The 57,468-nt window shown below is 56.7% G+C and carries 50 protein-coding genes (1 of these 50 only partly in view); 30 read left to right on the forward strand and 20 right to left on the reverse strand.

Annotation, left to right across the window (positions count from 1 at the left end):
* Positions 1-114: 114 nt before the first annotated feature.
* From ACH2ED_RS13015 to ACH2ED_RS13045, 7 genes are read left to right on the forward strand one after another with little or no spacing between them, the layout of a single operon-like run.
* Positions 115-573, forward strand: a complete 459-nt coding sequence (locus tag ACH2ED_RS13015) for a hypothetical protein (protein WP_395091694.1) — start codon at positions 115-117, stop codon at positions 571-573.
* Positions 574-582: 9 nt separating this feature from the next.
* A complete protein-coding gene (locus ACH2ED_RS13020) occupies positions 583-1,251 on the forward strand; it encodes an ABC transporter ATP-binding protein (RefSeq protein ID WP_395091697.1) in 669 nt (222 codons plus the stop codon).
* Entirely contained in the window at positions 1,248-4,505 is a 3,258-nt protein-coding gene (locus ACH2ED_RS13025; RefSeq protein WP_395091699.1) for an FtsX-like permease family protein, read from the forward strand. The genes ACH2ED_RS13020 and ACH2ED_RS13025 overlap by 4 nt, the downstream gene beginning before the upstream one ends.
* Before the next feature lie 60 nt (positions 4,506-4,565).
* Positions 4,566-5,021, forward strand: a complete 456-nt coding sequence (locus ACH2ED_RS13030; RefSeq protein ID WP_395091702.1) for a DUF4365 domain-containing protein — start codon at positions 4,566-4,568, stop codon at positions 5,019-5,021.
* Positions 5,011-5,274: a hypothetical protein gene (locus ACH2ED_RS13035; protein WP_395091704.1), complete on the forward strand. Its 264-nt coding sequence runs from the start codon at positions 5,011-5,013 to the stop codon at positions 5,272-5,274. Before ACH2ED_RS13030 ends, ACH2ED_RS13035 begins: the two co-directional genes overlap by 11 nt.
* A gap of 3 nt (positions 5,275-5,277) precedes the next feature.
* Positions 5,278-6,123 (forward strand): DUF1963 domain-containing protein, encoded by an 846-nt coding sequence (locus ACH2ED_RS13040; protein ID WP_395091706.1) that lies wholly within the window; start codon positions 5,278-5,280, stop codon positions 6,121-6,123.
* 16 nt (positions 6,124-6,139) lie between these two features.
* Positions 6,140-7,120, forward strand: a complete 981-nt coding sequence (locus ACH2ED_RS13045) for an NAD-dependent epimerase/dehydratase family protein (protein ID WP_395091709.1) — start codon at positions 6,140-6,142, stop codon at positions 7,118-7,120.
* A gap of 42 nt (positions 7,121-7,162) precedes the next feature.
* Here ACH2ED_RS13045 and ACH2ED_RS13050 read toward each other — a convergent pair whose 3' ends face one another.
* From ACH2ED_RS13050 to ACH2ED_RS13070, 5 genes are all read right to left on the reverse strand, one after another.
* Positions 7,163-8,128 carry a DUF1080 domain-containing protein gene (locus ACH2ED_RS13050; protein ID WP_395091711.1) on the reverse strand — a complete coding sequence of 322 codons (966 nt, stop codon included), beginning with the start codon at positions 8,126-8,128 and terminating at the stop codon, positions 7,163-7,165.
* Positions 8,129-8,341: 213 nt separating this feature from the next.
* Positions 8,342-9,352 carry a DUF1080 domain-containing protein gene (locus tag ACH2ED_RS13055; protein WP_395091714.1) on the reverse strand — a complete coding sequence of 337 codons (1,011 nt, stop codon included), beginning with the start codon at positions 9,350-9,352 and terminating at the stop codon, positions 8,342-8,344.
* Positions 9,353-10,840, reverse strand: coding sequence for a DUF1501 domain-containing protein (locus ACH2ED_RS13060; protein ID WP_395091717.1), 1,488 nt, complete (start codon positions 10,838-10,840; stop codon positions 9,353-9,355). It abuts the gene before it with no gap.
* Positions 10,818-13,142 carry a DUF1553 domain-containing protein gene (locus ACH2ED_RS13065; protein WP_395091718.1) on the reverse strand — a complete coding sequence of 775 codons (2,325 nt, stop codon included), beginning with the start codon at positions 13,140-13,142 and terminating at the stop codon, positions 10,818-10,820. Before ACH2ED_RS13065 ends, ACH2ED_RS13060 begins: the two co-directional genes overlap by 23 nt.
* The gene (locus ACH2ED_RS13070) at positions 13,112-13,549 is read right to left on the reverse strand and encodes a hypothetical protein (protein ID WP_395091721.1); all 438 of its coding nucleotides are present in this window, start codon (positions 13,547-13,549) and stop codon (positions 13,112-13,114) included. Before ACH2ED_RS13070 ends, ACH2ED_RS13065 begins: the two co-directional genes overlap by 31 nt.
* A gap of 114 nt (positions 13,550-13,663) precedes the next feature.
* Between ACH2ED_RS13070 and ACH2ED_RS13075 the strand changes: the two genes are divergently transcribed.
* From ACH2ED_RS13075 to ACH2ED_RS13085, 3 genes are all read left to right on the forward strand, one after another.
* Entirely contained in the window at positions 13,664-14,041 is a 378-nt protein-coding gene (locus ACH2ED_RS13075; protein ID WP_395091815.1) for a hypothetical protein, read from the forward strand.
* The gene (locus ACH2ED_RS13080) at positions 13,960-14,280 is read left to right on the forward strand and encodes a hypothetical protein (protein ID WP_395091724.1); all 321 of its coding nucleotides are present in this window, start codon (positions 13,960-13,962) and stop codon (positions 14,278-14,280) included. Before ACH2ED_RS13075 ends, ACH2ED_RS13080 begins: the two co-directional genes overlap by 82 nt.
* A 199-nt stretch (positions 14,281-14,479) precedes the next feature.
* Complete coding sequence (locus ACH2ED_RS13085; RefSeq protein ID WP_395091726.1) at positions 14,480-15,460, forward strand: RNA polymerase sigma factor RpoD/SigA; 981 nt, start codon at positions 14,480-14,482, stop codon at positions 15,458-15,460.
* A gap of 49 nt (positions 15,461-15,509) precedes the next feature.
* Here ACH2ED_RS13085 and ACH2ED_RS13090 read toward each other — a convergent pair whose 3' ends face one another.
* Positions 15,510-15,722, reverse strand: a complete 213-nt coding sequence (locus ACH2ED_RS13090) for a heavy-metal-associated domain-containing protein (protein WP_395091729.1) — start codon at positions 15,720-15,722, stop codon at positions 15,510-15,512.
* Between the two features lie 230 nt (positions 15,723-15,952).
* Here ACH2ED_RS13090 and ACH2ED_RS13095 point away from each other — a divergent pair, with 230 nt between their 5' ends.
* From ACH2ED_RS13095 to ACH2ED_RS13125, 7 genes are all read left to right on the forward strand, one after another.
* The gene (locus ACH2ED_RS13095) at positions 15,953-18,043 is read left to right on the forward strand and encodes an AAA family ATPase (protein ID WP_395091730.1); all 2,091 of its coding nucleotides are present in this window, start codon (positions 15,953-15,955) and stop codon (positions 18,041-18,043) included.
* Complete coding sequence (locus ACH2ED_RS13100; RefSeq protein ID WP_395091732.1) at positions 18,043-18,834, forward strand: serine hydrolase; 792 nt, start codon at positions 18,043-18,045, stop codon at positions 18,832-18,834. The genes ACH2ED_RS13095 and ACH2ED_RS13100 overlap by 1 nt, the downstream gene beginning before the upstream one ends.
* 572 nt (positions 18,835-19,406) lie before the next feature.
* Positions 19,407-20,153, forward strand: coding sequence for a prepilin-type N-terminal cleavage/methylation domain-containing protein (locus ACH2ED_RS13105; protein ID WP_395091734.1), 747 nt, complete (start codon positions 19,407-19,409; stop codon positions 20,151-20,153).
* 11 nt (positions 20,154-20,164) lie between these two features.
* The gene (locus ACH2ED_RS13110) at positions 20,165-20,560 is read left to right on the forward strand and encodes a VOC family protein (protein WP_395091737.1); all 396 of its coding nucleotides are present in this window, start codon (positions 20,165-20,167) and stop codon (positions 20,558-20,560) included.
* On the forward strand, positions 20,517-20,966 hold the full coding sequence (locus tag ACH2ED_RS13115) for a hypothetical protein (protein WP_395091739.1): 450 nt from the start codon (positions 20,517-20,519) through the stop codon (positions 20,964-20,966). The genes ACH2ED_RS13110 and ACH2ED_RS13115 overlap by 44 nt, the downstream gene beginning before the upstream one ends.
* A 273-nt stretch (positions 20,967-21,239) precedes the next feature.
* Entirely contained in the window at positions 21,240-22,118 is an 879-nt protein-coding gene (locus ACH2ED_RS13120; RefSeq protein ID WP_395091742.1) for a phytanoyl-CoA dioxygenase family protein, read from the forward strand.
* Positions 22,119-22,178: 60 nt separating this feature from the next.
* On the forward strand, positions 22,179-22,670 hold the full coding sequence (locus ACH2ED_RS13125) for a DinB family protein (protein WP_395091745.1): 492 nt from the start codon (positions 22,179-22,181) through the stop codon (positions 22,668-22,670).
* Positions 22,671-22,673: 3 nt separating this feature from the next.
* On the opposite strand, the gene ACH2ED_RS13130 is transcribed toward ACH2ED_RS13125, so the two are convergent.
* Positions 22,674-23,069 carry a hypothetical protein gene (locus ACH2ED_RS13130; protein WP_395091748.1) on the reverse strand — a complete coding sequence of 132 codons (396 nt, stop codon included), beginning with the start codon at positions 23,067-23,069 and terminating at the stop codon, positions 22,674-22,676.
* Between the two features lie 225 nt (positions 23,070-23,294).
* Between ACH2ED_RS13130 and ACH2ED_RS13135 the strand changes: the two genes are divergently transcribed.
* The gene (locus ACH2ED_RS13135; RefSeq protein ID WP_395091750.1) at positions 23,295-25,196 is read left to right on the forward strand and encodes a TolB family protein; all 1,902 of its coding nucleotides are present in this window, start codon (positions 23,295-23,297) and stop codon (positions 25,194-25,196) included.
* 639 nt (positions 25,197-25,835) lie between these two features.
* Here ACH2ED_RS13135 and ACH2ED_RS13140 read toward each other — a convergent pair.
* Both ACH2ED_RS13140 and ACH2ED_RS13145 read right to left on the reverse strand, forming a co-directional pair.
* Positions 25,836-26,891 carry a mannonate dehydratase gene (locus ACH2ED_RS13140; RefSeq protein ID WP_395091752.1) on the reverse strand — a complete coding sequence of 352 codons (1,056 nt, stop codon included), beginning with the start codon at positions 26,889-26,891 and terminating at the stop codon, positions 25,836-25,838.
* A gap of 158 nt (positions 26,892-27,049) precedes the next feature.
* The gene (locus tag ACH2ED_RS13145) at positions 27,050-29,455 is read right to left on the reverse strand and encodes a DUF1549 domain-containing protein (protein WP_395091755.1); all 2,406 of its coding nucleotides are present in this window, start codon (positions 29,453-29,455) and stop codon (positions 27,050-27,052) included.
* Between the two features lie 66 nt (positions 29,456-29,521).
* On the opposite strand from ACH2ED_RS13145, the gene ACH2ED_RS13150 reads away from it, so the two are divergent.
* The 4 genes from ACH2ED_RS13150 (at position 29,522) to ACH2ED_RS13165 (ending at position 33,137) form a co-directional block, all read left to right on the forward strand.
* A complete protein-coding gene (locus ACH2ED_RS13150; protein ID WP_395091757.1) occupies positions 29,522-29,725 on the forward strand; it encodes a zinc ribbon domain-containing protein in 204 nt (67 codons plus the stop codon).
* Positions 29,726-29,809: 84 nt separating this feature from the next.
* A complete protein-coding gene (metG, locus tag ACH2ED_RS13155) occupies positions 29,810-31,762 on the forward strand; it encodes a methionine--tRNA ligase (RefSeq protein WP_395091759.1) in 1,953 nt (650 codons plus the stop codon).
* 4 nt (positions 31,763-31,766) lie between these two features.
* A complete protein-coding gene (locus tag ACH2ED_RS13160; RefSeq protein WP_395091762.1) occupies positions 31,767-32,651 on the forward strand; it encodes a fumarylacetoacetate hydrolase family protein in 885 nt (294 codons plus the stop codon).
* A gap of 27 nt (positions 32,652-32,678) precedes the next feature.
* A complete protein-coding gene (locus tag ACH2ED_RS13165) occupies positions 32,679-33,137 on the forward strand; it encodes a CHRD domain-containing protein (protein WP_395091764.1) in 459 nt (152 codons plus the stop codon).
* Here the strand turns inward: ACH2ED_RS13165 and ACH2ED_RS13170 are convergent, their stop codons facing one another.
* Both ACH2ED_RS13170 and glmS read right to left on the reverse strand, forming a co-directional pair.
* Positions 33,138-33,752, reverse strand: coding sequence for a DUF4126 domain-containing protein (locus tag ACH2ED_RS13170; protein ID WP_395091767.1), 615 nt, complete (start codon positions 33,750-33,752; stop codon positions 33,138-33,140).
* Between the two features lie 2 nt (positions 33,753-33,754).
* Entirely contained in the window at positions 33,755-35,590 is a 1,836-nt protein-coding gene (gene glmS, locus ACH2ED_RS13175) for a glutamine--fructose-6-phosphate transaminase (isomerizing) (RefSeq protein ID WP_395091770.1), read from the reverse strand.
* A 374-nt stretch (positions 35,591-35,964) separates the two neighbouring features.
* Between glmS and ACH2ED_RS13180 the strand changes: the two genes are divergently transcribed.
* The 6 genes from ACH2ED_RS13180 (at position 35,965) to ACH2ED_RS13205 (ending at position 41,916) form a co-directional block, all read left to right on the forward strand.
* On the forward strand, positions 35,965-36,657 hold the full coding sequence (locus ACH2ED_RS13180; protein ID WP_395091773.1) for a hypothetical protein: 693 nt from the start codon (positions 35,965-35,967) through the stop codon (positions 36,655-36,657).
* Between the two features lie 125 nt (positions 36,658-36,782).
* Positions 36,783-38,222: a hypothetical protein gene (locus ACH2ED_RS13185; protein ID WP_395091776.1), complete on the forward strand. Its 1,440-nt coding sequence runs from the start codon at positions 36,783-36,785 to the stop codon at positions 38,220-38,222.
* A 281-nt stretch (positions 38,223-38,503) separates the two neighbouring features.
* The gene (gene xylB, locus ACH2ED_RS13190; RefSeq protein ID WP_395091778.1) at positions 38,504-40,018 is read left to right on the forward strand and encodes a xylulokinase; all 1,515 of its coding nucleotides are present in this window, start codon (positions 38,504-38,506) and stop codon (positions 40,016-40,018) included.
* Positions 40,019-40,504 carry a nuclear transport factor 2 family protein gene (locus ACH2ED_RS13195; protein ID WP_395091781.1) on the forward strand — a complete coding sequence of 162 codons (486 nt, stop codon included), beginning with the start codon at positions 40,019-40,021 and terminating at the stop codon, positions 40,502-40,504. It abuts the gene before it with no gap.
* A 27-nt stretch (positions 40,505-40,531) separates the two neighbouring features.
* Complete coding sequence (locus ACH2ED_RS13200; RefSeq protein WP_395091784.1) at positions 40,532-41,467, forward strand: hypothetical protein; 936 nt, start codon at positions 40,532-40,534, stop codon at positions 41,465-41,467.
* Entirely contained in the window at positions 41,464-41,916 is a 453-nt protein-coding gene (locus ACH2ED_RS13205) for a nuclear transport factor 2 family protein (protein ID WP_395091787.1), read from the forward strand. Before ACH2ED_RS13200 ends, ACH2ED_RS13205 begins: the two co-directional genes overlap by 4 nt.
* On the opposite strand, the gene ACH2ED_RS13210 is transcribed toward ACH2ED_RS13205, so the two are convergent.
* Positions 41,913-43,310, reverse strand: a complete 1,398-nt coding sequence (locus ACH2ED_RS13210; RefSeq protein ID WP_395091790.1) for a DUF1501 domain-containing protein — start codon at positions 43,308-43,310, stop codon at positions 41,913-41,915. The genes ACH2ED_RS13205 and ACH2ED_RS13210 overlap by 4 nt on opposite strands.
* Positions 43,307-44,065 (reverse strand): DUF4058 family protein, encoded by a 759-nt coding sequence (locus tag ACH2ED_RS13215; RefSeq protein ID WP_395091793.1) that lies wholly within the window; start codon positions 44,063-44,065, stop codon positions 43,307-43,309. Before ACH2ED_RS13215 ends, ACH2ED_RS13210 begins: the two co-directional genes overlap by 4 nt.
* 119 nt (positions 44,066-44,184) lie before the next feature.
* On the opposite strand from ACH2ED_RS13215, the gene ACH2ED_RS13220 reads away from it, so the two are divergent.
* Positions 44,185-44,781 (forward strand): hypothetical protein, encoded by a 597-nt coding sequence (locus ACH2ED_RS13220; protein WP_395091796.1) that lies wholly within the window; start codon positions 44,185-44,187, stop codon positions 44,779-44,781.
* On the opposite strand, the gene ACH2ED_RS13225 is transcribed toward ACH2ED_RS13220, so the two are convergent.
* From ACH2ED_RS13225 to ACH2ED_RS13250, 6 genes are all read right to left on the reverse strand, one after another.
* On the reverse strand, positions 44,773-47,325 hold the full coding sequence (locus ACH2ED_RS13225) for a DEAD/DEAH box helicase family protein (protein ID WP_395091799.1): 2,553 nt from the start codon (positions 47,323-47,325) through the stop codon (positions 44,773-44,775). The genes ACH2ED_RS13220 and ACH2ED_RS13225 overlap by 9 nt on opposite strands.
* A 296-nt stretch (positions 47,326-47,621) precedes the next feature.
* Complete coding sequence (locus tag ACH2ED_RS13230) at positions 47,622-48,038, reverse strand: hypothetical protein (protein WP_395091802.1); 417 nt, start codon at positions 48,036-48,038, stop codon at positions 47,622-47,624.
* A gap of 111 nt (positions 48,039-48,149) precedes the next feature.
* Entirely contained in the window at positions 48,150-50,162 is a 2,013-nt protein-coding gene (locus ACH2ED_RS13235; protein ID WP_395091804.1) for a site-specific DNA-methyltransferase, read from the reverse strand.
* A gap of 166 nt (positions 50,163-50,328) precedes the next feature.
* Positions 50,329-53,838, reverse strand: coding sequence for a DUF1553 domain-containing protein (locus tag ACH2ED_RS13240; RefSeq protein ID WP_395091806.1), 3,510 nt, complete (start codon positions 53,836-53,838; stop codon positions 50,329-50,331).
* A gap of 80 nt (positions 53,839-53,918) precedes the next feature.
* Positions 53,919-55,757 carry a thioredoxin domain-containing protein gene (locus ACH2ED_RS13245; RefSeq protein ID WP_395091809.1) on the reverse strand — a complete coding sequence of 613 codons (1,839 nt, stop codon included), beginning with the start codon at positions 55,755-55,757 and terminating at the stop codon, positions 53,919-53,921.
* A 78-nt stretch (positions 55,758-55,835) separates the two neighbouring features.
* On the reverse strand, positions 55,836-56,900 hold the full coding sequence (locus ACH2ED_RS13250; protein WP_395091810.1) for a multiheme c-type cytochrome: 1,065 nt from the start codon (positions 56,898-56,900) through the stop codon (positions 55,836-55,838).
* Positions 56,901-56,947: 47 nt separating this feature from the next.
* On the opposite strand from ACH2ED_RS13250, the gene ACH2ED_RS13255 reads away from it, so the two are divergent.
* Positions 56,948-57,391 (forward strand): dimethylsulfonioproprionate lyase family protein, encoded by a 444-nt coding sequence (locus ACH2ED_RS13255; RefSeq protein WP_395091813.1) that lies wholly within the window; start codon positions 56,948-56,950, stop codon positions 57,389-57,391.
* A gap of 22 nt (positions 57,392-57,413) precedes the next feature.
* Here ACH2ED_RS13255 and ACH2ED_RS13260 read toward each other — a convergent pair whose 3' ends face one another.
* Positions 57,414-57,468 carry the 3' portion of a MazG-like family protein gene (locus ACH2ED_RS13260; protein ID WP_395091818.1) on the reverse strand. 89 nt of this gene lie beyond the right edge of the window, so the window shows 55 of its 144 coding nt (coding positions 90-144); the start codon falls outside the window, past its right edge; it ends in the stop codon at positions 57,414-57,416.

The following is a 57,468-nucleotide window of genomic DNA, read 5'->3' on the forward strand; positions in this document are numbered from 1 at the left end:
GAGCCGAAGCCACAGAAGAAGTGGGCATCCTAAGAGATGCCCACGTATCCCAAGCGGTCACGGAGCAAGCTCCGGGGAATGTACCCGTATGCGATTCAGCAGAGAGTAATGAGCATGACACCTATTTTTGACACAAACGCCGCCCACCGCCATTTCTCGGCGCACTGCTTCAACGCTACCTGGGAGCTTCTGGGCAAGCCCGATCGAACACCCGACGACGATTCCCAGATGCTCCAGCGCTGCTACGCCTCGCTCTGGCACTGGAGCCAGCGCGACGACGAGACCGATGAGAACCGCTCCATTGGGTATTGGCAGCTCGCCCGTGTCTGGGCGGTTTTGGGAAATAGCGATCAGGCCCGCCACGCCGCCGAGCGGTGCTTGCACTTTAGCCAGAACCAGCCACCGTTCTACCAAGGCTACGCCCACGAAGCTGCCGCCCGCGCCGCAAAAGTGGGGGATGACACTGAAGCCCTAGCGTATCATCTCGGGCAAGCCCATCAGTTTGCCGCTCAAGTGGAAGAAGCCGATGACCGTGCCGTACTGGAGAGCGATTTAGCGGAGCTAAGCGGGTAAAGTAACCGCATGAGTCTGCTGGAACTTTCAGGAATCGTCAAGAGTTTTGTCGGGGTAGAGAAGCCTGTCCTGCGTGGAGTAAATCTCAGCTTGGGTGCAGGCGAGATGGCCGCGATTGTAGGGCCCTCGGGCTCAGGCAAGAGCACGCTGCTCAATATCATTGGGACACTCGACACGCCCGACCGGGGGAGCATCACGCTGGATGGCACTAGTCTGGTCGGGCTGGACGAAAAAGCCCTGGCACGAGTGCGGAGCCAAAAACTCGGGATGATCTTTCAGCTCCACCACTTGCTCCCCCAGTGCACGGTTCTGGAAAACGTCCTGATCCCCATACTCGCCGAAGGACCTGTGCAGCGTGAAGCAGCCCCAGAAGTGCGTGCCAAGCGCCTGCTGGAGCGTGTCGGGCTGACGGAGCGCCTCAAACACAGGCCTGGCCAGCTCTCCGGCGGTGAGCGCCAGCGAGTGGCCGTGGTTCGGGCGCTTCTCAACGAGCCGAAGCTGCTCCTCGCCGACGAGCCCACGGGTGCACTGGATCAGGACGCCGCAAACAACCTGACGGACTTGCTGATTGAGCTCAATAAAGAAGAAGGTGTCGCGCTGCTTGTCATCACGCACTCCCCTGAGCTCGCTGCGAAGCTTGGCAAGATCTATCGCTTGGACGAAGGGCTACTCGTATGACACTGCTCAAGCTCGCCCTCGCGGGGCTGAGGTTCCATAAAAAAGCCCATCTCGGGGTATTTCTTGGCGCAGTGCTCGCGGCGGCGATTCTCACGGGAGCGCTTGCGGTCGGTGACTCCGTGCGCTACAGCCTGACGCAGCAGGCGCTGGCACGCATCGGACGGATTGAGCACGCACTCTACAATCCGGGGCGATTTTTTCGCACTGAGCTAACGGGCGAACTAGGTGTCGCAGTTCCAACCTCAGCCTCGATTCTGCTACGCGGTGCAGCGGCCAATAGCGAGGGAACGGCGCGTGCGGGGCGCGTGCAAGTCGTCGGGGTGGATGAGGCGTTCTGGAAGCTTGGCGGCGCAGGAACGGTCAATATGGCCGAGGATGGCGTCGCGCTCAACGACCGGCTGGCGAAGTTTCTCGGCGTGGATGTCGGCGATGAAGTGCTGGTACGCGTGGACAAACCCAGCCTGCTCTCACGCGATGCCCCGCTCTCCAAGATCGAGGATGCCACGGTAGCGCTGCGCCTCCCGGTGCGCTTTGTGATCACCGAGCAGCTCTTTGGCAACTTCAGCCTGGACGCCAACCAGATCCCGCCCTACAACGCTTTTATTCCCCGCGCGACACTCCAAAAAGCCATCGGACAAGAGGGCCGCGCCAATCTCCTGCTCGTCGGCAAAGGAACGGCCACCGATGCGCTCACGCGCGCACTCTGGGAGAAATGGAAGCTCACCGATGCGGGCCTGAAGCTCAAGCAAGTCGCCGCCACGGGCGAGCTGGAGCTACGCACGGAGCGCGTGTTTTTAGAGCCCGAAGTTGCCAAAGCCGCTGAGACCGCGCAGCCGGGTGCACGGCGCATTCTCACGTACTTTGTCAACCGCCTCACACTCGGCACAAAATCCGCGCCCTACTCCACAGTCGCAGCCCTCGAAGGTGCGCCTTTGCCAAAAGATATGGCCGACGACGAAGTGCTGATTAACGCATGGCTCGCCGATGATCTGGGCGCAAAAGTCGGCGATAAAATCAGCCTGAGCTACTGGCTCGTTGGGCCTCTTCGGAAATTAGAGGAGCACACCAGCGACTTTAAAGTGCGTGGCATTCTCCCACTCTCCGGCACCGCACTCGATCCGCAGCTCATGCCGGATATCCCTGGCCTCTCGGACAAGAAAGACTGCCGCGACTGGGAACCCGGCGTCCCCATTGACTTGGAGAAGATCCGCGATAAAGACCAGAGCTACTGGAGCACCTACCGAGGCGCTCCCAAGGCATTTATCACTCTCAAGGCCGGGCAAAAGATCTGGAACAACCGCTTTGGCAACCTCACCGCCATTCGGTATAAATCGGACAGCGCGACCGTCGAGGCGTGTGTACGGCAGGCGCTCAGCCCCGCCGCCCTGGGCCTTTTCTTTCAGCCGATTCGTGAGCGAGCGCTTGCCGCGAGCGCTAACTCGACGGACTTTGGGGGGCTCTTTCTGGGATTCAGCTTGTTTCTGATTGTCGCCGCACTACTTCTCGCCGCGCTCCTCTTTGGCTTTAGCGTGGAGCAGCGCAGCCGCGAGGTAGGAACGCTCTTAGCGATTGGTGTCACCCCGCGCCGCGTGCGCACCCTACTCTTGCTCGAAGGCGGCCTGATCGCGCTCCTCGCCAGCATCGCGGGAGTCTTTGCCGCCACACTCTACACCCGCGCCGTGATCGCCGGGCTAGGGAGCGTCTGGAAAGATGCTGTGATTGGCTCGCCACTGACCTACCACGCCAAACCGGAGACGCTGATCGGCGGCGGCTTGGGCAGTTTCCTAGTCGCGCTGTTCGTCATCTGGCTCGTGGCAAGAAACCAGGGGCAAGTATCAGCCCAGGTGCTACTGAGTGGTGCCCGCCCTACAGAGCCCCTCCGTCGGGCGGGAGCTAGGGGGTGGTCACTGCTCCCCCTCACTCTCGCAGTCCTCGCGCTGGGCCTCGCTTTCTTTGGCATGGGCAAGCATGGGGAAGAAGCAGCGGGGATTTTCTTTGGCGCGGGTTCGCTCCTACTGATCGCCGGGATTCTTGCCGCACGGCGACTTCTCACGCGCCTGGAGCATGCCGAGGGCGTGCTGAGCCTGACCTCGATGGGGCGGCGCAATGCGGCGCGGCGGCTCTCGCGTAGCACGGGCGCGATTGCACTGCTCGCCTGCGGGAGCTTTCTGGTCATTGCGGTGGGCGCCAACCGCCACGATCCACGAGAAGCTTCCCGCGAACGCTCGTCGGGGACGGGTGGGTTTTCGCTCTACGCAGAGGCATCGCTACCTATCTACCAGGATCTAAACTCCGCCGAGGGCCGCGAGGCATTTGGGCTAGAGGCGCAAGAAATGGCCGATGCCAAAGTGATCCCGTTTCGGCTCCGCGAGGGCGACGAAGCGAGCTGTCTGAACCTCAACCGCGCCCAGACCCCGCGCCTGCTCGGCGTCGAGCCCAAGTTGCTCGCGGAGCGTAGCGCCTTCGGGTTCTCGCAGTCGCTGGCGGATAAGAAAGCCAGCCCCTGGAGCCTGCTAGACTGGGACGATGGCAGTGGCACAATTCCAGTGATCGGGGACATGAACACCGTCCTGTGGGCACTGCACTCCGGGCTCGGTCAGCAAGTAGACTACACCGATGATCGTGGCACCGTCCACAAGCTCAAGATCATCGGCGTGATGAACAACTCGGTACTCCAGGGCAGCCTCATTCTCTCGGAGCGCCACTTCACCAAGCTCTTCGCCAACCACAACGGCTACCAGGTCTTTCTGATTGACGCCCCGGAGGCAAAAACCAAGGCTGTAGCGCAGTCGCTCACCAGCGGTCTCGAAGATGCAGGGCTAAGCGTGATTCCCACGCCCGAGCGCCTGGGAATGTTTAGCGCGGTGGAGAATACCTATCTCTCGATCTTCGCGATTCTCGGTGGCCTTGGGTTGCTTCTAGGGAGCCTGGGCCTGGGCGTGATCGTCCTGCGCAATGTCCTAGAGCGGCACGGCGAGCTGGCACTTTTGCGCGCTATCGGATTCACGAAAAAATCGCTTCATCAGCTCATCTTCGCCGAACACGTCTTGCTCTTACTGCTCGGCCTCGCCGTCGGAGTTGCCGCCGCACTCGTTGCCGTTCTGCCCTCGCTCAGGACTCCGGGCGTTGGCATCCCGTTTGTCTCACTCGGACTCACCCTGCTTGCCGTTCTCGGCAGCGGCCTGCTCTGGGTCTGGCTCGCCACCACAACCGCCCTACGCGGCTCGCTCCTCGGAGCCCTGCGGAGCGAGTAAGAAGCAATGCTACAAATCTCCGACGGAACACGTCGCACACGAGAACATATCATCGCGGACATGAGTATCGTCCATGTGGAAAGCGTTATCCTGCCTCTGGGGCATGTTGTCGAACGCTTGGCAAATGACTACGGTTATGACCTGCGCTTGATCACTTTCAATGAGGGTGGCTTCCTTGAACCCGATCATGTACTCATTCAAGTAAAAGCGACAGACAATCCAAAATTCCTTGCAAACGGCAGTGCTCTCTCGTTTGAGTTGGAAAGAAAGCATCTCTGGACATGGAGTCGTGAGCTATCTCCCATTATCCTGATTCTCTACGATGCTTCCGAAGGGGAGGCATACTGGCGGCATCTGACGCGCACTAGCCTCAGAGAACTCACCCAGACAAATCAGGGAACTTGCACCGTTCACCTCTCTTCTATTCAAATATTCGACGCGGTAGCGGCTACAACCATTCGCCAAATAAAAAATGATCTGGTAGCATTCTATGAAAGGCAAACAAATGATGACTGAGACACTTACCTACACAGAGCTCAATACCCTGCTCGACAACCTCGGTTTTGTCGCCAAGCACAAAAAGGACGCGACTATCTATCGGCATGGCAATGGGGCGCTTCTCCTTGTTCCTGACGATGCTCCCAGTGCGATTATAACCCCAGCCCAACGCTTGAATGTCCAGGATACGCTCGTGCGCTACGGCTTCTTGACACCTCTCCAAGCAGAAACTCAGCTCAGCCGTTCTCACTCTGCAAGTACCGCAGCATGAGCCATGCCTCAGTTTACCGAGTCTATCGTCAATGCTCCTGAACTGAGCCAGGTTGAGAGCACGCTACGTCAGCTCCTACGCCCGACTGTGCGCCTCTACGCCACACGAACGGAGGAGGTGCTTCCCCTTGGAGTAAGCAAGCTCGGCGGCTACCCCGGTCTCCCTGCGGAGCTTGCTTGGCCGGTTTCCCTCCATACGCAAAAGTGGTTCTCGCGTACTGTCTCTGCCGAGATTGCCTTGCCCTTCCTCGCACAGTTCACTTGCTCAGAGCTGAAACCCTACGAACTCTCTGATCTGCTTCCTGAGGAGGGGTTTATCTACTTTTTCTACGCGGGGAGCCATCAAGCAGTGCTCTACGATGACTATGGAGGGGGACACCAGGAATTTCTTGAAGATGCCCCGTCCGTTTTTCGAGTCCTGTGGTGGCCCGACGAGTCCACACCTCTCCAGCGCCAACTACCGCCTGAAAATCTTGCGACAGGACACAATATGGAAAATGGAGCCTACCATGCCTGCTCCCTTCGCCCCGAGGCAGAGTGGGAGATTTACGCCGAGCTTTGCAACGAAGCGACGGTCTACCCTCGGCATCTGTTTCTTGGCCACAGCGACGACTCACAACCCTATGCTATTGAAGGTGGTTATCAGATGGTACGCTCCGAGTTCTGGCCCGAGCTCCCTCCAGCAACCGCCTCAACTGCCGAACAACAGACCAGCCGCCTCTTGCTCCAGCTAGATGCCGCCGAGGAAACAGGTATGCGATTTGGGCGCAGAGGCCCCGTGTACTTTGGCATCCGTGATGTAGACTTACAAAACAGAGACTTCTCCAAAGTCTGGGCTCGTACCCAGTAGTGGGTACACTAGTCTCATGCGAATTTTGGTGACGGGCGCGACCGGCAAGGTCGGGCAGACTTTTTTGAAGGCATTTCTCGCGGATACGCGCTTTAGCGACGCGATTGTGCGGGCATTTTGCCACAACCGTGTGGTAGAAGCGAGCGAGCGCGTTGAAGTGGTAAAGGGCTCGATGTCCTCGCGCGACGATGTGGCGCGGGCGATGGCGGGCGTGACTCATGTGCTGCATTTAGCGACCTGCAAAGAGACGCCTGAGGACATCATGGATGTCGCGATTAAAGGATTCTTCTGGCTCCTCGAAGAGGCACGCCTTTCTACTACTTTCCAACAACTGATACTTATTGGCGGCGACGCTGGGATGGGGCACTTTGTCTATCCTCACCCAATCCCGGTGACCGAGACCCAGAAACACAGCGCCTACCCGGGCTGCTACGCGCTTTCCAAAGTTCTGGAAGAGGTACTATTAGAACAATATTATATTCAGTACAACCTCAACGGCTGCTGCCTGCGTGCGCCCTGGATCATGGAGAAGGACGACTTCAAGTACACACAGAGCTTTGGCGAGGATGTCTTTGGTGGCCCACGCTGGCGTGATCTCGTCGGGGCAGACGCTGCCGATAGCTACCAAGCCGCAAGCACGACTCCCATTCTCTGCGATCCTGAGGGTAACCCGATCAAGCGCAACTTTGTGCACGTCAGTGATCTTGTGAGCGCCATGCTAGCGGCTCTAGATCATCCCAAGGCCCACCAGCAGACATTTAATATCTGCATGGACGAGCCCGTGGACTACGGATTTGTTGCGGAGTACTTAAACCAAACACGCGGCTTCCCGCGCGTCAAGGTCACCACAGAGTTCCACACGACTTGGCTCGACAACGCCAAGGCCCGCTTTCTACTGGGCTGGAAGCCCGTCTACGACACCGCAAAACTAATAGACTCCGCCTATGATTACCAGCGCCCTATAAGCGACCCGCGCGTTATTTGGTACCCCGGGTAAAAATGCCCCCTAGCCCCCGCCGGGCGGGGGTTCGGGGGCGATTTACGGCTTCGGGTTCATGTCGCTCTTGGGTGCGGTCCCCTTGGTGGGTTTTGCGAGCGTCTTGATGTAGATATTCTTGAAGCTAGCAATCGTATTTCCACCGTGGCAGAGCTGGAAGCCAATGGGACCGGAGAGAAATGCCTCTGCATCGTCCCCATCGGCGGTCTTCACGCCGTTCAGGTAGATTGTGGAGTGGGTGCCGACGTGACGGATGTAGTAGTGGTTCCAGTCTTTCTGCTTCACAATCTGGTCGGCGTCCGCTTTAGGGAAGTCGAAGATCTTCTTACTACGGCGGCGCTCATCCCAGATACAGCCCCAGTAGCCCTCGCCCATGTCCACCTGGTAGCCAGGTGCATCGTCAAATGAGGTTGGCTTGATGCGGGTACACACCCCGGAGTTGTAACCGTCCATCTTCACATCGATGTGCAGCTCAAAGTCCGAGTAATCCATGTCGCTAAAAAGATAGTGGTGCTTTGGCGTGCTGCCCTTCTTGTCACCCACAATCGCGCCGTCTACCACCGACCAGTAGCCTTTCTCCAGGTTCCAGCCCTTGAGGTCCTTACCATTAAAGAGTGACTTCCAGCCCTTGGCAACGGGCTTGCCGTCTTTCACAATGCCATCCGGGCCTTCGCCAAAGACAACGGTTCCGGGAGCGGGGTAGACGGGATTGAATTTTGGCTTCGGGGGCTCCACTTTCTTGGGAGGTGTCAGGCTCTTTGGCACGAGCTCTGCCAGCGGCGCAATCTCAACACCGGCTTTTTTCGCCTCCGCCGCATCGTCGAAGCCCTCGAAGGTGAGGTTGTGTAGCTTGTAGTAGTCGCCACGGTAGTTGCGCTTGGGCTGCTGGCCGCTATGGCAGTACGTACACTTAATCCCCTCCTTTGCAGCAAACGGCGGCTTCGCCTGAGCACTTGTCGCCAGTAAGGTCGTCAGCGGCAGTGCCGCAAGAATCGTCGTTATTTTCATGGCACCGTTATACCAGAAAGCGGCTTGCTATGGCTAGAGAAAGAGTGCTCTGTCCCTGTCGCAGACGAAGAGAAGCACTGCTCCGCAAAATAAGGGCATTCCCCAGCCCGAGAACAACCGCTCAGAGCGGCTTCCGAACCACGACTAATGCACGACCCCCAGCAGACAAAAATGCCCCCCGTGGCACGGGGGGCCATCTATCGAGGCGACAGACTACCGTCTCGGGTTATTGTCGCTCTGGGGTGCGGTGCCCTTGGTGGGATTCTTCAGCGGCTTGATGTAGATATTCTTGAAGCTCGCCATCATATCGCGACCACGGCTGAGCTGGAAGGCAATCGGGCCGCTCTTGAAGCCCCCGGGATCGTCGCCCTCTACCGTCTTGACACCGTTCAGGTAGATAGTAATGTGCGTGCCGACCATCTTAAAGTAGTAGTGGTTCCAGTCGCCCCGCCTGACCAGCTTGTTCTGAAGCGCGATCGGGCAGTCGAAGATCTTCCTCTGTCGGCGCTCATCCCAGAGGCAGCCCCAGTAGCCATCGCCCATGTCTACCTGGTAGCCAGGCACATCGTCAAACGACTTCGGCTGGATTCGAGCACAGACCCCGGAGTTGTGGCCCACCAGCTTCACATCCACATGCATCTCAAAGTCAGAGTAGTCCCAATTGGTGAAGAGATAGTGGTTGTGCGGAGTATCGCGTCCTCTGTCACCCGAAGTGGTACCCACAATCGCGCCTTCTCTAGGTTCAGCTTCCCAGTAGCTTTTCTCCCAGTTCCAGTTGTAGTAGAGATCGGTATTCTTGCCATTAAAGAGTGACGTCCAACCACTGGCAACGGGATTGCCGTCCAGCACAACGGCATCCGGGCCATCGCCGAAGACGCGCTTCCCAGGACCGGGGTAGACGGGAGTGTTTGGATTCCGGGGTTCCACTTTCTTGGGAGGTGTCAGGCTCTTGGGAGGTGTCAGGCTCTTGGGCTTCGAAGATTCCAGCGGCCCGATCCCTACGCCTGCTTTTTTCGCTTCTGCGGCATCGTCAAATTCCGCAAACGTGAAGTTGTGTAGCTTGTAGTAGACGCCCCGGTAGTTGACCTTGAGCTGCTGATCATTTGGATCATGGCAATAAAAGCAATGAACTAGCTCTTTATTTGTAAACGGTGGACTCGCCTGGGCGCTTGTTGCCAAGAGAGCAGTCAGCGGTAGTGCCGCAAGAATCGTCGTTGTTTTCATCTATACCAATGCTTTCTTGATGATTGTGCCGCCAGTGCCGGTGAGGCGCTGGTTACGGCCATTGAAGAGATAGGTGAGCCGGGTGTGTTCCAGGCCCATCGTGTGGAGGATCGTCGCGTGAAGATCGTTGATGGGGTGCGGGTCGTCGCCCGTCTTGTAGCCCACTTCGTCGGATGAGCCGACCACCGTGCCACCTTTAACGCCGCCCCCCGCCAGCCAGACGGTCTGGACGCCAGGGTTGTGGTCGCGGCCCGCGCCGCCCTGGGAGATGGGCATCCGCCCAAACTCCCCCGCCCAGACCACGAGCGTGGAGTCGAGCAAACCGCGCCGCTTGAGATCTTGCAAGAGTCCCGCGATGGGCCTGTCGGTTGCGCCCGCGTGCTTGCCATGGTTGCTCTCGATGTTCCCGTGCGCATCCCAGGTATCGTCGCCGTGCCCGCCGCCCGAGTAGAGCTGGATAAAGCGCACACCCCGCTCGACCATGCGCCGCGCCAGCAGGCACTTGCGCCCAAAGTCTTCGGTTCGCGGATTGTCCATGCCGTAGAGTGCCTTGGTCTCCTCGGTTTCTTTCGAGAAGTCCACGGCCTCAGGCGCAGCCATCTGCATCCGGTAGGCCAGCTCGTAGCTTTTTATGCGAGCGTCTAAGTCGCTATCGCCGGGTCGCGCGGCTAAGTGCCCCTGGTTGAGCTGCGCCAGAAACGCAAGATCCTGCTTCTGGTTCTCATCGCTGACGCCCGCACCGGGCTTTAAATCTAAGATAGGAACGCCACTGGGTCGAAAAACCGTCCCCTGGTAGCTGGCGGGCATGTAGCCACTTGCCCAGTTCGGAGCGCCGCCAATCGGGCCGCCGCGCGGGTCGAGCATCACGACAAAGCCCGGCAGATTTTTATTCTCTGAGCCGAGGCCGTAGGTTGTCCAGCTTCCCAGAGAGGGCGCACCCTGGAGAATCGTCCCCGTGTTCATCTCAAAGAGTGCCGGGGCATGGTTATTGGAGCTACCGTAGACTGAGCGAACAAAGCAAATGTCGTCCACACAGCCCCCGACATGAGGAAACAAATCGCTGACCTCGATGCCACTCTTGCCGTACTTCTTAAAGCCAATCGGGCTGCGCATAAGCGGCGCGTTGTTGCCGCCCCCAAAGGTCTTGATCTCCCCCGCTGTCGGCAGAGCGACACTCATGGTCTTGCCATGAAACTTGGTCAGCTCCGGCTTGGGATCGAACGTGTCCATCTGGCTGGGGCCGCCGTACATGAACAAAAAGATCACGGACTTTGCGCCCCCCATCCCCCGTCCGACGGGGGGGATATGCGGAAATTCCTTATTGTCCCCCCGCCCGGCGGGGGTTAGGGGGTTGGCTTTTGCCTGGGCTTCGTCGGCGAGCAGCGCACTCAGGGCCAATGCACCAAAACCGACGCCTGCGCGAGCAAGAAAGTCGCGGCGGGAGTGAGAGCGGGTGAAGTGCGGGCTAGTCGGCATAGAGAAACTCATTGGTATTGAACAGGACATGACAGAAATCGGCAAGCGCGGCTTGCTCAGGACTGGCTTTCTTCTCGTCGCGATGAAGCGCAGCTTTCTTGGCGAGAAATGCCGTGGCCTGTGCGAGCTGTGGGGCGGTGGGCTTGCGTACCAGCGCGAGGCGATAGGCAAGAGTGACTTGCGCCGCCGGATCGCTCCCGGCCTCTTTGGCGACGCGCTCGGCAAAATGCCGGGCTTGCTCCCAGGCGAACTCACCATTAAACATCGCCAGGGCCTGCGGCGCGATAGTCGTGGACTGGCGCTTGGGGCAGGTGTTGACCATGTCTGGCCCGTCAAAAACCTCGGTCATCGGCAAAGAGAGCGAGCGGCGCTGGAAGACATAGACCGTCCGGCGGCGCTGCTGATCCTCGGGCGAGCTCCCCCACTTGTGTGTCGAGCCCGTGGCAAGTACTTCACCGGAGACACGCGGGTAGATACTCGGCCCCGACATTTGAAGATTTAGCTGCCCTGAGACCGCTAAGATCGAGTCACGGATGCTCTCGCCTTCGAGGCGCTGACGTCGCTGGCGCCACAGAAGCGTATTGGCGGGGTCGAGCTTCGCCGCAACGAGGTTGACTCCAACACTTTGTTTATAGGTCGCGCTGGTCAGGATCACTTTATGGAGCTTTTTCAGGCTCCAGCCCTTCTGAACCAGAGTCGTAGCCAGCCAGTCCAGCAGCTCGGGATGCGTGGGCCTGCTCCCATTGCGCCCAAAGTCCGACGGTGTGGCGACAATGCCCTGCCCAAAGTGGTGCTGCCAGAGCCGATTGGCGATCACACGCGCCGTGAGGGGGTTCTGTGGGCTACCAACCCAGCGTGCTAGCTCCAGCCGCGCCTTACCTGTCGCGATATCAACCTCATTGCCGCCGCAGAGGCTGGCGATAAACCCCGGTTTAACTGTATCTCCCGGGGTGCCCAAGCTTCCGCGCACCAAAACTTTATGCGTGACGGGGTTGTTATTTTTGTCCGTCACGGTCTCCGCAATCGTATCAATGGGGCTCAGCTGGCGATTGAGGGTCTCAATCTCCGCCTCAACCCCCTCTTTTTTCCGCTTACGCTTCGGCTCTTCGATATCGCCTTTTTCCGCGCGCTCGGCCTCTTGCTGTGCCCGTTTTTCCTTGAGCTGCTCCAAAAGTGTAGTGCGACTCTTGACGAGCTCCGGGCTGTCCACTTCGCCGGGCAAGCGCTCATCGGCCCAGCGCGTGTTGGCGAAGAATCCCTGAAGCCTGTAGTAGTCGCGGGCGGTGATCTTGTCGTATTTATGGTCGTGGCAGCGCGCACAGCCCACCGTCATCCCCAGCATCACCGAGCCGACCGTGTCCGTGGCATCATTAAGATAGTCCTGCCAGCGCCCCGTGGGATCACGGGAGAGCTCATCCCAGGAGCCGAGGCGTGCAAACCCTGTGGCAATGAGTGAGTCGGAGTCTTTGGGGCTGAGCAAATCGCCCGCAAGCTGCTCCGCCAGAAATGTATCGTAGGGCTTGTCGGTATTGAAGCTACGGATCACATAATCACGGTAGCGCCAAGCACGGGAGCGGATATTATCGGCCTCGAAGCCATGGGTCTCGGCGTAGCGCACCAGGTCCAGCCAGTGCCGCCCCCAGCGCTCGCCGTAGCGCGGATCGGCCAGCAATCTATCAACCAGCTTCTCATAGGCACCCGGCGCAGTGTCCGCAAGAAACGCATCCGCCTCTTGGGGCGTCGGCGGCAGCCCAACCAAGTCTAAGTAAACACGCCGCAGAAGCGTGGTCTTATCGGCGGGCGGGCTAGGGAGAAGCTTCTTTGCCTCCAGTCTCGCCAGCACAAAGCTATCAATAGGATTCGCAACCCACTCGTCGCGCAGTACCGGGTTTTTAACACGCGGTGCCGCAGGATTGAGGGGCGCGGTATACGGCCAGCCCAGCTTTGCCTCATCCACTCTCGCCCCCTGCGCGATCCAGCGCTCGATGGTCTGAATCTGGGCTTCTTTCAGCGGCGGCATCCCGATGGGCATCTGCGGCTGGTGCTTGCCGCGCAAGTAGCCGATCAGTGCACTCTCGGCGGGCTTGCCAGGAACAATCACGCGCTTGGCGAACTTACTGCCTCCTGCAAAGAGCGCAAGGCCCTCGGTGACAAAGCCGCCTTGTTTTGTCTCGCCGCTATGGCATCCCGTACAGTCAGCCTTGAGAAGCGGCTCCACTTCCCCCCGAAAGCTGACCGTCTTTTCGACTTTCTGTCCCGCCGCCCCCAGGGCAAAGAGAGCAATCAGCGGGAGTGCCGCCATAAACTTGCGCATAAACTTATTTTACCGAATTTTCCCTCAAGAATAATACGGTACCAAAGCCAGGATGGTCTGCCTGAAACGCCGCCCCACGCATCCAGAGCAGCAATGGCTTTCTCTTTGTGCGCCTTCTCGCCTGTCAGCCACCACATTAATGCGTTTTGGTAGGCCGCGTTGGCATCGCTGGCTAGCTCGTCGTTGCCGAGATTCTTAGCCGTCTCCCGACAGACCGTCGGAAAGCCGCCACGCACGCGCCCCTGTGCCGACGATGTCAGGTGCTCCTTGAGCTTAATAAACCCGCTCCGCCAGGGTTCCGACCCATGTTCGACATTGAGCTGAGTACGCAGACGCTCTAAATCTTTTTTTGTGTTTAGAATGCCAGGATGGGAAACATATGGTATCGTATCACTTCCCCTATGCAAATAGACCTACCAGATTTTACGCTCGTTGTCCTTGTGGGCGCAAGCTCACCATGATTGATGCCACCAATGTGCAGGAGCACGCGCGGCTAGAGATAAAAAGCGCAGCTCCACGAGCTGGCACAACGCTTGCAAAAGAGGGAGAGCTGTGTCGTCGCCTACCAGGAGGCTTATCGGGGCTACTGCTGGCCTGTGAACGGGCTCACGGGTATGAAACTTGCCCCGTTTCAGCTCCTGGCAGCAGAGGGTCGAACCCTTCTGGACAGAGATCACCTCGGGCATATGCAGACTCTGGCGCGTTTGGCGACGGTCTCTGAGCGCTTCATTGCGACAGAGCACCCTGTGCTGGAAACGAATCGTTCGGAGAGCGTGAAGGTACGGGGAGAGTGGTGGGACAAAAAACAGAGGAGGGTATGGAAGGAATTGTTGTCAAGGTTCGCGAATCTATCTCGGTTCAAAATGGTTTCTCGTCCTTGCGTATCCAGCCTGCTGTAAAAGTGAGAGGGCGTGAGTATCTTCGGATAATCTACGGCCCTGAGTACACGGACCCGCAACATCTCTCCCGCTTACGTGAGCGGGGTCTGGCGGGAAAGAGATCGCTGGCTCTCCGAGAGTTCGCTCTTGGAGCTGAGGGGCTGGAGAGGTTTGTCCGTAAAGAACCGCTTCGCCGGGTGCATGAGCGTGTCTTTGCAACCCTTCCTCTGGAATCGGAGCCGGTAGATCCACGATTATAGGGGCGAAACCTAGGAGCCCTGAGCGACGTCTATAAAGAGTTAAGGGTAGGAAAACATCCGTTTAGCACGTTTCCTGTTAGAAACGATAGGGAACTTACTAATACGTTTTACCGTTAATAATAAGACATTCTTAGCTCCGCTGAGCGGAGCATGAGCAGGGGACGTTTGAGAGAACCTCCCCGTTGGGTATAAGAAAGAAATGACTACACTAACGCCGGATACCATAGAAGAACAGAAACGGGATACGGCGGAGGCGCCAACGACGGCTCTCTCCGAGTCGGAAGTTGCGCCACTCGCACCTGAGGAAGAAGAGACTCCTGATCCAATGAAGGAGTTCTCTTTCACGGCATTTGTCGCCGACCGAGGGGGTGCGAACAGTGTGGCACTTCTCACACCTCGCCAGGAGCGCTGGCTGGCTCGCTGCGTCGAGCGTGGTGGCAAGCAGGGCGAGCGTGCCCGTGAGATCCTTGTCAACGCCAACCTGCGCCTTGTCACCAGTATCGCCAAGAAGTACCAGAACCGTGGCATCGCCATGGAGGATCTGATCCAGGAAGGTACTCTAGGGCTTATTCACGCCGTGGATAAGTACGACTGGCGTCGCGGCTTCCGTTTCTCCACCTACGCCACCCACTGGATTCGTCAGGCACTGGGCCGCGCCGTCGAGAATCAGGGACGTACGATTCGCCTGCCCTCCCATGCCATCGAGAGTCTGGGCAAGATCAAGCGCACTCGTGAGATGCTCGCCACACGCTTCAACCGCGTCCCCACGCCCCAGGAGATCGCACACGAAATCAGCCTACCCGTGGACAAAGTCGAGACCCTCCTTGAAGCCGAGACGCCCGAGCCTATGAGCCTGGATGCGCCCGCAGGCGACTCCACCACGCGCCTGGGCGATCTTCTCCCCGCAGAAGACGCCACCAGTCCATCGTCGCGGATCTTCCGCCGGGCACTGCGCGATGAGATCAACAAGGCGTTGGATCACCTGAGCAGCCGGGAGAAAGAAGTGCTCTCCCTGCGCTATGGCCTCTCGGAGGATCAGGAGCAGCCCATGACCCTGGAGCAAGTGGGCAAGGCGCTGCATCTCTCCCGTGAGCGTGCCCGCCAGATCGAGGCGGGAGCCCTCCAAAAGCTCCGCCGAAGCGAAGTGGGTGGTCGCCTCCGCGACACCGTAATCGCCTAAAATAAAAAGCCCGCCAACCGGCGGGCTTTTTTTATCGCGTCACTAATTTTTATTGCGCCACTGCCGGAAAGCCGGCGTGCTCCAGCCGCGTGGCAATGGCCTCCACGGATACCAGCACTAAATTGTGGGCCACCGCGACCGTCTTCGCCGCGATGTCTACCTGGACATCAGAGATTCCCTCCACTTTGCCAAGAGCCTTCTGGATCGCACGGGCACAGCCGCCACACTCGATATCCGGGGCTGAGAAAATAGTTTGTTGCATCTCCTAAAATCTTATCGAAAAAAAATGCCTCTGACCAGCACTGGCCAGAGGCGGAGGAAGAGAAGGATTTGGAGAGAAAACTCTAAAGAGAATGTTCTCTACAGTTTAGTACTCTGTGCAAGAGGCATGCCTAAACCACCTGGCAAACCTGCGGGTTTTAAGCAGATTGTGTAATCCGCTTGCGACGGTCTATAATAGAGGGCGCATTTCGCGCTAGGAGAACTAACACCGTGGCCCAGAACTGGTCCAAGCCTGTTGATGTGGAGCTGGAGACACTCATCCGTGCCCGCTACCCCATTATCTATATTGTCTCGTGGGAAGAACGACGTGTCGAGGAGACACTTCGCGAGATCTGTCAGAAGCGTGGCAAGAAGCTGATCCAGTGGACAATCACCAGTGGGCTGGGTGGCAATGTCGCCTCGCGTGATCCGCTGGCCGCGCTCGATCAAGTGCTCGCCGCTCCCGATCAGACCGTTTTTTTGCTCAAGGACTTCCACCCCTTCATGAACGACCACATGGTCGTCCGCAAGCTCCGTGACCTTGTCTTTGCCCTCAAGACCAGCTTCAAGACCCTGATTCTCCTCTCGCCGACACTCAAGCTGCCCGTCGAACTGGAAAAAGAGATCACGGTGGTGGACTACCAGCTCCCAACTCCTAAAGACATAGATCGCTTGCTCGAGGGCATTATTCAGTCCGTGCGCTCGAACAATCAAATTGATGTGAACCTCACGCCCCTGGAGCGCGAGCAGATCCTAAAAGCCGCGTCGGGCCTCACGAGTAATGAAGCTGAGAATGTCTTTGCTAAGTCGCTGGTCGAGAAGCGCAAGTTCGATATAGACGTCATTCTCTCCGAAAAAGAGCAGATTATTCGAAAGTCCGGGATTCTGGAGTACTACCCCGCCAGTGAGGCCTTCTCGGATGTCGGCGGTATGGACTTACTTAAAGAGTGGATGAGCCAGCGCACCGCAAGTTTCACCGATGCCGCCCGTCAGTACGGACTCCCCGAGCCTAAAGGCGTTTTATTATTAGGAGTTCAAGGCTGTGGGAAATCACTCACCGCAAAAGCGATCGGATCACTCTGGAAATTACCACTTTTACGCTTAGATGTCGGTAAAATCTTCGGTGGAATCGTTGGACAGAGCGAAGAGAATATTAGAAAGGCTATTTCAACCGCAGAATCAGTTGCTCCCTGTGTGGCAGGCGATACACGTATCACACTCTGGGGTGGTGCGGAAAAAACAATCCAGGAACTTTACGATGGGCAAGAAGCTGATCTAACCGTTCAGGGGATGGACGATAACTTCCAAGCAGTGCCCGTGCATGTCAAGGCCATCACACGTCGCGAAGCCCCGGATCTGTTCACTGTCAAGATGCGCCATGCCATACTTCAGACAACGAGCAACCACCAGCACCCCGTTCTACGTAACGGCAAGCTCGCCTGGATACGCACCGACGAACTACAAAAAGGTGATGCAGTTGCAGTTGACGGCAATCGTTTTCCTGATGCCGAGAACTTAACCTCGGTACCAATGGCCGCAAAATTTGGGGATGCCTCTGATGTTACTTGGACACGGATTCTCTCGGTAGACATAGCCGAGACACCAGAATTTGTCTATGATCTTTGCTGCGATAAAACACATAATTTCGTAGCTAATGGGATTTATACACATAACTGCGTGCTCTGGATAGATGAACTTGAAAAAGGCTTTTCGGGGACGCAAAGCTCCGGCTCTAGCGATGGCGGAACCACAAGCCGCGTTTTTGGGACGTTTTTGGCATGGATGCAGGATAAAAAAGCGCCGGTTTTTGTGATCGCGACAAGTAACAATGTGACGGCGCTACCTCCGGAGCTTCTGCGTAAAGGGCGCTTCGATGAGATTTTCTTTGTGGATCTACCCTCAAAAGCGGAGCGCAAGGAGATCTTTGACATTCACTTGAAAAAGCGTGGTCGCGACCCGAAGAACTTCGATACGGTTGAGCTAGGGAAAGTTGCGGTAGGTTTCTCTGGGGCGGAGATCGAGGAGGCGGTAGTCTCGGCGCTCTTCTCGGCGTTTGCGGATCGGGATAAAGACACCAAGACCGGGGAAGAGTCTATCCGCGAGGTAACGGTTGAGGATCTGAAGCGCTCCGTGAAGATCTCCGTGCCGCTTGCGGTGACGATGCAGGAGAGCATTGCCGAGCTGCGTGCCTGGGCCGATAAGCGCGCTCGCCCGGTGTCGTCGGTGCAGTCCGAGTCCGCCGAGGAGATCATGGATGCGGAGCTCGACGAAGGCGATGCGCCGTATCGTATGGACAACCTCGACGACGACGATGCACACTGATGGAAGCGCTTGAGGCGTTTGCGGCACTAGAGGCGAGCCTGGGCGGTGGAGCGCTCGGGCTTGCGGCGGTCTGTGCGGGTGAGAGCGTGTTTTACCAAGCGGACACGCTCTTTCCCACCGCTAGCTCCATTAAGATCGCTATTGTTGAGGAAATCTTCCGGCAAGGGCTGGATTTAATGCAGCCCATCACGGTCACGGAGTCGGACTTCGTCGGCGGGAGCGGCGTGCTGGCAAGCCTAACGCCAGGAATCGCGCTCCCGCTGGGTGATCTGGCAACCCTGACGATCTCCGTCTCAGACAACACGGCGAGTAATCTGTGCCTGCGGGCTGTGGGCGGGCCGGAGGCGGTCAATGCACGGCTGGCCACGTGGGGTTGTACGAGTACCAAGATCCACCGACCGATCAAGTTTCAGCTCCAAGAAGGTGACCCGCCGCACACCGCCACCGGGACGCCTGCGGACTTTCTGAAGCTCCTCGCCCAGCTTGGCCCGGAGACAAAGAAGCGCATGGCGCTCGTCGGCGACACGGAAATGCTCCCCCGCTTACTGGGAGTAAATACCTACGCATCGGACTTACGTGTCGCACCGCCGCCGTTTACCGTTGCCCACAAGCCCGGCGCGGTCACCAGTGTGCGCAACGATGTCGGCTTTATCGAGCAAGGTGGAAAGAGACTCACGGTTGCGATCTTCACCAAGGGCTGCCCCGACCCACGCTGGACAGTGGAGAACGCAGGGTGCGTTGCCGTGGCAAGAGCCAGTCAATACCTCGCCCAGTATTTCTTAGAATCATGACCATTGAGCCACTCACAGGAAGCCAGGCGAACACCGTCTCGGGGTCACCTTCCCCAGCGGTGAGCGCGTCATTCTGCGCCTGCCCCCCCCGTACCGATGGTTTCGCAGGGACGCTTCAGACAATTGGTATGCTGAAAACGCTAGGGTTGCCCGTGCCTGAAGTGATCTCCAGAGATCACCGACCCGATATAGATGCCTCCCGGCTTTGGCTATGTCCCACCTGGCACGCACGGTACCCCCGCCACTTGGTTAGAACTCCTGGAATGTGCTTATCGAAAACGGCGCACTCACGGGGTTGATTGACCTGGACGATGTCTGTGCGGCGATCCGCTCTACTGGCTAGCACTCACCCACGTCGGGCTGGTCTGCGAGACCGCGACGGAGTTCTACGCCACGGAGCTGATTCGGCTCTGGAACCCCACCCTGCTGGAGCCCCGAGTGGCGAGAGCGCATGGAAACGGCGCGTGATCGCTGGCTCCAGAAAAAAGTCACAGCAGACCTCTGAGAATTCTTGGCATATTCTTAGTATTTTTCTGTATAATGCCCTAACGAAAATAAAGGGGCAATTGGAGATGCGTCGTAACTTTACTTTGATTGAGTTGTTAGTTGTCATCGCCATTATCGCGATTCTGGCGGCGATTCTCTTTCCCGTCTTTGCACAGGCGCGAGCAAAAGCGAGGCAGACAAGCTGTCTTGCGAATCTCAGGCAGCTTGCGCAAGGGCAGCTGATGTACACTCAGGACTACGATGAGACCCCGCCCGCTGTCTTCTTTGGCGAGGCCGACACGCCTCGAGGCTACACCTGGCGCTTTGCTCTCCATCCCTATGTTAAGTCCTATCAGGTGCATTTCTGCCCGCAAGTGCGCCTCCGCTCCTGGCGACCGGATAGTCGCCGCCGGGCGTTTCGTATTCGGGTAGGCACAGATGAGCAGGGTCAGCCGATCTACGAGATTGTCTACTCGACCCTAGACTTTCGAGGCACCGCCGCCTACGCCGTCCCGCGCGTTCATCGCTCGCCTGGTGGGGCGACGCCACTCTTTGCCAATCAGGACGAAGACGGCTTCTCCACCAGCTCCCTGGCCGCCGTAACAGACTCTACCCAGACCGTTCTGCTGACTGAGGCGCATACGAAATTCACGGGTAGCTACTGGTGGGATCCCTTCCCCAGCAACTCCCATGGCCTGCGCCTGAGCGCAACCCGACACTCCAACGGTTCCAATGCTGCTTATGTGGATGGCCACGTGCGCTGGAGTGCGCGTGGTCGGCTTGGCTGTGGTCTCGGTGGTGGCGCGGATAACTGCCCCTGGTCTATCGAGTAAAATAGCTTGACATGACACCGCAGACAACTCTGCGCATAGCCCACCCCACGGATCATCTTGAGGAACTTTTGCGCTTCTACCACGATGGCCTCGGCCTGGAGATTCTCGCCTCGTTTGAGAACCACGACGGCCTCGACGGTGTGATGCTCGGCAAACTGGGTGCGCCGTATCACTTTGAGTTCACGCACCACCGAGGCCACACCGTCGGACGCGCCCCGACTCAGGACAACTTGCTCGTCTTCTACCTCCCCGACATGGAGAAATGGCAAGTCGCCGTCGCCCGGATGCAAGCCCACGGCTTCGCTCCCGTGCCTTCCTACAACCCGTACTGGGATAAACTTGGCAAGACCTTCGAGGACGCCGATGGCTACCGTGTCGTCCTACAAAACGCCGCGTGGCCTCTATGACTTCAGCAAAACGCTTGCGGCGGATTCGCTGACCTGGGAGCTGGGGCTGCTGGTGCGCTGGTTTGGCAACAGGGACAGTGCTCTGGCCGCGTGGCTCCGCACGGTACACACGGGGCTGGTGGAAACAGACACGCACTATCCGTTTCTGGCCTACGGCACGGACTGGCTAGCGTTTGCGCATTTAGTGATTGCCATGGCCTTTATCGGACCGTGGCGTGATCCTGTGAAAAATATCTGGGTGATCGAGTTCGGGCTGATCGCCTGCGCAATGGTGCTGCCTCTCGCCTTGATCGCCGGGCCGCTCCGGGGGATTCCTTTTGGATGGCGGCTCATTGACTGCGCCTTCGGTGTCTTTGGAGCGATCCCTCTGTGGCTGATCCGACGCGAAATTCAGCAACTTTGCTAGATAGGGTTTAATGCAGCTTCTCCCAATCATTAGGATAAGGAGAAGCTACCATGATGCATTATATTTTCTGGTCCGCGCTCATCGCGGCAGTGGTGATTGCTCTGGTGAGCCAGCACCAGCGCAACAAGTATGAGGAATGGCCAACAGACAATACGTTCTGACGGCCCTCTCTCGCGCTTATTCCGGGATTGCCCCGAGCCGACGCAGCAGCCATCTTGCTTTCCTCCAATGCCTAGGAGGATATAGCCTTGCCCTTAATCAACTCTTACAAGCATGAAGGGCTATGAAATTTTAAGCGACGCGCAGGTGCAGAGCTTTCTAGACAACGGCTACCTGGTGGTGAAAAACTGCCTCGATCCTACACTTGCCCAGAAGTGGGTGGACGACGGCTTTACCCGCCTGGGCTACGATCCGGATGATCAGGGCACCTGGACAAAAGATATTGTCTGGATGGATCACCACCACAAGCTCCCCGTGCACGAGCTGGCCCCGAAAGCCTGGGCTGCAATTTGCGACCTAGTTGGCGGCGAGGAGCGCTTAGAGACGCAGGTGATGCAGATCGAGTCGGCGCACTTTTCGACCATCAACTCGTTTCTCTGGTCGGATGCCTTTGTCGCCAACTTCCACCGGGGCGCGGATCAGCCCTGGCAGCCACCGAGTGCAGACGTAACCGGCTGGCACAAGGATGGGAGCTACTTCCGGCACTTTTTGGACAGCCGAGAGCAGGCGCTACTAACCATTGTTCTCTGGTCGGACATGCGCCACCAGGGCGGGGGCACTTTCATCGCCCCGGACTCCGTACGTGTCATCGCAAAGCTACTCGCCGAGCACCCTGAGGGAGTCGCCCCCGGCGACTTCAAGTTTCAGGAGATTATCTCCCAGTGCCAGCGCTTCGAGGAGCTGACCGGCGAGGTCGGGGATTTTATCATCCTCCACCCTTTCATGCTTCATGCGTCGTCGCAGAACACGCTCCGCCGCCCGCGCTTCATGACCAACCCACCCGTTGTGCTCAAAGAGCCCATGAACCTCAACCGGGAAAAGATCTCCGAGTTCTCGCTTCTGGAGCGTGCGACGCTGCACTACCTGGGCAAAGAGCGCCTAGAGTTTGTGCCCACTGCTCCCCGTGAGTCGTACTGGTGGCCTGTGACGTAATCCGCCCAATTCCATTGGGCGGAATCGCTTTTTGGTCGCCTTTCGGGCACAATGGGTTCCATGGAAAAACATGAGACCAAGCTTCTGGCCGCTCTTGCCACGATGAATCAAAATATCGTCTCTCAAGATGTCTGGATCACGCCACTCCGGGAGATTCTGGCAAGCCTCGATGCAGAGGAAGCGGCGTGGCAGCCCGCGCCCGACGAGCGCTCGATCGGGGAAATTGTACTGCATCTCGGTGCATGGACGGACTGGGCGGTGCATTTTCTCCAAGGCGAGGATACGGAAGTTACTGACTGGCCGCCGGTCGGGGCGCAGAGCTGGCTTGCCACACGTGACCAAGTGGAAGTCTCTCTCACTGCTTTTGCGGACGGGATCGCGGCACTCACCCCGGAGTCACTTTTTGAGTCACCTACCCCCAATGTCACCCAAACGACTCGTCTGATGGGCATTACCAGCATCCTGGTTCACAATGCCTACCATGCAGGTCAGCTCACCAAGCTACGGGAGCGCTACCCCAAAGCTCCCCTATCTGACTTACCGATGCCATAAGTGTCAGCGTCCTCCCAGCAATCCCACCGTCAGGAGGACGATTGTGGCAGGTTCGGGAGCGCCGCTCGTGATCGCTCCAAGACCAAAATGACCTGGGTTTGAGACACGGAATGCCTGCGTGGAACCGTCCGACGCGCGGGTTCCATAGCCAACAATGGTGGTTCCATCGCTGGAGGCAGCGTAGGTTTCGGTGAGCTTCGTCCAAGCGGAGACATCTTGAGTAACCTCTCCCCACCCCCGGGTACCCTCGGGGCGTGGGAAGGGGCTTTCGGATACAGTCCGCTTATCTGGTGGGTCGTTTAGCTCGGCATCAAACATTGCAACACAGTCTCTGTCGGTGAAGAAGTCGTCCTGTGACGATAGCGGACAGCACCAGAGCGACTCGTGTTTTCGAGCCAAACAATCCACTACAATTCATCCCTTGAGCTGTTTTCACGAATCGAAACAGGATTTCTGAAAGCTCTGTTTTTGAACGATGAGGTATCCAAAACGGGGACTTTCGGGAAGGTTTTTAAGACATCCCACACGTCGAAATTATTCGTGAAAAAGGCTCCCTTGACATATCAATAAAAAAGTGTAAGATTATCGTGACTATGCGTAACCATTGGCAGTGGAGAATTAACGATGAATTTTTTTTTACCCCTTTGTTTTGTTGTTGCTATAACTGTCTCGCCTTTCCCTTTGACTGCTCCTGCCGAGCGAAAGGGTGTTGAAGAAATTGGTAAGCTCCTTCAGAAGAAGCCTACTATCATCATTGGCAATGTCCGCAACTTCGGGCGCATTAAGTCGCTGATTACAGAAATGAAGCTCAAAGATGGTTTCAGTGAATTGGACTTTGACTCACCGATCAACTCCAAGCAGATTGAGAAGGCTAGTCTTCTCATTCTCGTTGACCGTGAGCAGGGGGACATTTCCGCAGAGCTCGAATATCTGATCCCAGCTTCGGTGAAGGCTGGTAGTAGTAGTTCATCGAAAAGTAGTAGTAATGCATCAAGTGGTCGGCTTGATAAAGGCGATATCACGGTTTTTGCCACTGAGGAGCGTAAAGACGGATATCGTGTCGTTTATATCAGTGCTCCAAACCGCGACGCACTTATTAGCTTCATTGATATAGACTTGCGAAGTGACGATACTAATTTAAAGGACTATGACCGTAAGCTTGGGCCCAAGTCACTCCGCAAGGTTAAACGCCCCTCAGCGCCCGAAATTCTTTTTCCGACGGGAATACTAAAAACGACGCGTCCCCCGATCTTCTTCCTTGCAAGCCGTGAGACGGAGAAACAGGTCTTTGATATACAATTCACCCCGAGCGCAGGATCTAAAGACCGCCGTCGTGAGGAGTTTGGGCGTGAGGGAAGCATCTTTCAAACAAGTGACGGCGGCTGGGTTGCCTTTGATCAGGCGATCCGTCCCGCCGATGAGTATGAGCTGAATATTTGGGGAGTCAAATTGCCACAAGGACTTGAGCGTACGAACCGAGCAATTTATGTCTATGAGCCGAATTTCGATGTCCAGGCCGGACGTCCTTACTCGGTTCGAGTGCGGTCTCGCTATCTCGATGCCCGTGATAGCAAGCCCGGTATGTGGTCGAGCGAAGAAGAAGACCTCACTGTCAACGTACCACAACAGCCTACAGACCTAGGCCCTGCTGAGAGCTTGACGCGTAATGATGAGACGACAGAGTTCTTAGATCCTGTTTTTTCTATCGACGGTAAGTTGATGCTCTATCGTACAAACCGCTCCAGTAAGAGCAACGATGTCAATAATATATGGGAGATATTTGCTGACAATCCCATTACCCCTGGCACAGGCTCTAATAAAATTACTGGAAGCAACCGCGGTAGCAGTGACTTAAAGCCGTCATGGGGACCGGTTTTGGGTGATAATGTTGGCTATGTGACATTTTCCCGTCAAGAGAGTGCAACGCGAGGAGGCAAGATGGCTCAAAACCTCTGGTATGTTGCAGTACCTACAGCCGAAAAACCAGATGTTCCCTTTGGTATGACTCAACTCACCAATTTTGACCAGCGCTGTTTTGACCCCGCATGGTCATCTGATGGGAAACGTTGCGCTTTTAGTAAAGAAAACGGACGCGGCGAAATCGAGATATGGCTAGTAGAGCCGGGCAAGAACCCGCGCGTTTTGGTTAATGGAATCACGCCCGCATGGGGAATAGACAACCGAACTCTCTATTACTCCAGTAAGGAGGGCGGCTCGTTCGATATTTGGACGATCGACACACTCAGCGGAGCCAAGAAATCTATCACGAGCGAGGCTGGGGATGAATTCTCACCCGCTATCAATCCAACCGGCAATGGTGATATTGCTTATGTCTCCACTGCTTCAGGAAACTATGATATTTGGGTATTACGGGGACGCAACTCAGTGCAACTGACTCAATGGCTTGGCAACGACATTAGCCCTACCTGGACTCCCGATGGTAAGAAACTAGTTTTCGCCACCACGCGGTTCTCGACCAAGCAGCGCTATGGGCTTGCTAGCATTGACCCCTATGGGATTAAGTAGGTCTATTAGGGACGTTGTGGAGGCTTCCACTGGGTCATTTGTCTCGGTACACAGCATTCCTACTTGGTTGCTGTCGATGAAGGAGTCATAAACTCACGATGGAGGATGGCTTCGGAGCGGTTCATGTTTTCGAGACAAATGACCTACTAGTGCGCTGGCCATCATGTCTTACTGTTTGCCAGAGCGTGTCGGCTGGATCTTGCGGATTTTGTATCCTCCCCAAAAAACACAGCCACTCGGAAGGGCCTCACTACGGTGGCCTGAACCTCCCGTACCACCTGATGCCCCCAACAGTCTGGTTGCTCCATCCGGTCGCCTCGTCTGGAAATTCGTTTTTTGTTCTTAGCGAAGGCGATCAATTTAATGGCGAACCAGAACCGACACAGAGCTGCCTGAAATGCGTCCGAACGGAGGGGCGTTTCCGGGAGCGGCCAATCCTGGTACCCACACATCAGCAAGCCCAAAAGGACGCCACTTCGCTACGACGATCTGCCGCATGGAAGCGCATCCGATGGATCTACCATGATCAATGGAACCCTTATGAGATAGACGAAAATCAGTGCTGGCGTTTTATCCAGGCCCAGGCAAATTCCATCCCCAGGTCGTAGTGTTGCGTGAGGAGAGGCGATACGTTTTTTGCTAGCGTGCGCCGTCGTACTCGTTGTTGACGGCTTGCACTAAAGCTTTCATGTAGGCAATCGAGTAGGCCAGGCCAGGGCGGGAGCCGCCGAGCATCTGGGGAATATGATCCGGGATGATCGCGCCATCGTACTCCACCTCGCGCAGGGCACGCATCACTAAGTGCATGTCCTGGTAGCCATCGTCAATGAAGGTCTCCTGCCAGGGCTCCGGCATGGGGTTGCTGACATTGCGGAAGTGGACTTTGAAGAGCTTCTTCTGCGCCGCGAAGCTGCGAATGGCGGCGATCACATCACAGCCCATCCCAACCGTCCCGCCCTCCAGCCAGCACCCGACACACAGACAAACCCCAATGTAGGGCGAGTTGGCGATGTCGAGCGCTCTTTGGTAGCCCGCCGCATTGCCAAAGATGCAGCGTGGAATCCCGCCCAGCGCATAGACCGGGGGATCGTCGGGATGGATGCCGATACAGACCTTCGTTTCCTCCGCCACGGGAGCCACTTGGTTCATAAAATACGTGTAGTTCTCCCACAGCTCATCTTCCGTGTAGACCCGCCCGTGGGTCAGCTCCCCCTCGAAGACTTTCTCGATCCAGTGCCCCTTGGCGTTCTTAATATCCAGCACCCGCGCCTGCACGCCGCCCCGCCCCGCCGTGTGCCCCGTGCTCCAGATGCCATTTCCCATGTGGGCGTAGGTGTGGTAGAAAATCCCCGCTTTCTGCAAGTTGCGCAGAAATCCCAGAAACTCCTCGATCTTCGCATCGCGCCCCGGCAAGCCCAGCGTGATCTCGGGAACGTTGTGCACCCCGTGGTTGCCGATACGATAGATCTTCACCCCGTACTTGCCAAGCCGCTCACTCAGTCGGCAGTAGTCATCGGCGGTGTGGTGCGCCGGGTTGACGATATTGAGCATCGCCCACTCGACCCCGAGCTGCTGCAAAAATTGGAGGTCTTCGTCGCTCGCCTCGGAGCTGACATAGGTGCCGATCTGGATACCCGGCTTGGAGCCATAGAACCCTGGCACCGCCCGGAGTGGATACTGCGTTGTGTTGCTCATCTTTTTATCTCGCCCCGATGAACCGGGGCGTCTTTTTATCGCTTCGCGACACGAAGGGCGTGCCGCCCATGCAGAGTTCGGATGGGCCGGAGGCCCTTTGTGTCCGAAGAATGAGGACAATAAGACGCCCCGGTTCATCGGGGCGACTACTAGGACTGCTAATGATTAAACAGAAACTCCTTCGAGTTGAGCAGTGCCCAGAGGATGTCCTCGGCTTCCTTACGCTTATCTTTGGCTTCGCGCAGAGACATCACGGCATCGAATGTCTCGCCCCCATCGGGGAGACGAGTCAGCGACGCGAGATAGAGTTCCTGCACCAGCTTGACTTCGGGTGTTTTTGCTTCGACGAGCTTGGCAATGCGGCCCGTCTTGTTAGAGAGCTTCTCGTTGATGCCCTTGCCGTTCATGAAGTGCAGGAGCTGCCCAAGGTTCGGGGCCTCTAAGCGCTCACACTGGCAGACGATATTGCGAGCGGGACGGCCAAACAGATCGAGAAAATACGAGCCCGCTGTCGTGTCCGGGAGCTCGGCGGCGCGCATCCCGGCGGGGTAGCCACCGAATTTTTCGGGCACGCCGGTCGCGGAGCCCACGGCGTCTAGGAGCGGCTCGGCGTCTAAGCGCTTGAAGAAGTAGTGCGAAAAATAGCGCGTGTCAGCGACATTGATCTTGCTGGGGAAGGCGGTGCGCTGGTAGGCGCGCGTGGCAAGAATCGTGCGCATCGTGTGCTTCAAGTCGTAGCCATGGCTCACAAAATCAGCGGCCAACCAGTCCAGAAGCAACGGATTGCTTGGCGGGTTCGTGACCCGCACATCATCCACGGGATCAATCAGGCCCTGCCCCATAAAGTGCTTCCAGAGCCGGTTGACCAGGACTTTGGCAAAGAAGGGGTTCTTCGTATCCGTGAGCCAGTCCGCAAACGCGAGGCGCCGGTCACCCGTGAATTCTTTGGGGACAGGAGCGCCGTCTAAGGCAGTCGGCGTCATCACTTTACCCGTGCGTGGGTTGGTCGTCTCACCGGAGCTCACCGTGTAGATGATCTTCTCATCGGGAGCTTCGCCATTTTTGGTCTTGACACGCGAGAAGAACGCGGCGAATTGGTAGTACTGGTGCTGCTTCCACTTCTCGTACGGGTGGTTGTGGCAGCGGGCACACTGAATCCGGACACCCAGAAAGACCTGCGAGGTGGTCTCGGTAAGCGCATCAGGCGTGGCAGCGGCGCGGAAGTAGTTGGCCGGGCCCTCGTCGTAGGCGCTTCCCCGGGCGAGCAGTAGCTCACGTGCCATCGTGTTCCAGGGCTTATTGGCCGCGACGCTATCGCGAATCCAGCGGTTGAGCGCCGTCAAGCCTTTGTCACCCAGTACATTGCGATTGCTCCGCAGCAGATCGCCCCACTTGAGAGTCCAGTAGTCCACGTACTCGGGGCGCTCCAACAATCTCTCCACGAGCTTGGTGCGCTTCTGTGGATCGGTATCCGTCAGAAACGCACGGGCCTCATCGGGCGTCGGGAGCAGACCGATCAGATCCAGCGAGACGCGGCGCAAAAAGTCCGAGTCTGAGCAGTTGGGCGATGTGTCCAGGCCGAGTGCGGCGAGCTTGCGCTCAATCAGACGATCCACCGTGGTAGGCTGGGCCTGCGGGGCACGGGGCGCGGCAAAGGGACTCAGCAGCGATGCCGTGGCGACCCGATCCTGGTAGCGGATGAGAATTGCGCCCTCCCCCTTGCCGACGATCTTTGCATTGCCATCGAGCGTGACTTGCGCGACGGAGCCATCGCTGACACTGAACAGAGACTCCGCGCTCACATCGCGGCGGGTTTTATCGGAAAAGCTCGCCCAGACACGAAAGCGCTGTTTCTGCCCCACGGAGAGCGTTCGCACGGCGGGCACGATCTCCAGCCCCGTCACGTCGGGTTCCTCAGGCAGAGGCTTTGGCATCCCCGCCGCGATCCAGTCGGCCAGGAGCTTGTGCGCGGGCGAGCCCGCCTCAAAGAGCTGGCCGCCTTTATGGCTCACCAGCATCGTCGGTTTACGCAGAAGTAGGCTATTCTCCGGCTGCGCGGGCGACACACGGCGGCCCGCGGCGGCACGGGTAATAGACTCGTAGTCGGCATCCGGGTCATAGCCCTGAAGGGAGAGCTTAAAGCCGCCCTTGCCCTGCTGTGCCCCGTGACAGCCGCCTTGGTTGCAGCCGTAGCGCGTGAGAAGCGGCATCACATCTGACCGGAAACGCGGCGGCTTAGCCCCCGCGAGGCCTGTTACCTGCACAGGGATCATCAGTATCTGCCCGTTGCGCGTTGCCGTCAGCACCGTCGCGCCGTCTTTACGTGGCCAGAGCATGCCGTCTTTCAGCACCGCAAGGCTCGGGTTTGCCAGCGCCAGCTTGACACCGCCGGTCACATCCCGCCCATTCTCCTCCACCAGCACCCGCGCCGACGAGTACGCTCCCGCGAGCGCGATGGCCTTCTCCCCGCCCGAAAACGCGAGCGTGAGTTTAGTGGTTGGGGGCGCGCTGTAGCTCAGCGCCGCTAAACCAAGTAGTGCCCCGATGCAGACTAGCCGTTTCATAAACGGATTATACCGTTTATCTCCCCAATCAGAACGGCAAGGAAAGGCCTGATAAAATAGAGCACCATGCCCATTTACGAGTACCGCTGTAAGTCCTGCCAGCAGAGTTTCGAGACGTTGCGCTCATTTTCCCAAAAAGACGAGCCCACGCCCTGCCCCGAGTGTGGGACGCTCACGAAGACGCGCCTGCTCTCCCTCACCGCTGCCCAGAGTCATGGAGAAAGCTGTGGCTGGGACGCGGGAGCTGCCGCCTGTGTACGCCCTGGCTGAGCGCTGCCCACCAGGCGCTGATCCGTGTGATCCGCTTTTTTTGATTTTTTACTTTTTGCTCAACGCGACGATACAGACTTCACTATGCCTGAAAAACGTTACTACATTACTACACCTATCTACTACGTCAACGGGGTTCCCCACGTCGGGAGCGCCACGACCACGCTTCTGTGCGATGCCCACACACGCTATCGAAAATTGCGCGGCGACAACGCTTACTTCTTAACGGGCACCGATGAGCACGCGCAGAAAGTCGCGGATGCCGCCGTGAAGGTGGGCAAGATCCCCCAGGCTTTTGTGGATGAGGTGAGCCAGCGCTTTGTGGAGTGCTGGCAGTATCTTGGAATCGAGTACGACAGCTTTATTCGCACCAGTGAGGAGCGCCACAAGAAAGTCGTCCGCGAAGTTTTCTCACGCCTCCAAGCCAGTGGTGATGTTTATTTGGGAGTCTACGAGGGCTGGTACTCCGTAGCCGACGAGACATTTTTCCGCGACACCGATGTGGACGAGAATGGGATCGTCAAAGAGACCGGCGCAAAAGTCGAGCGGATTCAGGAGGAGGTGCACTACTTCAAACTCTCAGCCTACGGCGAGCGGCTCAAGGCGCATATTGATGCCCACCCCACTTTCTTACTGCCCGAGACACGCCGCAACGAGGTGCTGGCAATGATCGAGGACGGCCTGCGCGATATTGCTATTAGCCGCAAAAACGCGGGCTGGGGCATTGCCGTGCCGGGTGATCCTGAGAAAGTCTTTTATGTCTGGTTCGATGCGCTCATCAACTACCTAAGCGACACCGGCTGGCCAGAGAGCCCTGACTGGAACACGCGCTGGCCCGCGGATGCGCACCTGATGGCAAAAGAGATCTACGCGCGGTTTCACGCCACGTTCTGGCCCGCCATGCTCCTGGGACTAGGTCTGCCGCTTCCCAAGCACGTAGTCGGGCACGGCTGGTGGACGGTGGGCGGTGAGAAGGGTAGCAAGAGCAAGGGCAATATCCCGGAGCCTAAAGCCGTGGTAGAGGCACTGGTTGCCGCCAGCGGAGCCTCGGAAAGCGCTGCAAAAGACGCGCTGCGCTACTATTTACTGCGCGACATTCGCTTTACCGATGACTCTGAGTTCTCGCTGGAGCTGCTCGCCAATCGCTGGAACGCCGATCTGGGCAACGACTTTGGAAACGTGCTCAATCGCATCTTGAAAGCCACGTACTTCGATGGTGTGGTTCCCGTAAACGCCCCACTCGATGCCGGGCTCGCGGCGCTTGCTGCCGAGACTGTCGCGGGCTACACAAAAGCCCTGGAGCGCTTTGACTGGGGCAGTGCGCTGGCCTCGGTCTGGCCGCTGCTGCGCGCGGTGAATGTCTACCTAGCACAAAAAGCCCCGTGGAAAGCGGCCAAGGCAGGCGAGACGGAGGCCGTCGCTGAGGCCGTCTACAATGCGCTGGAAGGTGTCCGCCTAGCGACTTACCTCCTCTCGCCCGTCATGCCCGGTGTCGCCGCAGAAGTGGCCCAGCAGCTCGGTGTCGCCTCGCTCACAGACGGCACCTGGGAAGAGAGCACACGCTTCGGCACACTGCCCGGCGGCATCAGGACCGGCGAGCCCGCGCCCCTCTTCCCGCGCGTTGATACGAAAATCTTAACTTTAACGGAGACTCCCATGGAAACAACACCTGCGCCCTCTGTGGCGACTGAGACACCAGCTGAGACCAGCAACGAAATTACCATTGATGACTTTCTGAAAGTCGAGCTACGTATCGCCGATATTGTGGCTGCCGAGAAAGTCGAAGGGGCTGATAAGCTCCTGAAGCTGCAACTGAAGATCGGCGAAGAGGATCGGCAGATTGTCAGCGGCATCGCCACCGCTTACACGCCTGAGGAGCTTGTCGGACGGCAGATAGTCGTGGTCTACAACCTCAAGCCCCGTAAGATGCGCGGTGTCGAGAGTAAGGGTATGCTGCTCGCCGCCACCGATGCCGAGGGCAATGCGATCCTCCTCCAGCCCGATAAAAAGGCCGACTCAGGAAGCACGGTACGGTAACCCGATGAAACTAGCACTTCTTTCGGACAATCGGCTGGCCGTGACCTACGGCGACGAGGAGCAGCTCCTGCCTGTGGCAGCGGCGCTGGCGGCGGCGGGAGACATGGCGGCGACTCCGGCCACCCCGTTTGAGGCGGCGTGCGACGTAACCGCGCTGAGCAAGCGGCTAGAGCGGGCGCTCTCGATCTTGCTGGAGACGGGACAGCTCGATGACTTGCTGCTTGCCCCGTTTGCGCCGCGTCTTGCACCGATTCCACGCCCCAATCGCATCCTAGCCATTGGCCGCAACTACGCCGAGCACGCCAGAGAGCTGGGTAATGCCGTCCCCGATGAGCCCGTGGTGTTTCTGAAAGCCTCCCAGAGCGTCATTGGGCCAGACCGCGAGATATGTATTCCCGACTGGGCCGGGCGCGTGGACTTTGAGGGCGAGCTGCTCGTGGTGCTGGGCAAAGGCGGGAAGAATATCCCTGAAAAAGACGCGATGGACTGCGTTGTGGCCTACACGTGCTTTAACGATGTCACGGCGCGCGAGAAATCCAAGGCGCTCCAGAGTAAGGGACATCCGTGGTTTCTGGCCAAGAGCCTCGACACGTTTGGCCCGCTCGGGCCGCATTTAGTGACGGTGGACGAGATCCCGGACCCATCGGATGTCGGGGTGCAGCTCCGGGTGAATGGCGAGACGCGCCAGGACGGGCGCACCAGTCAGATGATCCACTCAATTCCCAAGCTCATCGCCTATCTCTCTCAGTGGTTTGCCTTAGAGCCCGGCGACGTGATCGCAACAGGGACGCCGCCCGGAGTGGGGCCGCTTGTTGTGGGTGATCTTGTGGAGGTGGAGGTCGAGGGAATCGGGTGCTTGCGAAGCGCTGTTTCAAAAGGGGCAAATTAAGGTAAAATGCGAGCCGGAGGATTTTTTATGTTAACAAGACGTGTTTTCTGTGCGCTTTTCGCCCTAAGTGGCGTTCTCTTTGCAGGCTGTGGGAGCAGTTCGGGAGTGGTTCCCACGGACTACTTTACTACCACACTGCTGGGTAACCAGGAAGTACCCGCCAATAGCACCCCTGGTGTCGGTACGGCGTCGGTGTCAACGGTGGACGGAAAGACCCGCGTGGTAGTGGACATCCTTGGTCTTACGGGTACCATCACGGGTGCACATATCCACGCAGGAGCCCCGGGCGTGAATGGCTCCGTCGTTCTTAACCTGCTCACGGGTACAGGAACGGGAACGCGCGATACGAGCAAGCCCGGTGAGCTTCATCTGGACTTCAAGTACGATGCAGCCGTGTCTGGCCTGAGCAACAAGACACACTACATCAATGTTCACACGGTGCCCAACCCCAGTGGCGAGCTACGCGGTGACCTTGTCAAGGCCTAGTTAGTCTCTGCTCTGCCCTTCTCCCGCTTCACGGAGAGGGGCATTTGTTTTTTTGCGGAAGAGGCTACGGAGCGCTTTGCGAATTCTGCCCCAGAAAAAAATGGAAACCCCCACCCCAACCAGCACCACACCGAGGGCAGCGACGGGGTAGAAAACGGCTAGGGAGGCAGTGCCAATGGCGATACCATCCTCCGCAAGACTGATCAGTGCCCCCGCGCCTGGTGTCGCATTGACCGCAGGCCGAACCGCCGCTTTAGTGCCATGGCTGGAGAGTGCCAGTGTTCCCCCGATCAAAAAGGCGATTGTCTTAACAGTCGGATCGAAGTGCCCAAACGCTCCCGCCGCTAGAATGGCCCCGGCGGGAACCCTCAAAAAAGTGTGGATCGCATCCCAGGCATGATCCACGACGGGAATTTTATCGGCGATAAACTCCACAACATAGAGTACCAGCGCTACCCCGATCACCCACCCGCTCGTGAGAAAGTTCAAGTCACCCGGGAGTGTCAGGTGGGCAAAGCGCCCCAGAAGCCCCAGAGTCGCCACGGTCGCATAGAGATTGATCCCCGAGACCCACGCACCCCCCAGCGCCATGCCCAGTGTTGCCAAGCTACCCATGGCTATTCGACGGTGACAGATTTCGCGAGGTTCCGGGGCATGTCAATATCGCAGCCACGCTGCTGAGCGACTAAATACGCCAGAAGCTGCATCGGCACAATGGAGACAATCGGGGCAAGCTCAGGGCGGACGTTAGGAATACGGAGCAGGTGATCCGCCGTGCTGTCCAATCTATGCTCTCCCTCAAAAACCACGCCCACAACAGTGCCGCCGCGTGCCGCGACTTCCTTGATATTACTCATCATCTTGTCAAATACTGTGGGCTGGGTAGCAAGACAAACCACGATCACGCCCGGCTCGATCAGCGCGAGCGGGCCGTGCTTGAGCTCCCCGGCGGCATAGGCTTCGGCGTGCAAGTAGCTGATCTCCTTGAGCTTGAGCGCCGCCTCCAGTGCCACGGCGTAGTCGTAGCCGCGCCCGAGATAGAAGAAAACACGCCGATCCGCAAGCTTTGTGGCAAGATCTTCGACTAGGAGAGCGTTGCCGATCACGCTCTCCACGGCATCGGGCAGTGCCACCAGATCACGCACGAAGCTCTGGTGCGCCGTGTCGGTGAGCCTGCCTTCAAGAGCGGCAAAGTGCAGGCCAATCAGAGAGAGCACCATGAGCTGGGTCACATAGGCTTTCGTGCTCGCCACGCAGATCTCCGGCCCCGCCTGGGTGTAGACACAGGCATGGCTCTCGCGGGCAATGGACGAACCAACCACATTCACCACGGAGACAATGGTCGCTCCCAGCCGCTTGGCCTCGCGCAGCGCCGCCAGTGTGTCCGCCGTCTCCCCAGACTGCGAGATGATCAAACAGAGTGTCCGCTGGCTCACCAGCGGGTCGGAGTAGCGGAACTCAGAAGCGACACTTACCTCAACGGGGCGGCGCAAGATCCCCTCGAAGAAGCGCTTGGCGACGACACCCGCGTGGTAGGCCGTGCCACAGGCGACGATATGAATGTGCGTAAAGCCCGCAAGCTGCTCTTTGGTGAAGCCCTCTAGCTCCGGAATAAAGACGCGCTCATTGTCGGTAAGTCGGCCACGGAGCGTGTCGGCCAGCGCACGCGGCTGCTCATGGATCTCCTTGAGCATGAAGTGGGGGAAGCCGCCTTTTTCCGCCGTTTGCTCATCCCAGGTCACCATAAACGGCTCGCGGTGAATCGGGCCACCCGCCAAGTCTGTGAGAACCACCCCACCGGGCGTGAGCTTGGCAAAGTCGCCGTCTTCCAGCACGACCACTTTTCGCGTGTAGCGCATCACGGCGGGAATGTCGGAGGCTAGAAAATTCTCGCCCTCACCGAGTCCGAGAATCAATGGGGAGGCCGTCTTGGCGCAGTAGATGGTCTGCGGCTCATGCGACGAACACACGGCGATTGAGTACGCCCCCGTCACCAATGTCAGCGCCTCACGGATCGCCGCCTCCATCGCCCTCAACGTGCGAAATGCACGGTCTACCAGATGCACCAGCACTTCCGTGTCGGTCTCGGACGCGAAGAGAAAGCCCTCATTAAGCAGCTCTGATCGCAGTTCTTGATAGTTCTCGATAATACCGTTATGGATCAGCGCGATCTTACTGTCCTGAGAGAAGTGCGGGTGGGCATTGGGGGTTGTCGGGCCACCATGGGTGGCCCAGCGCGTGTGGGCGATCGCGGCGCCGTGTGTCTCCCAGTGGTCCTGGAGCTGCGACTCTAAAACGGCAAGCTTGCCCGCCGCCTTCACAATCTGCAAATCCCCCTCGGACGCCACCGCAACTCCCGCCGAGTCGTAGCCCCGGTACTCCAGCCGCCGTAGCATCTCAATCACAGTCCGAACGCCGGGGCGTGGCCCCACATAACCTGTAATTCCACACATAGGCTCTAATTGTATCGCGGGCCTTGAGTATGAGTATGAACCCTGGGCACTTCGCAGGAACAAAAGGAAGACGCAGATGCAACAAAAAGATTTCGATGCAAAAGCACTGAGCCTGCTGGAGGCTGTTACACGGCGAGGAAAAACAATCCAGGTGCTTTCCCTGGAAACCTTGCCGGTCTTAATATGACTTTTACCTAAATTGCAGAAATTCCAAAAATTGACTTGACATAAATAAAATACCATGTTATGTTACTTTGTTCTGAAATCAAGGGAGATTAGCTTCATGCTATTCAGCACACCATTCCTCCAACTAATTTGACGAAGACTATATCTGTGAACACAATTGCAGATGAAAAAACAAATGCAAAGTAAGGATGTTCAAAGATATGCAAAGTCAATGTTTTAAAGTCTTGGCTACGGTTTGCTGTTTAAGTCTAGTTCTGATTTTTCCTAAGAGATCCCTTGCTGATAATTTCAACTTTGTAGCTGTCGAGACTCAAACGGGCGATCATAGTAGTCCCGAAATTTTCTCCCACGCAGGCGTTTATGTTAATACTCCTAATTGGAGCCCTGATGCGTCAACAGGGAGTTTTGTTTTAACTGGCACAGCCAAAGCGATTGGCTCGGAGAATGCAATGCATTATCCGATCTATGCTCAGGCTGAGCATCAGTGGACTCGTGTACTTCGGCAAGTATTTGAATGGGTACCAGGTGAAGATGAAGATGATACCGACATGGGCACAGACTACGAATGTGACATACAGGCAACTATTGGCGGCACTTTTACAGTGGCAACTATGAGTGGAAGTGGCTATGCCTCAAGTGTTGCACAATCATCAAGCAACTCTTGCACACAAACGGGAGGCACTCCTGGATCTTACAGCAGTAACAACACAGCAAGCTATTTATGTTATCAAAAAAATGCGATCAGTACACCAAGAGTATGGTGCATTGATTTCAACATGCAAATCAGTAATATGGCTTCAGGTTCTGCTAATTATACGAATCAGACTAGGACGGCTTATTCAAGTTCGCAAATTTTAACCGGAACACCTATTCGGTATTAATTTTTATCGGTATAACATCGAATAGTGCGGTCTATGGATATTTAGACATTAGTGGAAGTGAAGTAGCCTCTGAAAAGGCACAATCCAATATATAAATATCCATAGACTCCATAGGTATAAAACATATGAATAAGAAAGAAATAGGTTTATTATTAGATAGGATAAATTCTATATGCCTGAAAAACAGATATTGTATTGTCTTTGACGGAGTACCTTTCACTGATTCAGATAAATCTTACAAATTTACTGACTTAAACTCATTTATCAAAGATTTTGACTTAGAATTAAATAAGATTAGGAATTTATATTTAATAAGAAAAAAACATACGAGCATAACTGACCCACCATTTATTCATTCCAAAGAGTATGCAGTAGTATTTCAGAACTTGAGCCGTTATATTGATCCTTTCTGTAAAGAGATCAATGATCTTGATAAGTCTAAAAACCCTATTGCGGTATTGAGTGTTTTAAAAAATTTTTATTATACGATACCATTCGATACTTTAATAAAAATGAAAACGGGTGTTACGGTATCAACACTGAGCAATGAATCAAAACATGCTCTAGGACTTATCGCAAACTATTTTTATATTTTTAGAGAATCTGGCCCTTTTAATGCAGCGAATCAGATGATTAACAATGAAAAGGGATGCGATTTTCTAAGAGATGCCGCTGGCAGAGTGTTTATTAAGTTTGAATATTTCGGCAGACCTAGATCAATACCTCTAGGTAGCGCTGGATCGGCTATTCAATCTAGCAATATGGTAACAGATGATCCAGTTTTTGATATAACAACAATAAAATACGTACTATCTTTAGGTGAATTGGAAGATTGGGCAAAAAAAAATTACAAGATACAAATAAATATAAATTCTGGTTTAGAGTATAGGAGAATTATTGTTCTTGGCGATAAAAATCTGATTCCCAAGGAAACTCTTTTGCGAGGAATATCTAGTCTGTTAGGAATTGTATTTAAAAACAAAATTAACTCATTTGAAATGTCTCATTATAAAGTCCCCACTAGTAATGACATTCAAGATTTGCGTGGCGACTTGCTCAAAGCAATCCCAAATTCAATATTAAGTTATGCAAAAACACCAATTCTACCCATAGAAGTTAGATCAGAAATAGTCGATTATCCAGATATTAATAAAGTATTGAATCAAGCTATAAAAGAAAAAAGAGAATATCTTATTGAAATCACAAAGCAAATCAGATCAATTTCTAAACATATCTTTGAGTATTACCTTGATATCAATTTAAAACAAACGAAAAATGATACTATAAATTTCAATGCTTTGAGTCAAGATGCTCAAAGTAGTTTTTGTTTGTATTTAATGAGCGATATACTCACGTCGATAAACTCAAACTTTATCTATAAGCAACAATACACTATTGACCGCGAGAAAATGATTGTTAAATTTGAATTAGTACCCGGCTCAAAACAAAGGCCTCTCGCAAACTTTGAGATTGTTTCTCCTGATCAAAGTTCGGGAGGTACAGGAGCATTCTTGGCAGATTTATGGCTTCATGATCCACAAAATGCGCCAAAAATTTCCCCTTAGCGGTAGGGGCTACGCCCCTGATTTAAATTCAGACATTTTAGACTCCCAGATTTTCACAGGATGCGGAGATCGCATTCGTGACAATGTGGTTGTCAATTCCAGCCTCCCAGAGAGCTTGTTTCTCCTTCCCCCCGGCTACATCCCGGGGTTCGATCCAACGCTCAGGCCAAAGTGACCCGAAAAAGCGTCCCAAGACGCTCGCCTCCCTGACCTACAAACCGGTGATTTGTGAGAGAGCAGGCAGGAAAACAGCTCTTTTTTGGCGAAATAGTCTCCCAACTATGGCACTGTTTCTTGGAATTGACACGGGTACCAGCGGCACGAAGGCCGTCTTGATTGACGAAAACGGCACGCTGCTCGCCTCGGGCTTACACGAGTACGCGCTCTCCACACCGCGCCCGCAGTGGGCGGAGCAGCACCCGGACACGGACTGGTGGCAAGCGGCGATCAAGGCCATCCAGGGCGTGCTGGCAAAGGCGGGCAAGCGAGGCGAGGATGTGGCCGGGGTCGGGCTGACGGGGCAGATGCACGGCTCGGTGTTTCTGGACAAGAACGATCAAGTGCTGCGGCCCGCACTGCTCTGGTGCGACGCGCGCACGGGGGTGGAGTGTGCCGAGATCACGGAGCTTCTGGGGGGGACGCAGGGCTGCTACGAGATTTTGGGCCAGCCGGTGTTCACGAGCTTCACTGCGCCAAAGATACTCTGGCTACGCAAGAATGAGCCTGAGGTCTATGACAAAGTCGCGCACGTGCTGCTGCCAAAAGACTACATTCGCTTGAAGCTCACGGGTGAGTTTGCCGCTGAAGTGAGCGATGCCTCGGGCACATCGCTCTTTGATGTCCGCAAGCGCACCTGGTCCAAGACAGCACTCGATAAATTAAGTATCCCGAGCGAGTGGCTGCCACACGTGGTCGAGTCTCCGGAGCAGACGGGCGTCATCTCGGCGGCAGCCGCAGCGCTGACGGGGCTAAGAGCGGGAACTCCCGTGGTGGGCGGCGGCGGCGATCAGGCGGCGGGAGCGGTGGGCTGCGGCGTGGTGGGTACCGGCCAAGTGGTCTCGTCACTGGGCACTTCTGGCGTGGTCTTTGCGCACTCAGACACGGCGGCGATTGATCCGCAAATGCGCGTCCAGACTTTCTGCCACGCCGTTCCGGGTGCCTGGGCACAGATGGGCTGCGTTATTTCGGCAGGCGGCTCCCTGCGCTGGTACCGCGACACCTTCGCGCAAGGCACGAGCTACGATGCCATCACCCAAGGCGCAGCGACGGCCCCACCAGGCTGCGAGGGCTTGCTCTATCTGCCGTACCTCGCGGGCGAGCGCAACCCCCACTTCGATCCCGATGCCCGTGGTGTCTTCTTTGGCGCGACCCTGCGCTCCACCAAAGACTGGTTCGCTCGCGCCGTGCTAGAGGGAGTGAGCTATGCTTTTAAAGACCTCTTCACGCTCTTTAGTGAGATGGATGTCCCGGTGAGCGAGATTCGTGCATCGGGTGGCGGGGCAAAGTCCGCATTCTGGCTCCAGATGATGGCCGATGTGATCGAGAAAAAACACGTCCTGCTCAACATAGACGAAGGCCCCGCGCTCGGAGCCGCGCTTCTCGCCGCTGTAGGATGCGGCGCCTACGCCAGTGTCCCCGAAGCCTGCGCCGCCACGGTCTCGATCCGCCCTGGTGCCAAGCCCGATGCGCTACAATCTAAAACCTATTCCCGCTACTATCGTACCTACCGGGCACTCTATCCCGCACTCTCAACGGCATTTAAAACAGTGGCAGAGGCCACCCAAGGAACACACTAAATGAAACCCCTGTTCTTTATGGCAGCTTTATTGCTAGCAGCTCCTGTGGTCGCACAAGACGCGGCAACACTCAAGAAGACCCTTCAAGCACAGTACAATAAAGAAGCTGCTGCCTTTATGAAAAAGGATATTAACAGCGCATTAAGTATCAACACCAGCGATTTCACGACAACAGACACCAAAGGTAAAAAGATGACTTTGGCCGAATTCAAAGCCGCTTTTATGCAGATCATAACCGTTGCCCAGAGTATCAAGCTCAGTAGCACCGTCGAGAAAGTCACGCTCAAGGGCGACACAGCCACGGTAACCGTCTCCGATAAATCTCTCTTCACCCTTGCCAATCCCCAGACGGGCAAGAAAGCGCAGATGGAGGGAACCAGCCGCAACGAAGATACCTGGGTCAAGAAAAGTGGTGTCTGGAAGCGCCAGACAAACCGTGCGCTCTCCAACAAGACTCTCATGGATGGCAAGCCTCTCTCTAACTAATATCTAAAAACCAGGAGTACACGGCCCATGCGTTATGTCACTTTTCTGCTGCTTCTTCTGTGTAGTGGCTGGCTTTTAGCGTTTGGCGCACGGGATGCAGCCGCCTATCTCGCCCCCTGCACAGCGGACTACGTCCACACAGATACCCACCAGGACATCATTCCCTTCGAAAAGCTACGTACTGCACTACAAAAAACACTGACAGTAGCGAAGACGGCGGAGCAGAAGACACAGCTAGATAGCGTCAAGTTCGAAGACGGCGCTGCCCTTGTGGAGACCTACGAGAGCCTCAAGCTCTTCACCGTGTCCCACGAGTGGCTGGAGATTACCACCACAGGCTACCGCCGCTGTCGCTATCGCTTCGTCTCCGAGGGCGGCAATAAGTGGCGGCTTGCACGAACACGGGTCCTTGAGGAACCGCTGACCGAAACACCACGACTGCGAGAATCGCCAGGGCTTTCAGAGCTAGAGCAACGGGTTAAAGTGCCCACCACGCAGGCTGCCGTTCAGGAAATATTCCCTTTGTTGCTGGAGCTAGCAACGGGAGAGGAGCAGAAAGATTTCCGGATTTTCGGCACGCGCCTCGCCCCTGACTTTGTCTTTATTCGCCTGGGCAAAGATCCCGAAGAGCGCAAACCGTTTATCGAGAAAATGGTCATTGCGCACCAGTACATCCACAATGAGAGAGTGCGCTACTACCTGGTTGGAGCGGAGCAACAAGAGAACGGCGATGTCGTTCTCGATGTTGAGCAAGCCCTACGCTTCACTCTGGAAATACCCGAGGAAGAAAAAGAAGAGACGCTGATCATTGTCAACCTGAGCCTGACGTGGACTCGCTCCTCGGGAGCGTGGTATCTCAAGCGCCACGAGTACTTCACTGCCGACGGTTTCACAAACAACGAGCGGGACGATTTTGTCCAGAAGCAAAAAAACAAAAAGAAAGAACCGATAAGAGTACCATGAAACAAAAATTCCTCATTCTCGCGGCCCTCGTGGCCCTCACCTCGCCTGCCCAGGCAAAAGACGACCAGAAAGCCATCCAGTCACAGTACGATAAACGCTCTGCCGCTGCCGCCAAGAAAGATGTCGCAGGCTCGCTTGCGATCAACGCGCCGGAGTTTGTCAGCGTCGGCCTCAAAGGCGACAAACGCACCATGGTGCAGATCAAGCCGCAAATTACTCAAGCCTTTAGCAGTCTCAAGTCCTACTTACTCACGACGAAGATCACCAAGTGTGTCGTGACAGGCAGTACCGCGACAGTCAAGACGCTAGACAGCCTCACCCTGGTTGGCAAGAACAGACAGGAGTCGGAGGCGACCAGTGAGGACACCTGGGTAAAAAAAGGCGGTCAGTGGCTTCGCACTCAAAACAAGCTTCTCACCAGCAAGATCAAGAGCAACAAGCCCGGCTAGCTCAGAATATCTTTGACCACGCTGCCGTGCACATCCGTGAGGCGGAAGTCTCGGCCTGAGTAGCGGTAGGTGAGTTTTTCGTGGTTCAGGCCCAGGCAGTGCAGGATCGTGGCTTGCAAGTCATGGACATGGACTTTGTTCTCCACCACATGAAAGCCCAAGTCGTCTGTCGCACCGTAGGTCACACCGCCTTTAATTCCACCGCCCGCCAGCCACATCGTGTAGGCTTGCGGGTGGTGGTCACGGCCCTGCGAGCGGCCCAGTGCGGGATTGTTCTCCACCATCGGAGTGCGGCCAAACTCCCCGCCCCAGATCACCAGTGTCTCATCGAGTAGCCCACGCTGCTTGAGGTCTTTCACCAGCGCCGCCGATGCCTGGTCGGTCTCTTTACACTTATTGCGGCTCGTTCCCGCCACATCGGAGTGCGCGTCCCAGCCCTCGTGGTAGATAGTGACAAAGCGTACGCCTCGCTCGATCATGCGCCGTGCGAGTAAACACGCGCGGGCGAAACTGGGCTTGTTAGGGTCGCAGCCGTACAGGGCAAGCGTCTCTTTGCTCTCGGACTTTAGATCCATCACCTCAGGAGCGCTGGTCTGCAAGCGAAACGCAAGCTCGTAGCTCGCGATGCGCGAGGCAATCTCCGGATCCGAGTCGCGCCGATTCAGAGTTCCCAGCAAGTCCAGCGTCTCGCGCTGCAATTTCGCGTCCACACCCGCCGGACTACTCACATCTAAAATCGGGTCGCCGGAGTTGCGCAGCCGCACGCCCGCGTATTTTGTGGGCAGAAACCCACTCGACCAGTTGGCCGCCCCACCGGAGATGCCCGCGCCGGTGCTCATCACCACAAAGTCCGGCAGGTCTTTCGCCCCCGCTCCAAGACCATAGACCACCCAGGAGCCCATTGCGGGCCTCCCCGGCTGGCCATTGCCGGTGTTCCAGAAGATCTGTGCGGGGGCATGATTAAACTGATCGGTGCTGACGCTCTTCACCAGACAAATCTCATCAGCCACACTTCCCAAGTGCGGCAACATCTCCGAGAGCTCCATGCCACACTGCCCGTGCTTCTGGAACTTAAAGCGCGGCCCGAGCACGGCGGCATCGGCGCGAATAAAGGCGTAGCGCTGGTTCTTATACACCGACGGTGGCAGTGGCTGGCCTTCGAGCTTGACCAGCTCAGGCTTGTAGTCAAAGAGATCGAGCTGGGAGGGTGCGCCCGCCATAAACAAATGGATGACGTGCTTGGCTCGCCCTCCTCCCAGCCCCCTGGCCCCCGCCAAGCGAGGGGAACTACTGGTAAGCAGCCCCGCCAGCGCGAGCTTGCCAACTCCAACACCGCACTCCTCGAAGAAGTGCCGCCGCGTGATGTGTAAATTCCGTTTGTTTATTTTGTTCATGGTAAAAATGCCTTTGCCCAGTCTCTATCTTCCGAGTGGAGCGGAGGAAGGGGAGATTGCCTGTAGTCTATGGTCTCACCGTAGCGCCCTCCGTCGTAGACAGCGGTGAAAACTTCTTGCAAGTCAAGAGCAATGTCAGGGAGTTCTTCTGTTAGTGGCACAGCGACGCGAGGAAGCCGGTCACGGAGGCCAAATGCCCAGGTGACGAAACGCCAGGAGCCATCACCACGGTGCAGACAGGCAAGATATTCTTTTCCAGGCTCAGAGAGTTTGGGAAGTGCAATGGTATGCTCTCCTGCACGAAGAAGGTCTATCTCTAAGAAATGCACATCACTTCGCAATAAGTCATATTGTTTGCGGCGGTACTCTTCCCGACCTCTTCCCGACATTTTGTTAGCAAGACTGAGAAGCTCAATAACAGTCACGACTTGCCCGCCTTGTTTCACGGAGCGTATTTCGACAAAGCTCTCTCGCACTTCTTCGGGGGGCGCAAAGTAAATAATAGGCTTATCAATAACTGCGGCACCTACGACTCCTGTCGGGCGCTCGGGAATCTGGCGGGTGAGAGCAATATCGGGATAAATAGAGCGGTCTGGTTCGACGACATAAAGTCTTTCCTCAGTGCGTGCGACAAAACCCAGCGGTAGTGTGGCGTTTAGTGCGACGCGAACCTCGACAAGAAAACTGGAGTGTACATCGCGCCAGTAATCAGGGGATTCCAGATAAGGATCCATTCCAGGAAAAGGACTTGGCATTGTTATAGCTCCAGCATGGAGGGCGGAAGAGCCTGACCTTCGAGCTTCGCGAAGTGCCGCCGGGTGATGTTTAAGTTTCGTTCGTTCATGGTTTCATTTCCTAGCGATATAATAGCACCATGCCCACTCGAAAAAGCTTTTCTAAGTTCAATACAAAATCAGCCATGCAAACCATCAATCAAGAGCGCTTGAGCGAATGGCAAATGACGTTTGTACCTGCTGCTCCCAGTGAACCGCTCCTGCTTCATCTGGAGCGCATTAAATCTTTCGATCTGACCTCAACAGAGCGGGCAAAAGAGCTGATTATTGATGCCCTCTGTGCCGAGGTGGCTCCCCACTATCCTGGTCTGAAAATCTGGAAATCCGCGCCACTGGAAAGCTCGGAGCTGACGGGTGAGGCCGACTATCTGGTAACTCCCAACCGCGCCTATATTGACACGCCGCTTCTCTGTGTGGTCGAAGCGAAGAAAGATGACTTTGAGAAAGGGCTGGCGCAGTGCCTGGTTGAAATGCACGCCTGCGCCGAGATCAACGCCGCTGTCGGACTGACTCCCGATCTCTTTGGCATTGTCACCAACGGCCAGGCATGGCAGTTTTATCATAGGCGCACCGATGGCAGTGTGGCAGAGTCGGCGCTCTTTGCGATGCGTGATATGGATGATCTTCTGGGTGCCCTTCATCTGGTTTTCTCTCAGTGTGCGGCGAACCTACCTTAGAATTGTCAAGTCCAGCAAAGTGTCCGGGATGAGCTTTTCGAACTCGGCTTGAGGCACTTTGAGATAGACCCAATGTGTCTGGGTTAGCTCTGTGGCACTTTCGCACCAGAGGGTGGCAGCGCGGTCTTTGTGCTTGACATCTATATCCTCTCGCCCTTTGGTTTCTAAAACATAGTGTGTGCCCTCTTTACTTACGGCGATAAAATCCGGCTCGTAGTAGCGCAGGTTGGCGGCACTATCGGTGTACTCGATGCTGAAGCCGAGCTGCGACGGGAGCTTGGCGAAGCGCTCGACATCGGCGGAAGCTTCCAGGAACTTACCGAAGCGGCGCTCGAAGTCGTTCTCAGGGGCCACGACATTGTAGACGGTTTTTTTGGCCTCGAAGGTGGGGCGGGAGAAGGCGAATGGGGCGGTCTCGGAGAGGCGGCGGGCTTCGGTTTTTAGCTCAGGGGTCTGCTCCTCGACGACGAGGGTACGCAGGGCAGAAGCGAAGGTCTTGATGGTGACATACGAGGCGATATTGTTGCTGATGGCGCGGATGAGCTCGGGGGTATTGAGATCCACGGGCTTACCAAAGGCTTTCTCACTGAGAAACTGGCGGACTTTGGGAGCAAGCGCGGCGAACTGTGAGGGGAGCTTGACATCCTGGGCGATGCGCTTGGCGTAGTAGGAGATGACTTCCTGCGCGGTCTGAGGGACGGGGATGGTGTAGTCTCGGTCTATGACTTTTTGCAGGCTGAGAATATCGTAGCCTTCGTAGTGGAAGTCTTGCGCGGCGGCATCGTTGTCTTTGAGGGGGAGCTTGGGACAGGTGAAATTTAAGACATCGAGCGCCTCAATCTCGGCAGCGAGGGTTTTCTTTCGGGTGAGAAGCGGGGTGAGCTGAGGGATGCAAATGTCTCTGTCTGATTTATTGGGGTCGGGGTGAACATTAGTGATCTGGACTTTATCTTTGCCCAGTTCAAACGTGTCTAAGACAATGTTCTCGTCTTTTTCCAGCTCCTCCACAAACTCGATGAACTTCTTATTGCCGATAATATCCACGCGCTCGGTGTAGCCGGAGTTAGCATCACGGAACATGAGGCGCAGGCCGCGCCCGATGGTCTGCTCGGGGAGGATATTGGCTTTGCTGGAGTAGGGACGGAGGCCGACAATAACCGTTACGTTTTGCACGTCCCAGCCCTCGCGTAGCATCAAGACACTCACAATGGCATTGACAGGGTTGGTGAGGTCATCGGCCTCTCGTGCAGCTTTCCGGGCACTATCTAGGTCTTTCTTGCTAACATCGCCGCTACGGTCAGTGTGAATGGTGAGCAAGCCGTCGCCGCCGAACTCCGTGGGATACTTGTTCTTTAAGAAATCCGCGACATCGTCGGCCTCGCTGGTATCATTGAGCATGACAAAGAGCAGGGGCTTTTTCCCAAGGGGCGTGAGCTGTTCCTTGTACTCTTTCCAGCGCTCGACAGCGGCAACCAAGTACGGCTGATAGCGCACACTGGCAATGTCGGACTGGGCTTCGGTGATCCCGGAGGCGATTCCTTTGACGGGGCGCTTGACAATGCCGTCTATGATGGCCTGCTTGAGCGGGTAGTCGTAGATTGTCCAGGTGAAGAGGCCGCCTTTGTTGTACCGGGGGGTTGCCGTGACATCGAGCTGAAGCACCCCACCGCCATTGGTTACTAGCCCCTCGTGCAGTGTGCGAATGATCTCATTCCACTTGAGCTTCTCGTCGTGTGTGTGGTGTGCTTCGTCGTTGAGCACTAGGCACTTGCCGCCCCGTGCCTGCAAACGCTCGGTGAAGTCTTCGGTCTCTTGCTTTCTGCTGGGCGGCTTGCTTCCCATCAGCGCCGCCATTGCGTCTAGTTCGTCGCTCTCGCCGCTCTCACTGCCGCGCTGAAGCTGCTGAATATTGGTGAGATAGAGTGCCCCCTGTGCGCTTGCCCGCTCCGCCTCGCCGCGTGTGTAGACATCGAAGTCCCAGAAGGCGGCAAGGGACGGCGGAATGAGCGGGTCGGCCTTGAAGATACGCCCTCCGGCAAAGTCGGAGGCGAGCCGCTCATACACAATCACATTGGGGGCTAGCAAGAGAAAGCTCTTAGGGTAGTCGGTCTCGCTCTCTAAGACACTGTTGAAGTAGTTCCAGACAAGAGCAAGGCTCATGACTTTGGTTTTCCCTGAGCCGGTTGCCATTTTCAAACAGTAGCGCGGGAAGTCATCGTACTGGAGCAAGTTTAACTTATCATTACCGGCATACTCGGCGACAAGCTCACTAAGCCGTCGCACTTTTACAACTTCATAGAGATAGATGAGGGTCTCGATAGCCTCTTGCTGGGCATAGTGGTAGGCGAAGCGCTTTCCTCCGTGCAGGCGATGGTCATTATAAAACCACCAGTTAAGGAGTATCTTGGTAGTTGGGGTTACTCCTTTGTAGCCTCCGTCTTTCCATGCCTTAACTGCCAGCCGAATAGCAGGGACACACGGCGCGGTAGTGACGCGTGCTTCTAATAAGTTCAACTGTCCTGCACTAGCTGGTTTTCTTGCCATGTGTGTTATTTGCCCCCCAGCCCCCGTCCGACGGGGGAGATATGCGATAGCCTACCCCCCGGCCCCCGTCCGACGGGGGAGATTAAAGAAGAAGTCTCTTTCGTTATTGTCCCCCCGCCCAGCGGGGGTTAGGGGGCAATCCAATCCCCCGGCCCCCGTCCGACGGGGGAGATATGCGATAGCCTACCCCCCAGCCCCCGTCCGACGGGGGAGATATGCGATAGCCTACCCCCCAGCCCCCGTCCGACGGGGGAGATATATTGTAAATTCCTTATTGTCCCCCCGCTGGGCGGGGGTTAGGGGGTTGGCACTTCCTTCTTGCTGTTCTTGCGTGTATTACCCGTTTTACGCTTTGATTTAGGAATAAACCCCAAAGCTTCGTAGAGTGCGCCATCGTCCCCGCCCACGGTGGGGTCTGCAATGACACTTTTCTTGATAGCATCCATTGCTTTTATAGTTGCCTGATCCACATTGTCTCGGTTCTCGATAGCGCCTTCTAGCACCACCTGTGCATCGCGCACAGACTTACGGGCATCTACGGAGGGCAGTACAGTCGCCTTAAACTGATCGAGGGTCATTCCTCCAAAACTTTTTGTGGGGGTTAGGTTTTCCCAAGCAACCATGAATCGCTCGTAGTTCTCTTCTACCTTCCCCGGTGTCACTTTTGCCATCTTGCTCATCCCTTTCTGCAAGTCACCCTTTGTCACCTGCATCTTACCAAAAGTCACTCACTACTCTGTGCTTTCTTTTTGCTTCTTAAAGCTTGTCACCTGCCTCTTGAAACATTTAATAAAGCTACCCCTACGGGTCACTTACAGCTTGTGTTAAGTCACTGTCACATGCAGCGTTTTTGTGGTGTCGTTGCCCAGAATATCAATGACTTTAATCAGTATAACATACGTCCCCGGCTCCGCGTAGCTATACGCAACCCGCTTCTGAAGCTCCGGGTTCTTCTTACTGCGGTAGGTCTGCCACTGGTTATGGAACGTGTCACCTTTAAAGTCCCAGTCAACCGCCCAGTAATCTACCCACTGTGCCCAGTGCTTAATTGCCCGCTGTACATCGTCGGGAACATCGTCGGTGGGGATTACAAAATCGGTTAATTCTATGGTCACGCTTTTGCCCGTCTGCGTTTTGTCTACCGAGAGTGCCGCCAGCTCAAAGAACTTGATGTCTCCCTGCTCCACGGCTTTTTTCTCTAGCACTTCGCGAGGTATTTTATAGAACCGCGCCTGAATCCCCGCCTCGGCCACGGTCTGCTTGCCCACTTCATTGACCTCAAAGGCAAAGTCCCAGCCCAGAATATCCACCCCGGTCTCTTTAGGCGCGTCTTCGCCCGTCCCCATGCGCTTCTTAAACTCAATGGCGATCTGCGTAATGTCCCCAGTACTGACCGGCGCATCCACGCCGCCGATATGCACCATGCGCCCGTTCTTTATCCCATGTAGCCATGTCCCGCTCTCTAGCTGCCGCGCCTTGAATAGCTCTAAAAGAAACTTTCGGTACGCCGTCTCTATCGCCGCCGCCTTGTCCTTATTCCCAAACTCTGCCACCTGCCACTGCTGCCGCTCGTACTTACCGAGGTTCTGCACCACAAAGGGCTTTACCGCCTCTATCCCGAGTAGCCTCTTCCGCGCCGTATGAATCGCAAACCGCCCCAGATCGCACGTAATCCACCGCCGCCCCAGCCTCTCTGCCGTCGCCGCCGTCGTGCCAGAGCCACAGAAGCAATCAAGCACCAAGTCTTCTTCGTCAGAAGCAGATTTGATAATTCTTTCTAATAACTCTTCTGGTTTTTGAGTTGCATAAATTGATCCACCTTTCATACGAGCTGTATCAGTCCAAATATCTTGTAATAACATTCCTAAATTATCATCTAAATAACTAACTTTACATCTTGCGGCTCCTTTTTCGGGATTTCTTAAATATAAATCACCAAGCACAAGTGCTTTTTCCATACCTTCAAAGTCATACATCCATTCTCTTTTATCTGAAGGAGATGCACCTCTCCATATAAATTTCTTTTTATTGCTTGTCCCTTTCCATGTTGCATCATCCAGTTTAAACCTTCTACCTACCTTATCTTCATTTCCTGAATAATTGATAATTGTACCATCGGGAAGTTTAAGCAATGAATACTCATTTAGTGCAGCACTTGATAAATTGACACGTACATCATTATAGTTATATTTATTCTTTGATGTCTTTGCATACCAAAATATCACATCGTGAATGTTTCCAAATTTACCCTTAGCATCATTGTGAGCATCAGTTCTTTGCCATATAATTTCGTTAAGATAGCGATCAATCCCGAAAACCTCATCAAGTATACATTTTGCGTAATGACCAATATTGTCATCTAAATGCACAAAGATACTCCCGGTCTCACTGAGCAATTCTCTTAACAAGACGGCAGTTTCGTAGAACCATTTGAGGTACGAGTCAAGCCCCTTCCCCCACGTATCACGATACGCCTTCTGCTCGATAACGCTCGGCTCCTTCGTGAACGTCTCCTCACTATCCGGGATGGTTCTTGTAAACGAGAAGTTCGCCCCGGTGTCGAACGGAGGATCAATGTAGATCAAGTCCACCTTCCCCGCGAACTCCGGCAGCAGCGACGGCAGGACGTACTTCTTATCGCCCCAGATCAGACGGTTCCGCCACTCGCTCTCGCGCCCCGTGGCAAACAGGCTGGCTGTCCGGCTACGGTCTTCCGTGCTCTCGTTTACCGTCTCAATCGTCTGGAACGGCAGCGACACCCGCACGGGCGGGGTCTTGATGCGCTTGCCGCTCTTCGCGTCTTGTGTGTACTTCCCGTCCCAAATCAGCTCTGTCATGGTTGTTATTTTACCCGTTTACGCGCTGTTTCTACCTCTCCCCGCCGCTGAGACGGCGACCCTCTCCGGCTTCGCGAAGAGGGTTTTAGCATCCCCCTCATGCTCCCCCTTCGCGAAGCCGGAGGGGGAAGCCGAGGAACGAGGCAGGGGGAGGCAAAAATAGCACTCACCGCTTCACAATCGCCTCATCCAGATTAAGCACCGCGCGCGCCAGCGCTGTCCACGCGGCCTGCTCAGGCGTTGCCGTCTCACTGCCACAGAGGGCCTTGGCACTCAGTTCCCCGGAAGCGAACCGGGCGTGCTGTTTCTCGTAAAAGCCTTCGAGTGCCGCAAGCTCGTCCCAGTGCGGCGGGCGTGTCACCACGCGCCGGAAGAGTCGTGAGATTCGGGTTGCGCTGAGGCCGGACTCACTTGCCATGCGCTTACCGAGAGCTTGTGCAGTCTCCATAAAGACCGTGTCATTGAGAAGCGTGAGCGCCTGCAACGGCGTGTTGCTGACTTCACGGCGGGCAATGCAGGCCTCGCCACTGGGACCATCGAAGGTCTGGAACATGGCATAGGGGGCGGTGCGCTTTGCGAACGTGTAGAGCCCTCGTCGGTAGCGGTCTTCTCCCGTGCTCACATTCCAGGCGAGGGCGCCGTATGCCCCCTCCGTGGTCACACTGGGTGGTTGAGGGGGGAAGACACTCGGGCCACCGATCTTTGGGGAGAGTAGCCCACTCACCGCCAGCGCATTGTCGCGCACCAGCTCGGCGTCGAGGCGCACCCGTGGCCCGCGCGAGAGCAGTCTATTCTCCGGGTCTTTAGCGAGTGCAAGCGGTGTAATTTTCGACGACTGCCGGTAAGTCTGGCTCAGCACGATGCGTTTGTGGAGCTTCTTCTGGCTCCAGCCATTCTGCATAAATCCAACCGCGAGGCTATCGAGTAGCTCGGGATGGGTCGGCGGGGAGCCCTGGTAGCCAAAGTCCTCGGTCGTTCTCACAATGCCCTTGCCAAAGAACGCCGCCCAAGCCCGATTCACGATCACCCGCGCCGTGAGCGGGTTCTCCTGGCTCACGAGCCAGTGCGCAAAAGCAAGCCTGCCCCCCCCGCCCCCGCCCGGCGGGGGAGCCAGAGGCGGGAGCACCGAGGGAATCCCGGCGGTCACTTTCTCGGTGGGCTGGAGGAACTCGCCGCGATTGTGGATAAATGTCACGCGCGGGTTGACTTTGGGGCGCTCGATAAAGACCAGTGTGGTCGGTGGCTCCGGCAGAGACTTGCGCAGAGTCTCTAGCGTGGCGCGGGCACTTGCCAGCTCGGGCGCAACTCGGACAAACTGCGTACGAAGCGCCGTCTCGTCGCTCTTTGCCAGCGCGTCTTCCAGGCTCGGCAAGAGCGCGAGTTTCCCCGCACGCGAATCCGTGCTTATCGAGAGGCGAAACTTGCCCAGCCCGGCGGCATAGTACTGCTCAAAGATCATTGAGAGCGTGAGCGCGTTTGTTTCGAGGGGCTTGTCAAACGTAAAGACCGCCACACTGGTCTTACCCTGCGCACCGTTGATATTCCAGCCTGTCTGTGGATTGGTGTCGAGCGCGTTCTGCGCCGTACCGACCGTGGAGACGCCTTTGATGAGCTTCCCTACACTGGGAGTAAGTGTACTCAAAAAGAAATCCCCATGGGGGCCTTCGTAGGCGACGCGCCCAGGGCCGTGCTTGGGCAAGAGATCGTCGGGGAGGGCTTCCAGCCGAAGCGCCGTGACGCCCTTAGGCAGGCCCGCAAGCTGGACGTCGTAGACATCGCGCTTGGTACTATCGCCGCTCACAAAGACTGTGCCGTCGGGCTGGACGGTGAGCAGGGGCAGATTAGAAGTCGCTTTGACGGGCCTTGCTACCTCCCAGCGCACGGCTCCCGCTTGCTGCGCCACCTTCCACGCGGCGAACGCTTTCTCAAAGGCCGCTTTCTTGCGCTGCTCAACCGGGCTGGGGTCGGAGTCAGGCTGCGCGGCTCCGAGATTCAGGCGGAACTTACCCAGGGTGTGCTGACCGCCGTACTCCTGCTTGAGCGTCACGGTCCACTTCTGCGCCGTGGTGGGTTTGTCAAGATGAAAGGTCGCCGTCCGGTTCACGTTCCAGTTGCCCGGCCCGACAATCGCCCAGCCCGTGTTTGGTTTACCGTCCAGCGCCGCCTGCGCCGAGAAGCCATCTTGGGCAAAGTCATGCTCACCAAATGCCAGCTTCACGGGTTTACCGTCCGCTTTGACAGTGATCTCCGTGAGCACAAAGTTCCCGTGTGCCGTTCGTCCCGGCCCCATTCCCCCCAGCGCGGGATCTGTAAGAGCTTCGAGTCGAATCGCCGAGACGGGTTCCCCGCTCCCTCCCAGGCTGACTGTGTAGGTATCTTTATCCGGGCTAGGACCGCTGATAAAGACGGCACCATCGGGCCGCACTTCGGGCTTTGCACCCGACGCCACTTTGACGTCCTCAGCGGAGGGCAGCCTCCAGCGCAAGGGCAGCGCAATCGGCCATTTCTCCGCGAGCGTGGTCTCACGCTCCGTAATTGTCTTCTCGACCTCGGCGCGTTTCTTGGCTAGCTCAGGCGTGACCACATCTAGTTCGGGCTCCTCCATGTTGTCCAAGAAGGCCATTAGCTGATAATACTCTTTGTGGGTGAGCGGGTCGTACTTATGGGTGTGGCACTGCGCACACTGGATCGTCAGCCCCAGCCACGTCGTTCCTGTCGTCGCCATCCGATCTACCATGGCATAGTACCGGTACTCTAAGGGATCTATGCCGCCCTCTTCATTGAGCATTGTGTTGCGGTGAAAGCCCGTCGCGATCTTGTCATCGAGTGTCGCGTTTGGCAGCAAATCTCCCGCAAGCTGCTTCACGGTGAACTGGTCAAAGGGCATGTCGGCGTTCAGCGCCTTGATCACCCAGTCCCGCCAGGGCCAGATCACCCGGGGCTTGTCTTTCTCGTAGCCGTTGGTGTCGGCGTAGCGCGCCAGATCCAGCCACTTACGCGCCCAGCGCTCCCCGTAGTGCGGCGAGGTGAGCAAGCGATCCACCAGCCGCTCATACGCATCCGGGCGCGTGTCTTTCACAAACGCCTCAGTCTCCTCCAGTGTCGGAGGCAAGCCGATCAAGTCCAGCGAGACGCGCCGAATGAGCGTGTAGCGATCCGCTTCGGGCTGGAGCGCGAGGCCAAGTGGCTTGAGTTTGGCGGAGATCAGGGTGTCTATTTGTGCATCCCTCCCCCAGCCCCTCCCTTCGCCTGAAACCCGACTTCGTCGGGACGAAGGGAGGGGAGCCAGAGGGGCCGGGGGGAGGGATGTCGGCTTGACAAATGCCCAGTGCGTCTCGTACTTTGCGCCGCTTGCCACCCAGCGCTGAAGAATACTCTTTTGCGTGGCAGAGAGCGGTTTGTTGGTATGGGAAGGCGGCATCTGGAGCGCATCGCCGCTGGGTTTTGAAATTCGGGCGAGCACTCCCTTGAGCTTTGCCGCTCCCGGCGACTGATCGAGCCGCAGCCCCGCCTGGCGCTGCTTGTCATCCGGGCCATGGCACTTGAGGCAGTAGTTAGCAAGAAGAGGTCGAACTTCCCGGTTGAAGTCCGGCACAAGTGCTTTCGGTTTTGTCTGCGCCAGAGCTGCTGTCGCCAATCCCACAAGCGCGAGAAATCCCGCCATCTGTCGTTTCATCTTAAGTGTAGGGGTTCGACAAGAAAAACCAAAAGCCCTCTCTCAAGAATCGAGAGAGGGCTTGTTTTATTTTTGTGACGCTACGCGGGGGTTTCTTCTTCCCCGACAAGCGCACTCAGGTCGGGCATTCCTGCCAGCGACGGAGCAGCGCTCTGGATCGTCTCGATCAGCACCTCGGCATCCACGGTGGGCGCGAGGGCATCGGTGGCCACCATGATGTGCGCCGTCGGCTGCTCAGGAGTCGGGTAGCCCAGGTTCTCGATATGCGCCGCGTCGTCCTCGTTGGACGGGTCGAGCGGCTGGATGAATTTCTCGTAGCGGTACGGCTTGTGTGCGGCCTGAAGCAGTGCCTGTGTCCGAGGATCGCTGGCGGCTCCGAGAACATGCACGAGCACCGGGGGGAGCACCGCACGCTCGATGGCCAGTGCCATACTCGCACCAAAGAAGCCCATGTTCGGAGCGGCGGGCTGGAACGCCTGTAGGATCCGCTGCGCAAGCTGAGCATGCTCAGTCTCGCCGGTCGCTAGGAACAGGCGCAGGAGCGAGTCGGCCAGCAGCATGTTGTCAACCACATCGCGGCTCCCCACTTTGAGGTTGCCCAGCGCATTGGGTCGAACAGGTGCATCAAAAAGGCCACCGGTCTCGGGACTCTCTAAATGCCCCCGGCTCCAGTTGGCGATCTCTTCCGCACGATCCAGATAGGTCACGCCCTGCCCGGCTTCGTAGAGATCGAGGCCCGCAGCCACCAGGTCGGCGGAATCGGAGAGCATACCGGTGGGAATCTCGCCGACATCCTCGCCCTCAGCGGCCTGGAAGTGGGTCGCGCAACCGTCTTCGTCCACCAGGTTGGTCAATAAAAAGTCCATCACGCGGCGGGCCTGAGTCAGTGCCTCGGCCTCACCCGTAATCTGCCACCACGCCACGAGAGCGCGAGCGGCCACGGCATTGGCTCCGGTGAGAATCGTCTCGTCCACGGCGGGCGGATTCCACTCGGCACGCTCTTCGAGCGGCTGGGCATAGTACTCACCATCGGCGAACTGCGAGCCGCCGAACACACCAAGATCCTCGAACCAGAGCTGCGTACGCAGATAGTCCAGGCCCTTCTTCGCCGCCGTTTTCAGCGACTCATCGCCCAGCAGGCTGTAACCACGGCAGAAGAGGCGCACGAGGTGGGCGTTGTCTTCCAGGAGCTTCTCCACCTGCGGATTGCGCCAGTCCGGGGTCTGGGCATAGCGGAAGAACCCACCGCTGCCTTCGTCCACGAGGCCACCTTCGGCGATTCCCTTGAAGGTGCGATCCAGAATCAGCTTCAGGTCTTCGTCGGGATGCCCGGCGCGTACGGTGCGAGAGTACTGCTCCATCACCAGCTCGGTCACTTCGTTCTGCGGGAACTTCTGGCCGTTGTGTCCGAAGCCGCCAAAGGCGAAGTCAAACTCAAACTTGGCCCCTAGTAGCACACCAAAGGGAATATTGGGGTCAACGGGCAAGTTGTGATCCAGCGGCGGCGCGGCGTTCTGCTGACGAAGCTGATCGCGCAGCCCGGCCACGTGCTGTGCGATCCCGGCTTTCTCATGGCGGTAGGAGTTGAGCACCTGCGGGAGAAGCTGCGCCATGCCATCCGGGGGAACGGAGGTTCCGCCCCAGAGGACATCGCCCTCGCCGGTTAAAACACACGTCGTCGGCCAGCCGCCCTGGGTGTAGCGCGCATTGACATCCGGACGCTTGTCCGAGTCCACGCGAACCGGAATGACATTGTCGCTGATGTACTGGGCAAGGGCTTCGTTGCCATACGTATTCTCGTCCATCGCCGCGCAGTACTGACACCAGGTTGCGGTGATCGAGAGCAAAACGGGTTTATCCTGTGCACGGGCCTCGGCAAAAGCCTCTTCACCCCAGGTACGCCACTCCACTTGACTCATAAATTTAAGTTCCGTTTGTCAAAATTTTAGGGAGCACGTCCAAAGACAAACGCTCCCCCAACATGCGAGTATACCACGTCAGGGCTGACGATAGATTTTTATAAAATGATCCGCCATCTGGTTGGGCAGTGGGCTTCCGGGAAAGACGGCGCGCGTGGGCATGTGGCAGCGCACACACTTCTCTGTGGGGTTGACGGGGCATGTTTTCCTTGGGGAGCTGTGGCAACTCAGGCAAGTTTTCTCGTAGCGGCGTTGATCCGTTGACACGTCTTCGTGGGGATTGTGGCAAGTGACACAGGTCAGCTTATCTTTGCTCTGGAGGAAACACTTGCTCAAGGAAAGGCCAACGGGCTGGAAGCGCTGCGTGCTCGCCTTCTCCCGCGGGTCCATGGTCGCCAGATCCGTGACGGTGCGATGACAGCGCCCACAAAGCTCGTTCACCGCCTTGCCACTGGTCGCATCAAACTGCCTCAATCGTGAGTCGTCGGTCTTGCGCCCCTGCTGTTTTGCGGCGACATGACGGCTCCCAGGGCCGTGGCACGCTTCACACCCCACCCCGTAGAATCGTCGCTCTGGCTTGAGGGAATTCAGTGGCAAGGTGACCGTGTGACAGCTCAGACAGTGGCGTGTCGTAGACTCATCATAGGGCCGTCCCAAACTTCCGTGCACAAAATCCTGCTGCCCTGGGGTCGTGTGCCATTTTTTCTGGTTGGGGAAGTAGCTCTGGAAAATCTCCGCACTCCCCTGCTCCAAAAGCGCTAAAAATGTCATGCCCATCTTGCCTGAGCCCAGAACAAAGGTCAGCGGCACGGTCTGAGTCCCTGATTTTTTCGCCATTCTCACGGCGAGACCCGCCCCTTCTTGCGTCAGTGCGATCCCGCCAGGTGTGACCCCGAGCGCAGGGGCAAGTGGCCCTAGTGCCGCCTGTGTGGCATCGTGGAGCGTGCTCATGTGCCGAGATTTCTGGTGGCTTGTAAACTCCGGCGCATGGCAGGGCTGGCAGGCCGCATTGCCCACAAACTCAGAAAAGATCGCCTCCGGGCCAAGAGCGACCGATGCCGGTTTCTGGCGCACACAGGCGGCCATCACCAACAAGACAACCGGCAAGAGCAGGCCGCACAGCCCACGCAGTGTATTTCTCATGGCTCGTTCTGAGAGTTTACCATCTGACCTAGGGTATTCTGTCTGGCATGAATATCGCAGACCTCAATGAAATCGCCGGTCGTCGCTACCCCGCGCAGCGCTGGACGCGTAACTTAGTGGGCGGCATGTCTCCGGTGCAGTGTCAGCACTTTGCCCTGGGCTATGTCGTGCTGGAGCCGGGCGGCGGGCAGGTTCCCTGGCACAACCAGGAGCAAGAGGAAGTGTACTTTATTGTGGAGGGCGAGGGGGAGATGTGCCTGGGCGAGGAGCGGCAAGCCGTGAAGTCAGGCCAGTGCGTCTACATTCCCCCCACGGTGTTCCATCAGCTCACGAACACGGGCAGCACTCCCATGGTAATGATCTACGCCTACGGCCCCTCCGGCGATGTGGCGCACTGGAAACAGGAGCTAGAGGGCACACTTCCCCGCGCGGGAATAGACGTCCCCGCGCTCCCCGAGGGCGCCGCCCCGCAGTGTGTCTCGCTCCCGTGAAGCGTTCGCCCTGAGTATTGGTCTACAGCTCCGTGTACTTCTTGGAGCTTCCCCGCGCCTTCGCCACTGGGTACTTT

Origin of the sequence: Armatimonas sp. (assembly GCF_043757465.1) — a bacterium.
Classification (GTDB): Bacteria; Armatimonadota; Armatimonadia; order Armatimonadales; family Armatimonadaceae; genus Armatimonas.

Bases quoted from the DNA above. Each gene is read 5' to 3' on its own strand.
- ACH2ED_RS13015 (WP_395091694.1), top strand. From the start codon at position 115: ATGACACCTATTTTTGACACAAACGCCGCCCACCGCCATTTCTCGGCG.
- ACH2ED_RS13020 (WP_395091697.1), top strand. From the start codon at position 583: ATGAGTCTGCTGGAACTTTCAGGAATCGTCAAGAGTTTTGTCGGGGTA.
- ACH2ED_RS13025 (WP_395091699.1), top strand. From the start codon at position 1,248: ATGACACTGCTCAAGCTCGCCCTCGCGGGGCTGAGGTTCCATAAAAAA.
- ACH2ED_RS13030 (WP_395091702.1), top strand. From the start codon at position 4,566: ATGAGTATCGTCCATGTGGAAAGCGTTATCCTGCCTCTGGGGCATGTT.
- ACH2ED_RS13035 (WP_395091704.1), top strand. From the start codon at position 5,011: ATGATGACTGAGACACTTACCTACACAGAGCTCAATACCCTGCTCGAC.
- ACH2ED_RS13040 (WP_395091706.1), top strand. From the start codon at position 5,278: ATGCCTCAGTTTACCGAGTCTATCGTCAATGCTCCTGAACTGAGCCAG.
- ACH2ED_RS13045 (WP_395091709.1), top strand. From the start codon at position 6,140: ATGCGAATTTTGGTGACGGGCGCGACCGGCAAGGTCGGGCAGACTTTT.
- ACH2ED_RS13050 (WP_395091711.1), bottom strand. From the start codon at position 8,128: ATGAAAATAACGACGATTCTTGCGGCACTGCCGCTGACGACCTTACTG.
- ACH2ED_RS13055 (WP_395091714.1), bottom strand. From the start codon at position 9,352: ATGAAAACAACGACGATTCTTGCGGCACTACCGCTGACTGCTCTCTTG.
- ACH2ED_RS13060 (WP_395091717.1), bottom strand. From the start codon at position 10,840: ATGAGTTTCTCTATGCCGACTAGCCCGCACTTCACCCGCTCTCACTCC.
- ACH2ED_RS13065 (WP_395091718.1), bottom strand. From the start codon at position 13,142: ATGCGCAAGTTTATGGCGGCACTCCCGCTGATTGCTCTCTTTGCCCTG.
- ACH2ED_RS13080 (WP_395091724.1), top strand. From the start codon at position 13,960: ATGGAAGGAATTGTTGTCAAGGTTCGCGAATCTATCTCGGTTCAAAAT.
- ACH2ED_RS13085 (WP_395091726.1), top strand. From the start codon at position 14,480: ATGACTACACTAACGCCGGATACCATAGAAGAACAGAAACGGGATACG.
- ACH2ED_RS13090 (WP_395091729.1), bottom strand. From the start codon at position 15,722: ATGCAACAAACTATTTTCTCAGCCCCGGATATCGAGTGTGGCGGCTGT.
- ACH2ED_RS13100 (WP_395091732.1), top strand. From the start codon at position 18,043: ATGGAAGCGCTTGAGGCGTTTGCGGCACTAGAGGCGAGCCTGGGCGGT.
- ACH2ED_RS13105 (WP_395091734.1), top strand. From the start codon at position 19,407: ATGCGTCGTAACTTTACTTTGATTGAGTTGTTAGTTGTCATCGCCATT.
- ACH2ED_RS13110 (WP_395091737.1), top strand. From the start codon at position 20,165: ATGACACCGCAGACAACTCTGCGCATAGCCCACCCCACGGATCATCTT.
- ACH2ED_RS13115 (WP_395091739.1), top strand. From the start codon at position 20,517: ATGGCTACCGTGTCGTCCTACAAAACGCCGCGTGGCCTCTATGACTTC.
- ACH2ED_RS13120 (WP_395091742.1), top strand. From the start codon at position 21,240: ATGAAGGGCTATGAAATTTTAAGCGACGCGCAGGTGCAGAGCTTTCTA.
- ACH2ED_RS13125 (WP_395091745.1), top strand. From the start codon at position 22,179: ATGGAAAAACATGAGACCAAGCTTCTGGCCGCTCTTGCCACGATGAAT.
- ACH2ED_RS13135 (WP_395091750.1), top strand. From the start codon at position 23,295: ATGAATTTTTTTTTACCCCTTTGTTTTGTTGTTGCTATAACTGTCTCG.
- ACH2ED_RS13140 (WP_395091752.1), bottom strand. From the start codon at position 26,891: ATGAGCAACACAACGCAGTATCCACTCCGGGCGGTGCCAGGGTTCTAT.
- ACH2ED_RS13145 (WP_395091755.1), bottom strand. From the start codon at position 29,455: ATGAAACGGCTAGTCTGCATCGGGGCACTACTTGGTTTAGCGGCGCTG.
- ACH2ED_RS13150 (WP_395091757.1), top strand. From the start codon at position 29,522: ATGCCCATTTACGAGTACCGCTGTAAGTCCTGCCAGCAGAGTTTCGAG.
- metG (WP_395091759.1), top strand. From the start codon at position 29,810: ATGCCTGAAAAACGTTACTACATTACTACACCTATCTACTACGTCAAC.
- ACH2ED_RS13160 (WP_395091762.1), top strand. From the start codon at position 31,767: ATGAAACTAGCACTTCTTTCGGACAATCGGCTGGCCGTGACCTACGGC.
- ACH2ED_RS13165 (WP_395091764.1), top strand. From the start codon at position 32,679: ATGTTAACAAGACGTGTTTTCTGTGCGCTTTTCGCCCTAAGTGGCGTT.
- ACH2ED_RS13170 (WP_395091767.1), bottom strand. From the start codon at position 33,752: ATGGGTAGCTTGGCAACACTGGGCATGGCGCTGGGGGGTGCGTGGGTC.
- glmS (WP_395091770.1), bottom strand. From the start codon at position 35,590: ATGTGTGGAATTACAGGTTATGTGGGGCCACGCCCCGGCGTTCGGACT.
- ACH2ED_RS13180 (WP_395091773.1), top strand. From the start codon at position 35,965: ATGTTCAAAGATATGCAAAGTCAATGTTTTAAAGTCTTGGCTACGGTT.
- ACH2ED_RS13185 (WP_395091776.1), top strand. From the start codon at position 36,783: ATGAATAAGAAAGAAATAGGTTTATTATTAGATAGGATAAATTCTATA.
- xylB (WP_395091778.1), top strand. From the start codon at position 38,504: ATGGCACTGTTTCTTGGAATTGACACGGGTACCAGCGGCACGAAGGCC.
- ACH2ED_RS13195 (WP_395091781.1), top strand. From the start codon at position 40,019: ATGAAACCCCTGTTCTTTATGGCAGCTTTATTGCTAGCAGCTCCTGTG.
- ACH2ED_RS13200 (WP_395091784.1), top strand. From the start codon at position 40,532: ATGCGTTATGTCACTTTTCTGCTGCTTCTTCTGTGTAGTGGCTGGCTT.
- ACH2ED_RS13205 (WP_395091787.1), top strand. From the start codon at position 41,464: ATGAAACAAAAATTCCTCATTCTCGCGGCCCTCGTGGCCCTCACCTCG.
- ACH2ED_RS13210 (WP_395091790.1), bottom strand. From the start codon at position 43,310: ATGAACAAAATAAACAAACGGAATTTACACATCACGCGGCGGCACTTC.
- ACH2ED_RS13215 (WP_395091793.1), bottom strand. From the start codon at position 44,065: ATGCCAAGTCCTTTTCCTGGAATGGATCCTTATCTGGAATCCCCTGAT.
- ACH2ED_RS13220 (WP_395091796.1), top strand. From the start codon at position 44,185: ATGCCCACTCGAAAAAGCTTTTCTAAGTTCAATACAAAATCAGCCATG.
- ACH2ED_RS13225 (WP_395091799.1), bottom strand. From the start codon at position 47,325: ATGGCAAGAAAACCAGCTAGTGCAGGACAGTTGAACTTATTAGAAGCA.
- ACH2ED_RS13230 (WP_395091802.1), bottom strand. From the start codon at position 48,038: ATGCAGGTGACAAAGGGTGACTTGCAGAAAGGGATGAGCAAGATGGCA.
- ACH2ED_RS13235 (WP_395091804.1), bottom strand. From the start codon at position 50,162: ATGACAGAGCTGATTTGGGACGGGAAGTACACACAAGACGCGAAGAGC.
- ACH2ED_RS13240 (WP_395091806.1), bottom strand. From the start codon at position 53,838: ATGAAACGACAGATGGCGGGATTTCTCGCGCTTGTGGGATTGGCGACA.
- ACH2ED_RS13245 (WP_395091809.1), bottom strand. From the start codon at position 55,757: ATGAGTCAAGTGGAGTGGCGTACCTGGGGTGAAGAGGCTTTTGCCGAG.
- ACH2ED_RS13250 (WP_395091810.1), bottom strand. From the start codon at position 56,900: ATGAGAAATACACTGCGTGGGCTGTGCGGCCTGCTCTTGCCGGTTGTC.
- ACH2ED_RS13255 (WP_395091813.1), top strand. From the start codon at position 56,948: ATGAATATCGCAGACCTCAATGAAATCGCCGGTCGTCGCTACCCCGCG.